Below are 46,283 nucleotides of genomic sequence, written 5' to 3'. Positions count from 1 at the left end.
CGGCCCTGATGCCGCCAGTGAATGTGTACGAGGACGCCGCAGGCATCACCCTGTACGCCGATCTGCCGGGTGTGCCCAAGGACAAGCTGGTCGTGCTGGTGGAAGGCGATATCCTGACCATCAAGGGCGAAGTCGTCCTGGCTCAGCCGGACGACATGGAAGCCAGTTACACGGAGGTTTCCCTGCCGCGTTACCAGCGCGTGTTCACGCTCTCCAAGGAACTAGATGCTGAGAAGGTCGTCGCCGAGCTCAACCACGGCGTGCTCAAGCTGCGCATTCCGAAAGCCGAACACGCACAACCAAGCCGCATTGAGGTCAAGGTGGCGTGATGTAAGCCGAGCGGGCCTTGGGCATCGCCCATGGCTGCCCACACGTAGGCGGGCTGACATGAAACTGGAATCGTTGAAAGAGAGTTTCGGTTTTCGCCCCGTTGAACAGGTGAGGGACCGACGATGCGACTGATCGAACTGGATGAAAAACAGGACTTTCTTGCGGCCTTGCGGCGTAATGGTCTGGCAGCAGGTGATTTCGAACTCCTGGAAACGGATACAACTGACCCAAAAGGCGACGAGAACTTCGGTTTACAGGGCTACGTCACGGTAACCAGACTATCGACACAAGTTGCAAGGGAGTACCCCATCGGCTATGAAACCGATTGGGTTCAGCATTTCAGGAAAGATCTCGAAGCCGGCATCTTCGATAAGTCGGAATGAGATCCTGCATGCTATTGGGGCGACGGGTGAAAGATGACCAACTGCCCAATTGGATACTCGCCTGGAAGCAGGCATATCCAGACCATGCGCATGTACCTGGAAGAACAGCGTCTCCTGCCACATTGCCTCCGGTTTTCCGAACTGGATGAAAAACAGGACTTTCTTGCGGCCTTGCGGCGTAATGGTCTGGCAGCAGGTGATTTCGAACTCATGGAAACGGATACAACTGACCCAAAAGGCGACGAGAACTTCGGTTTACAGGGCTACGTCACGGTAACCAGACTCCTTTGGCCGAAATCCCTGCGGTGGGGTTCAAACGGGTGCTGCCAGTGCCGTTCAGATGCCTTCTTTGTTGCGGTGAAGGACGGCGTAGCTGGGATAAGAATTCACCCTTCTGTGTCACTCTGTTGCAAAGCGGCGGAAGAACCATTGTTTCATTCCCTCCACCGCCAACAGATAGAAGAGCAGCATGGCAGCGAGGATGAGGAAGAAGAATGCCGGCGGCGCGACGAAACCGAGATGCACGCCAGCAGGGGTGAACGGCAGCAGCACGGCCACTGCCACCACCGCCAAAGAACAGGCGATGAGCCACGGATTCGGGTAGCTCCGGAAAGGATTCCTGCGGGTGCGGATGATGAAGATAACCAGCACCTGCGTGGCCATGGACTCAATGAACCAGCCAGTATGGAAGAGCGTCTCGCCGGCATGAAAGACCGTCAGCATGATGTAGAAGGTGAGGAAGTCGAAGATCGAGCTGACTGGGCCGATAATCAACATGAAATTGCGGATGAAATTCATGTCCCAGTGGCGGGGATGGGTCAAGTAATCATCATCTACCCGGTCCAGCGGAATGGGAAGTTCGGATACGTCGTAGAGGAGATTGTTGAGCAGGATCTGCACTGGCAGCATGGGGAGGAAGGGGAGAACAAGCGAGGCGCCGGCCATGCTGAACATGTTGCCGAAATTGGAGCTGGTTCCCATCATGATGTATTTCATGATATTGCCGAAGGTGCGCCGTCCTTCCTGGACGCCGGCATGGAGGACTAACAGGTCATGTTCCAGCAGGATCATGTCTGCCGCCGCTTTCGCCACGTCCACGGCGCTGTCCACGGAAATGCCCACATCGGCGGAATGAAGCGAAGGCGCGTCATTGATCCCGTCGCCGAGATACCCGACCACATGACCGCGCCGCTTCAGCGCCAGGATGACCCGGTTTTTCTGGGCAGGCGCCACGCGGCAGAAGAGGTTCACTTGCTCCGCCCGCGCTGCGAGTGCCGGGTCATCCATTTGCTGGATCTGCGCGCCGGTAAGTACACCCACTACCGGGAGCCCGAGTTGGGCGAAGACATGCTGTGTGACCAGTTCATTATCACCGGTGATGATCTTGACAGCGACCCCATCGGCGGCAAGCGCTGCCAGGGCCACCTTGGCGCTCTCCTTGGGGGGATCGAGGAAGGCCGCGAAGCCAGCAAAGACCAGTTCCGCTTCATCGCCCACCACGGCATGGGCGTGGTCCATCCCCACCTGCCGAGAGGCGATTCCCAGTACCCGGAAGCCCTCGTCACTGAGACTCTCAAATTGCCCGTTGATCCCTTTGAGCGCCGCTTCATTCAGGGGCCGCAGACCCGCCTCTCCATTCAACCCATAGCTGACCGACAGTCGCAGGATGTCTTCGGGCGCTCCCTTGACCACGAGCAGTCGGGTCGTCCCGTTGTCAAGGAGTACCGATACCCGGCGGCGCTCGAAGTCGAACGGCACTTCATCGATCTTGCGCCAGCCGCTCACGTCGATTTCTGTGTGCTCCAGGATGGCGACATCCAGGGGGCTTCTTAGTCCTGTTTCAAAAAAGCTGTTGAAGTAGGCCAGCTCCAGGACGCGCTGACTTTCGCGGCCCAGGGGGTCCAGGTGGCGCTCCAGGTGGATGCGGGCCTCCGTCAGGGTGCCGGTCTTGTCGCTACAGAATACGTCCATGCTGCCCAGATCGTGGATCGAGGCGAGCCGCTTGACGATCACCTTGCTGGCGGCCATGCGCAGTGCGCCTCGCGACAGCGTCACGGAGACCACCATGGGGAGGAGTTCAGGCGTCAGCCCGACTGCCAGGGCCACAGCAAACAGGAACGATTCGAGCCACGGGCGGTGAAAGAAGGCGTTGACGAGAAGGACGAACAGGACGAGGAGGATCGTCATGCGCATGATGAGGTTCCCGAAGCGGTGGGTCCCCTGCTCGAAGGCGGTGGGCGGGGCCGAGGCCAGCAAGCTGTCGGCAATCTCGCCAAGCGCCGTTTTCTGCCCGGTGCGGCACATCAGCACCCTGGCCGTGCCGCTGATCACTGATGTCCCCAACAGCACGGTATTACTGGCCGAGAGGATCTCAGTCTCTCCCGGCAATTCACCGGGGGTCTTTTCCACCGGATATGGTTCGCCGGTAAGGAGGGCCTGGTTGACGAAGAAGTCCTTTGCCTCCAGCACCCTGCCGTCGCAGGGAATCAGGTCGCCTGCGGTAAGGAGCGCCACATCGCCAGGCACCAACTCCGCAAGCGGTATTTCAAGGGGCTTGCCGTCCCGTAGCACCTGCGCGCGTACTGCCACCGACTGGCGCAGTCGGTCCGCCGCCTGACCAGCCCGGTATTCCTGGACGAAATCGAGGGACACGCTGATGATGACAATGGTACCGATAATGAAAAAGCTGGCGGTGTCGCCGGTGAAAGCGGAAATGGCACTGGCAGTGAGAAGAATAATGACCAAGGGGTTGCGGAACTTGGCCAAAAATTGAAGGGGCAGCGCTCTTTTTCGCTCCCCATGGATCAGGTTTGGGCCGAACTGTGCCAGGCGCGCAGCGGCCACAGCACTGCTCAATCCGTCAAGGCTTGTGGCCACCTGTTCCAGGAGCACTGTGACAGGGAGCTGCCAGAATGCGGAATCCGGTGTGACCGCAGGTGTAGGCATGATGGATTCCTCCGGCGAACTCACGCATAGCGGTATCCAGTCTAGCGGGCTTGTCCATGTCAATGAATTTGCGCCGCAGCCGGTACTTGGTCGTGCCCTGTCACGGCGAAGCGTCAAAGACATGCGCGGGGCAGGACAGGCATTCGCTCAGAAAGCAGCAGACGGATTTTGGGTAAGTTTGGTGAAGCGATGCCACGTCGCGAGTTGCGACGCTTGGCAAAGCCTGTATCACTTTACCGTCGGCGGCGCCACGGTCGATCAGCGCCTGTCGGTATTTGCACCGTATCAGGTTCAGCCTTGACACGAAAGTGCCACGCTCCGATTCATGGGAATAATGCACCCGACGCGAAGCAGGTCAGTCAATCTCGCTGAAAGCAGTCGTTCAGTATTTGAGCTCAGCGGCCACATACGCTGCCTACGGGAACGATGGGCTAGATGCAGTTGCGGCATGCCAACGCTCCATGATGAAGATCACGAGTGTGTGTGAAGCGTTGACAACTAAGCGGGCTTCAGAGACCTGGATTGTTGGAGGTAGAAGTCCACGTCCATGGGCACGCTATCCCCGGAAGACTCTTAGCAGTCGGAGAACCCATCTTGATAGAGCTACGAGCGTTTTTCCGTCATCTATCCTGGCTGGCACCCACATTTGCGTAATTAGAGGTCGCCATTAGCGGAAATAGATCTGCAACACGCTGCCATCCATGACGGCATTACAGAATGAGAAAGGCTGCCCCATGACGAGGTAATCATGGGGCAGCCGCTCTGTCCGGCACGGCTGCCGGCGCCCCATCCTATGTCACCCTGCCCCGCGTCTCGCTGAGCGCGGCCGTCAGGCCGTACTTGCGGATCTTCTGGTAGAGGGTGCTCTTCGCTATCCCAAGGTGCAAGGCAGTCCTGGTCAGGTTGCCCGCGCTATACGCGAGGGCCTTTCGGATCGATTCCGCCTCGGTCACCTCCAGCGAGCAGACGGCATCGGGCAGTCCGCCGTCGGTACCTCGTGAGTTGCCACCACCGTCCGACGTGCCTGCCGAACCGATCTCAAGCGGCAGCTTGTCGACCGTAATTACGCCGCCATCGGCCATCAGCAACGAGCCTTCAAGCGCATTGCGCAATTCGCGGACATTGCCCGGCCAGTCGTAGGCGAGCAGGCATCGGTAGGCATGGTCGTCGAACGTCGCCATCGGCACGCCGTAGCGCTCGCACAATTGGGTCAGCCAGTGCGAAACCAGCGCGGAGATATCGTCCTTGCGCTCGCGCAGCGGCGGGATGACGATATTGGTGACCGCGATGCGGTAGAACAGGTCCATGCAGAATTTGCCCGCGGCCACATCGTCCCGCAGGTTCCGGTGGGTTGCGGCAACCAGGCGGAAACTGACCTTGCGCGGCGCGTTCTCGCCCGGGCGGTAAATTTCCCCTTCCTCCAGCATGCGCAGCAGATGCGGCTGGATGTCGAGCGGCATCTCCCCGATCTCGTCAAGGAACAGGGTGCCCCGGTTGGCAGCCTCGATCTTGCCGGCGGAGCCCGATTCCGCGTAGCCAAATAGTTCGCTGGCGAGCAGGTCCCGCGACAGCCCGCAGCAGTTCAGTGCCACGAACGGTCCGTCCGAACAGCCGCTGGCCTGGTGAATGCCCTGCGCGAACAGTTCCTTGCCCACGCCCGTTTCTCCCAGCAGCAATATTGGCGCTCGCGACGGCGCAAGGTGCTGCGCCTTTTCCACAGCCGAGCGCAGCGCCGTGCCATTGCCCACGATACGGGAAAAAGCCGGCGCCAGACCCGGGCGCGAGGCCGGCATGCTTGCCGTCCCGGCAGCAAGGCAATGCGGGGCGGCCGGAATCACCACCAGGAAACCCAGTATCTCGCCAGCATCGCGGACCACCTCGACCCGGGCCAGGCGCAGCCATTCCGGAGTGGGCCGGGCGGCGCCCGTCGTACGCGTGTTGAGGCCGGGAACGGAGAAGCCGCTGTTCAATGCCGTGTTTACGCCCAGCCTTGTGAGTGTTGAAGGTGCTTGCGGATTCGCCTTGACCAGCCTGCCGCATTCGTCGAGGACCAGAACGCCGTCGCTGCGCGCCGAGCCGAATTGGCCGGCGCAGCGGTCCAGCAGCCGCAGGCGGCGGTCCATCGCCAGCGTGGCCAGGCGGCTCTCGATGCGGCCAGCCAGCGATACCGTCAGAGCTAGGCTGTGCCGGCTATAGGTCTGCGCGAGGCCAGAGACGTCGATCACGCCAAGCCCGCTGCAGTCCAGCGGGTCCCGGATCACGGTGGCCGAGCAGGTCCAGCGCTTGATGCCCGCGCAGAAATGCTCGGCGCCATGGATCTGCACCGGCTGCTGCAAGGCCAGCGCGGTGCCGATGGCATTGGTACCGCAGTTCAGCTCCGTCCAGTCGCAGCCGGGAATCAGGCCGACTTCCTCGGCGGGCTCGACGATGCGCATATCGCCTTCCTGCTGGAGGATCATGCCGTCCGGGTCGGCCAGCAGCATGATGGTGCCGGTCTGCGACAGGAACTCGCGCGTCTGCTGGATCAGCGGCAGGCTGGCGCTAACCAGCCGCTCGTTCTTCTCGCGCCGCGCACGCAGGCTACTTTCGTCGAGCGGCGGCGGCGCGGCCCCCGCGCCGGGATCGACTTGTCCCACCAGACAGCGCCGCCAGGAGTCGTCCACCACGCAGCGCAACTCGCTGGCATTCGCCTCGCCGCCGTCAATCAGGTGTTCCCAGGCAGACATAATGCTAGCGTCATGGTCGGGATGGGAAAACCAGTCGATCTGTGTGTCGGCTTCTTGCATGCTATGTCTCCTTGCCGGTCCGCTCGAGGCGGATCACGAATGGCCTGTGTGTCGGCTCGCTCTCTGGCTTTGTTCTTTGTCTTTTATCGCTGGACTGGCGCCCGCTACTGTGCATCCTGCTACTCCCGACGGCACCGCCAGTGCCAGCCGGGACTTGGCGCGGCCCGGATCCGGACCGGATCGTTTGGTAACCGCCGCTGGTAGATAACCCGGTCAGCTTCATCGCTCGCCACAACCACACTGTTGTTCGAGTGCAGGTCGATTCCACTAAACTTGCTCATGCCGGCCTCCTGTGCGTCACGTCGGAGATCGCACCTCGACTCGACGCCAGCCGTTCGAACCGAACGGAGGGGAGACCGGCTATATGATTATCAGAACCCTTACAGCGGACCGGGTATATAGCTGGCATTGGCGCTTCCCGCTATCTACGCGAGCTTCCAGCGCCAGGTCCTGGCATTCGCCTGTTCACCACGTTGGGCCAACAAGTCGCGTAGTGCCGTCTTAAGTACTTTGCCGTTGCTGTTCTTCGGCAACTCTTCGACGAACAGATAGGCTTTCGGCCGCTTGAATTTGGCGATGCGGTGCAGGCACCACTGATCCAGTTCAGAGCTGCTCATCCGCATCCCGGCTTTCAGCACGACGGCGGCTACCACTTCCTCTCCCCAGTCGGGATGGCTGCGGCCGAGCACGGAAACTTCGGCGACAGCGGCATGGGCGAGCAGAGCGTCCTCCACCTCGCGCGGGTAGATGTTGGAGCCACCGCTGATAATCGTCTCCTTGCTGCGGTCCTTGAGGGTGAGCTGACCGTGCTCGTCCTGGCACCCGACATCGCCGGTATGTAGCCAGCCGTTGCGCAGCGTCGCCGTACTGGCCTCCGGGTTGTTCCAATAGCCTTGCATCACGGCGGGTCCTCGCACCAGCACTTCACCAATTTCCCCCACCGGGAGCGCGCGGTCCTCCGCATCGGCGATCCGAATCTCCACGCCGGGCAAGGTACGCCCGACCGAAGCCAGCGCTTTGAGGTCGCCGGCGGCATGGGCGCGGGCGATCTCGTGGGGCGACTGGGCAGTGATGGTCATTGGACTTTCGCCCTGGCCGTAAATCTGGGCGATCCGGGGGCCCAGGCACTCGAGTGCGGCGACCTCGTCCTCCACATAGAGCGGTGCACCACCACAGATTACGGCCTTGAGACTGGAGAGGTCAGCCCGGGTCCGGCGCGCATATTCGACCAGGCGGTTGAGCATGGTCGGCGCGGCAAAGAAGCTCGGGCGCTGGTGTGCGGCGACCAGGCCGACCAGCTCGGCGACATTGAAGCCGCCGGAAGGTGGAATCACTTGACTCGCGCCTTCGGCAATGTGGGGGACTACGTAGAGTCCCGAGCCGTGGGACATTGGCGCAGCATGAATCAGACTGTCGCCCGGAGCGACGCGTGTGACAGCGCTGGCATAGGCCCGCGACATGGCGGTCAGATTGCGGTGGGAGAGCATGACCCCTTTGGGCTTGCCGGTCGTGCCGCTCGTGTAGAACAGCCAAGCGAGGGCGTCTTCGGCGACATCGGTGACCGGCATGCCCGGTCCCGCGAAGAGGGCATGGTAGTCGGTGGAGCCGACGACGATGGTCCGTGTGCCAAGCTCTGCTTCGACGTCGGTGACGACGCAGAGGCAGGCGCCAGTGTCCTGCAGGATGCCATTGATTTCACGCGGATGCAGCTTGGCGTTGATCGGTACGGCACACAGGCCCGCGTGCCAGATGCCGTACAAAAGCTCGACATACTGCGGGCAGTTCTTCATGATCAGCGCCACCCGTTCACCGCCACGTAGTCCGAGCCAGTCTCGCAAGCCGCAGGCGCAGCGCGCGACGCGGTCGGTAAGCTGCTCGAAGGTACATAGCGGCTCGGTGCCGAGAAAGAGCGCTGCCTGATCAGGATAGGCTCGGGCCGTGCGGACAAGCATTTGAGCAAGGTTGGGGTTCATGTATCCTCCATCAGGCCACGCCGGATCCCTTCCGCGCAGCCAGTCAGGCTGGGCGCGGCCATGAAGCCGTAAATCATCATCGCTCCTGCCCAGGCAAGCGCTGACGTGGCGCTTGCCTGGCTCTTTCCGATATTTCCTGTTGCTTGGGCTGTGGGGAACAGGCAGTGCCTGCCCCCGCTCTTCACCCGCCGATCAGTCCGGAGCGCGCTCCGGGACCGGTAGCTGCACCCATTCCTTATAGAAGGCCTCGATGTCTGGCTCGAAGTCGTGGATCACGGGATACCATGGGGTGGGCGCCTCGACGTCGTGCATGGTGCCGCACGCCGGGCAATAGTACTCGCGGTATACCTGCCACTGGGTATCTGGGGCCATCAGTTTGGGATAGACCTCGGTCATCGCCTCCTCGGTGTCGCGCACATAGATCGAAGCATGCAGCTTCCAGTTCTCGCGGTAGTCGCAGAACTCGTGGCCGCAATCGCACTTGACCATCCACTTCTTGGTGGCGGCCGATTGCACAATATGCATGTGCGGGCCGAGCGGAAGCACGATGCGGTCCGGGAAGCTCACCTTGGCCTGCAGGGCGGCCAGGTACTGCTCGAAGCGGCTGTCATCCTTGGGCATCGAGAGCATGCGGAAGGTGGTTTCCCAGTCCAGGGAGCCTTCGACGAGGTGGGCAACCTGTTCATTGGTGTAGGCAGACATTGTTCAGCTCCTTGATTCGGTGATTACTCTTCGACCTGGACGACGGTGGTGACGTCGGGCAGCAGGGAGAGGTCCATCCGGTGCTTGGCGCCGTAAGAGGGCACTCCCAGCTCCTCCTCCAGGACCTGCCAGTCCGCGGGGAGATTCCAGAACTCCTTGAACTCCCGTGTGAACTTCTCGGACAGGGCGAAGCTGGTGGCGAACATGTGCTGCACTTGGACGGAGGCGTGCTTGTTGAGGATGCGCTCGCGCTCCTCCTTCATCCATTCGCGGGTCGGCAGAGCTCGGGCCAGGCGCTCCTTGCGGATCTCGGCACGGCGGGCCCGGGTCTTATCCGCATCCACCGTGAACACGCCCTTCGCGTCCTGGGTGAAGATGGCGCCATAGACCTTCTGCGCGTATTCCGGCAGCAGGAACTTCTGGTTGAGGTCTGCCTCGACGGCCTTCGGATCCCGGTCGATCGGGTCGCCAAAGCCCGGACCACCGCGCAGGTAATTGAGGTAGAGGTCGTGGTTGGCGTAGCAGTCCTCGGTGGTGATGCACTGCTTGTCACGCTTGACCACGGCAGTGGCATCGATGTGGCGCTCGTAGTCCGGGTTGCCCGGATCGATGTCGCCGCCCAGAGGCAAAGAGTCGCCGATAGCGATACGCTTGTCCAGGCCTGTCTTGTGTGCCTCGAAGCGGTAGCCGGTGGCCGAAGGATAGCCGCCCATCATGCCCCAGTCGCTGTTCATGAAGCCGTTACCCATGAAGAACATGGTCCAGTCCTGGGCGTTCCACACCATGCGCAGCGTCTCGAAGCCGCAACCGCCGCGGTACTTGCCGTAGCCGCCGGAATTGGCTTTGACGTTCCGGCCAAGGTAGAGCAGCGGCTCGGCCATCTCCCAGATCTCGATGTCGCCCATGTCGCCTTCCGGGTTCCAGATGGCGGCGGCGTGGTTGAGGCCATCCTTGACGGCGCAGGCGCCAGTGCCGCAGGAACTGGCCTCGAAGCTATTGACCGCGTGGATCTCGCCGTCCTGATTGATGCCGCCGCCTTGCAGCCAGTTGGAGGTGTTGGCGTTACCGGCGTTGACCTCCTCCAGATAGCCACGGCTGAAGTAGGACTGCGACAAGCCGCGCCACAGGGCCGCCCAGCCGGAGACTAGGAAGTGCCAGGCGTAAGCGTGGCCGGTGCGGCGGTCATCCGGATTGCACCAGGTACCCTTGGGCAGGCGGAACTCGGTGGCGAAGTAGGCACCGTCGTTGATGCGCTGAGTGGGCACCAGGGTCTGGCACATCATCACCCAGATCCCGGAAGTAAATGCCACCTGATGGGCGTTGAAGGTGTGCCAGCCCCAGCGGCTCGCGCCCTCGAAGTCGAGGCGCCACTTGCCGTCCGGCTTGATGGTCATCTCCACCGGCGAATGCATGATGGAGTCGAGCTTGGCGAAGGCGTTGGAGACCTGCACGTCGTCATGCTTGTAAGGCACGTCGACAAACGAGACCTTGCGGTACTTGCCCGGCAGGGTCATAGCCTTGATCCGGCTCTGCAGTCCGCGGCGGCCCTCTTCGATGACCTCGAAGGCAAACTTCTCGTAGGCTTCGATGCCGTCGGCGCGGATCACTTCCTCCACCAGGTCGCGGATCATGTGGCAGCCGGCGATGCGGGTCTTTTCGTCGAGGATCCAGTACTTCGGCGTGCGCACTGAGCGCTGGGACTCGTGCAGCCAGTCGCGCAGCGGCTCGTCGTTCACCCCGGTCTTGCGGCAGGTGATCATGTAGCCGTCGCCGAAGCGCTGGGTTTGGCCGGTGGACATTGAGCCCGGCGTCACCGAGCCGGTGTCGATGACGTGGGTGACGCCGCCAACCCAGCCGATCAGCCGGCCTTCCCAGAAGATCGGGACGATGGTGGCGATGTCGCAGGGGTGGACGTTGCCGATCGCGCAGTCATTGGTCGTGAACATGTCCCGGGGGTTGATGCGGGGGTTGGCTTCCCAGTTGTTCTCGATCATGTACTTGATCGCCGCGCCCATGGTGCCGACGTGGATGATGATCCCGGTCGAGGTCAGGACGCAGTCGCCGGCGGCGTTGTAGAGGGTGAAGCAGAGTTCGCCTTCCTGCTCGACGATGGGGCTGGCGGCGATCTTCTTGGCGGTTTCGCGGGCATGCACCAGGCCGCCGCGCAGCTTGGAGAACAGCTTCTCGTAGCCGATCGGGTCGCTGTCACGGAATTCCAGCTTCTCGAGGCCGTTGTAGTGGCCGGTGGCCTTGGTGCGCTCGATGATGCGGTCGCGGTACTGCTTGAGCGTCTGGCCGTTCTGCAGCAGGTCGGCGAAGCCGACTTCTTTATTGCTCATCATGTTCATGGCGGGTCTCCTTACTTCACTTCCTTGAGATGGAACAGGCGGTGCTTGTCGATCGTGGTTTCGAAGCCGTCGGGCACGACGAAGGTCGTGGCGTCGGATTCGATGATGGCGGGACCCACGATGTGGTTGCCGGCCTTGAGGGCTTCCATCTTCCAGAGCGCGGCATCCACCCACTTCTTGTGGCGGTAGAAGGGACGGGTGCCAAGATATGCTTCCCTGGGCGGCGTCGGGCCGGCATCCGGGTCTTCCGGCAGCACCGGCTTTTGGGTCACGACGGTGCCGCGCAGGATGGCGCCGGTGATCGAGAAGCCCAGTTCCGGCGAGCGGGCGGAGCTCGCGTAGACGCGACCGTAGGTGTTCTCGAAGGCCTCGACGATCTGGTCCCAGTCGCCGGCGCTGGCGGCGCTGGTCACCGGCGAGACGATCTCGAGGTCATTCAACTGGCCCATGTACTGCATCTTGTAGCCGGGGATCAGCAGCACGTCCTCGGGCTTGTAGCCGTTGAGGACGAATTCGTCGATGACCTTGACTGCCAGTTCAGACCAGGCTTCCTGCAGGCTCTTGCAGGCGGCTTCCTTGTCGGCGTCGGGGGCGTGCTGGGCAACACCAAGGTCCACTGACTTGTCGTAGCGGTACTCGAAGTCGGCGCAGGCGCAGCCGAAAGCCGAGAAGCCGGCCGCCCAGGCCGGCACGACGACGTCCTTGAAGCCGACGCCCCCGGTGTAGCCGTAGGTGTGCACCGGGCCGGCGCCGCCGTAGGAGAAACAGGTGAATTCCGCCGGGTTGTAGCCCTTGGCACTGATGTTGGCGCGCAGGTACTCGGAGAGGGTGAGATCGAGCAGCTCGATGACGCCGGCGGCGGCATCCTCGACCGACAGGCCGAGTGGGTCGGCGATCTGCGCCTGGATGTGGTCGCGAGCGCGCTGCACGTCGAGCTTGATGGCACCGCCCAGGAAGTTCTCCGGATTCAGGTAGCCGAGCACGACGTGGCAGTCGGAAACGGACACCGTGTCGAGGCCACTTTCCGGCCAGCAGGTGCCTACGCGGTAGCCGGCGCTGTCTGGGCCCAGCTTGATCGACTTGCTGTAGGGGTCGAGGCGCACGAAGCTGCCGGCGCCGGCGCCGACTGAGTCCATCGCCACAAGGGGCAGGGAGAGCACCAGGCGGGCCATGTCGGGATCGGACTTGATGGCGAAATTTCCCTTGGTGATCAGGGCCACGTCGAAGCTGGTACCGCCGATGTCGGAACAAGCGATGTTTTCGTCGCCGAGGTACTCGCCCAGTAGCTTGGAGCCGATGACGCCGCCGATGGGGCCGGAGACGATGGTGCGTGCGAGTTCCTTGGCCTTCCAGCTGATGGTGCCGCCGTGCGTGGCCATCACCCGCAGGTCGAACCTGGCGCCATGCTTCTTGAACCGGTCGCTCACCTTCTTCAAGGTCTGGCGCGAAGGCTCGGCGCCGTAAGCCTCAAGGATGGTGGTATTCATCCTGTGGCTCTCCTTGCGCGACGGGTAGTAGTCCACCGAGGCGAAGACCGGGATATCGGCCTTCAGCTTCTTCAACTCCTCGCGCACGACGTCACGCGCGCATTGCTCGCTGGATTCATTCTTGTGGGATTGCAGCAGGCAGATGACGATTGCTTGCGAGCCGGCCTCTACCAGTTCCCGGGTAGCCCGGCGGACCTCGTCTTCACGCAGCGGGATGACCACCTTCCCCTGCACGTCGGTGCGCTCGGTGACGCCGCGCGTGCGCGAGACGGGCACCAGGGGCTCGTCGTAGCGGTGGGTGTTCAGGTGAATGCGGTCCTCCAGGGCATAACCCAGGTAGCTCTGCAGTGCGCGGCCCATCGAATGGATCTGCTCGAAGCCGCGGTTGCAGATGAGGCCAACGTCGAGGCCCTTGCGCATGAGGATGCGGTTGAGCATGGCCGTGCCGGAATAGACACAAGTCACCAGTTGCGGATAGACGTCGTCCACTGTCCGGTTCCAGTGGGCGAGGGCATCTTCGGAAGAGTTGTAGATGGCAAGGGATTCGTCGCCGGGATTGCTCTGCGCCTTGCCGACCACGAAGCGGCCATCGGAGCGAACGAAGAAAGTGTCGGTCATCGTGCCACCAGCATCGATGCCCATCACCTGTACGGTGGACTGCGGTTGCATACTGCCTCCTGTCATTGGTGTAGTCATGGTGGGAGTTCCCACGACTCATCAATGGCAAAGCCTGTGCCAGGCCTGGCCGGCACCAGGGAGCAGCTCCGCAAGGTCATTGAAATCAATGAGTTAGCGGCATTCCTTGGCCACATCCCTGGTCGCGGGGGGGCTGCAGTCGCTGTCCGGATTCCCGACGCCCTGGGCAGCGGTGTCCGGGAATCGGACGCTTTTTGGCCAGCGATCGATGCGACTGTCCTTCGATACTGAGATATCGGCCTTCGACATACCGATCTTGCCAAGCAGTTCGACCTCGGCCATGCCGAGTGCATAAGCGACGGTGATCGAATCCTTATGGACGTCTAAACCGACATACCAAGTGCTATCGTGTTCCATTCTGGCCTCCGCGCTGGAAATCGCCGGGTGTGGCACTGTCCACACCATGCGGCTCTGGCAGTCATGCTAACCCGCGTTTGACTTCTCACGGCAGGCCAGCCTCCGCCTCACGGGAAGTCATACTGCCTATGTAAGGGCCGCGGAGGTAAGCCCCCTGGAGTAAAACGAGGAATCGGACACTCGTTTTTCGAAAGGAGCACGAAAATGAATGCGCCTGACACAGCCCTTCAAGGACAGGATACGGCAGTCATCGGTTGGCTGTATGTCGCCTTCGCGCGCCGAGCCGATACTCGGTCGCAGCAGGGGATACAGCGTCCGTGCTGACGGCGATCACGAAAGCCAAGGCACGTTTCGGCTTGTCCGCGCACGCACGCGGCGAATTGGTGGGATCGCGTCAATGAGCGGCAGCAATTGGGTGACGTCGTTGCGGTTCGCGCCGGTCAGGATCGCACTGATGGGGACGCCATTCGCATCGACGAGGATGTGATGCTTGGAACTTAGTCGCGAGCGATCCGTGGGTTCGGGCCAGTTTTTCGCCCGCCCCAGCAGATCGCACCGACGACGAGTCGACGGCTGCTCGTGAGAAATCGAGTTCGCCGGCCTCGCGTAACTTCGCCAGCAGTAGCTCGTGCAATCGCTTCCACACGCCGGCCTTCTGCCAGTCGCGCAGCCGTCTCCAGCAGGTCGAACACGAACCAAATCCCCACTTGGTCGACAGGTCGCACCAGCGTATTCCGATCTTGAACACGAACAGGATGCCCAACGCGGGTCGCGCCAGGCGTGGGCATGTAGGCCTGCCTGTCGCTGCCGCGATGGACTTTGACTTTCCACGCAGATCGTTTGTAGCGCTGGCACGCGCTATGCGCCGGTCTCACGCGAAGGGCAGCGAAACGTGGTGAAGCCCATGAAGAATTCAATTAGGTCAAGGCGCCTGATTGTCGAAGCGGTTGCCGACACGGACCTGGCGATCGGAACCCATCTCGTTACCGATCGGCTTTGGTACACGCATCATGGCGTCTACGCGGGGGCCGGCAAGGTCGTGCATTACGTGTCGCGGTCACTGCGTCGCGGCCCGGTGCATAAGGTCACGCTCGCAGAATTCGCGCATGGGCATCCGGTCTGGGTCCGGCAAAGCCCCAGCGCCAGGTTCGCTGGTATGGAAGCCGTCCAACGCGCCTACTCCCGCATCGGCGAGGATCGCTATCGTCCGATTTCCAATAACTGTGAGCACTTCTGTATGTGGCGCTTATATGGCGAGAGCCGGAGTGATCAGATCGACGTATGGAAGTTCTGGGCAAGCGATGCGCTGGTTGCCGGGTTCAAAGCTCTCAGGTGGCTCACGGTCACAAGCTCGCGAAGTGTGTCCGTGCTGCGAGCGGTTTCCCGATTTGGATTCGAGGGCGGGACCTCCGCGAATTCAACGCAATCCAGTTCCTGAACCCGCGCTCTGGCGCATCGGGAGAGACCAATGGCTAGGCGGCATGCATGGCTTCCGCTACATCGGCCACCGTTTGCATATGGGCGGGCGGCCGTTCGTGGCGGCTGCGGCTACCGCGCTTGTCGGGGGCGCTTGTTGTCACTGTCCGGTTTCCGGACACCTAAAGGTGCGATGACCGGAATCCGGACACCCTCCGGTTGGTTTGCTGCAAAGCACAAATTGTTGATTTTAAAAGAGATTTGTTGACTCGGTGATGGCACGCGGATACCGTTATTCTAGTCAATTGAGAGTGATCGTCCCATGCAGTTTTCTGGTTGCGGCACCCTGATCCCCCGCATCGGCGACGAACCCGTCGTGGCCTCCGCCTGGGAGCGTTTTATGCGGGACCAGCCCCTGGAAGTGGCAGGTGTGCGCAGCGTCGTCCTGGCGTCGTGGCAGCGGTGTCGTTCTGAGGCCGTTGACCCTGCCAGGCACTCCGCACCGGGGGCCGCAGCCGAACGTGTCCGCCAGTTGCAGCGGCAGAACCGCGATCTCTGTGATGCTGCGCGTCCGGCGCTCGAGGGCCTGCGCGATATCCTGCGGGAATGCGGCACCCTCATCATGCTCTGCGATCCGGGCGGCACAGTGCTCCACCTCAATGGCGAGACCAGGGCCCGCAGCGTTGGCGAGGGGATCAACCTGGCCACCGGTGGCTGCTGGAATGAGGATGTCATTGGCACCAATGCCATCGGCACCGCGATCGCCACCGCCGCTCCGGTTCAGATCCATGCCGACGAGCATTTCTGCTTGGACGTCAAGCGCTGGACCTGCGCGGCGGCTCCCATTCTTGACCCCTTTAGTCGCACCCTGCTGGGAATCGTGGATGTTTCTGGCATCAAGGAAACCTTCCATGGCCACACCTTGGGCTTGGTGGTGACTGCCGCCAGGCAGATCGAAAGCGAACTGGCCCGCTGCGACGTTGCTCTCCACGAGCGGCTGCTGACCCGAGCCATCGATCATTTCATCCGTTACGCCAGCGACTACGTTGTGCTCGTCGACAGCCGTGGGCGCATTGTCCGTACTAACGGAAATGCGCAGGCAGTGCGGGAGAGCTATGACGTGCGGCTGCCCCTGGAAGTTGGCGGCCAGGTGCCAGGACTCGATCTTGCACTGTCCGAGATCGATCGGTGCTGCCAACGCCCGGAGTGGCTGCGCCCCGAATGGCTGCACCCGGTAAAGGACCATGACGGTATGGTGGGTACGATACTGGTGATTCCGCTCGGGGTGCGCCAGAATCGAACCGCTGTATCGCGGCCCACGGCCACGATGGCAGGAAACAACGATGCTTTTGGCGAGATCATTGGGGGAAGCGAGGTGCTGGAGGCGACCAAGGCACGCGCGCGCCGTATCGCCCCTCTCGATCTGCCGGTACTGCTCCTTGGCGAGACCGGCGCAGGGAAGGAACTCTTTGCCCGAGCGCTGCATCGGGCAGGTAACCGTCCCGAGGGTCCGTTCATTGCCGTCAATTGCGGCGCTTTTACCCGTGAGCTCCTGGCCAGTGAACTCTTTGGCTATACCGACGGAGCCTTTACAGGCGCCCGTCGTGGTGGCCTTCCGGGGAAGTTTGAGCAAGCCGACGGCGGCACGCTCTTCCTCGACGAGGTCGGCGAGATGCCACTTGACATGCAGCCTCATCTGTTGCGCGTGCTGCAGGATGGCGTTGTGGTCCGCCTGGGCGATACCCGCGAGCGGCGCGTTTCAGTGCGCGTTGTCGCAGCCACTAACCGTGATCTGCAGAAGGAGATCGCCGCAGGGCGCTTCCGCGAAGACCTGTACCACCGCCTCTGCGTGGTCAGCCTGCTACTACCGCCGCTGCGCGATCGGCTTGGCGATATCGAGGCCATCTTCGAGCATCTCAACAGCAAACTCGCACGCAAGTATGGATGTGCGCCCAAGCAGCTTGAACTCGCCGTGCGCCAGGCGCTTCTGAGCTATCGCTGGCCGGGCAACATACGTGAACTGCAGAATGTCTTCGAGGTGATGTTCGCGCTCAGCGAAGGCAACATCATCGATACTTCTCTGTTACCCCCGAGCATCGCACAGACGGCAAAGGACTCACTTTCCAAATCCACCTCGACGTCAATCCCTGTCTCATTCGGCCGTCTTGAGGAATTGGAGAGACAAGCGATACTTGATGCGATCGCGAATGCCCACGGAAATATGTCTATGGCCGCCCGGACTCTGGGTATTTCGAGGAGCACGCTGTACGTCAAACTGGCCGCGATTCGGGCTGAGCCTGGTAGTTCAGGCGCCGGTCATGTAGCGGCTTGATTGGCCCGCGGAGTGACCGTGACATACGAGACGATCCGATGCTGGTGTGAGGCTTTGCCCGCCGGGTGAAAGCCGCGGGCCAAAAGCCGCGCAGTACATGCCATGTTGACGAGATGTTTGTCATGCTCCGCGGCGAACCCTACCTGTTGTGGCGTACAGTAATCAGATCGTTTGGCGGCCGTGTGAGGCTGGGTTCGCGCCAGCAAACTGCCGCTGCAGAAATCGTTCTCGGCCATATGTCTGACGGTTTCGGACAAGGGCGGCATTTCCGCTTTTCGCTGGTCCGAGCAGCTTGACGTGTCATCGATCACGGCACACACTATGCTGCGTATGGCCCGGTGATGAGTGAACGGGATAAGTAATACCGTTTGCACGGGTTGGTGGAAGCGGACGGCGCCTTGATCGATGGGCCGCGACTAGCAAAGCGTGGGCGCGCTGCCAGCAATATTTTTGCTCTTATTCAGGTAGGCAAACATGCCCAGTCCCCCGGAAAAATTGCCTTCTTTAGCAGACGAAATTGATGAGGGCGAACGGCGCTTCAGGTCGCTTGCAGATGCGATGCCCCAAATAGTGTGGACAGCCATGCCGGATGGTTGGATCGACTACAGCAATCAACGGTGGATCACCTATACGGGACTTACTTTTGAGCAACTCCAAGGGTGGGGCTGGACTCAAGCACTCCACCCGAATGATTTGCAACCCACCATCGATCGCTGGACGAGCTCATTAGAGAGCGGTGAAGATTATGAAACTGAATACCGCTGGAAGAGAGCCTCCGATGACATTTATCGATGGCATCTGGCCCGCGGATTGCCGCTTAAAGACTTGAATGGACATATCGTCAAATGGGTTGGGACCAGCACTGACATTGAGGACCAAAAGCAGCTGCAGGCCGCGGCGGAAAGAGCCAACCGCGCGAAATCTGATTTCCTTGCCAGCATGAGCCATGAGCTGCGCACGCCGCTGAACGGTATTCTTGGCTACGCGCAGATACTGCTGCGGGACACCACGCTGGGCGAGCGGCAGGTCGCGGGGCTGCGCGTGATCCAGCAAAGCGGCGAGCAACTGCTGACGCTCATCAACGATGTACTCGATTTCGCCAAGATCGAAGCCGGCAAGCAGGAGCTCAGCCTCACCGACATCCCGCTGGCCAAGTTCCTGCGCATCATTGCCGAGATCATCAGCGTCAAGGCGGAGCAGAAGGGGCTGGCCTTTATCTGCGACTCCGCGCCGGACTTGCCCGGCGGCATACGCGCCGACGAGAAGCGGCTGCGCCAGGCGCTGCTCAACCTGCTGGCCAATGCGGTCAAGTTCACCGACCGCGGTCAGGTCAGCCTGCGGGTGCGTTTTTTTCCTCCCGCCCGGCTGCGCTTCGAAGTGCAAGACACCGGCATCGGCATCCGCGAGGAGCAATTGGAATCCATCTTCCAGCCTTTCGAGCAAGGCGGCGACGCGCAGCGCCGGCTCGGGGGCAGCGGCCTGGGCCTGGCCATCAGCCAGCGCTTTGTGCGCCTGATGGGGGGCGAGATCCGGGTCGAGAGCCGGATCGGCCAGGGCAGCACCTTCTGGTTCGAGCTGGAACTACTGCCGGTGGTCGAGCTCGAGATCGCGCCGCCGTCTGCCGCAGGGGTCGTGACCGGCTATCAGGGGCCGCGCAAGAAGGTGTTGGTCGTCGATGATGTGGCCGAGAATCGGGCCGTAGTGGTCGACATGCTGGGCCAGATCGGCTTTGAGATGGTCGAGGCGGAAAACGGCTGCGAGGGACTGGAAAAAGCCCAAACCTTGCGCCCGGACTTGATCTTGATGGACATCGTCATGCCGGAGATGGGCGGGCTGGAAGCCACGCGCCGCCTGCGCCAGCTGCCGGCCCAGAAGGATGTGCCGATCATCGCGATTTCCGCCAGCGCCTCCGGTGGCGACAAAGAGAGCAGCCTGGCAGCCGGAATGAGCGCGTTCCAGCCCAAACCGATCGACTTCGGCATGCTCCTGGCACAGATCGCCAGCCTGCTGAAGCTCAGCTGGACTTACACAGCGACGCCAGCGAGCTCCGCTCCCGAACATCAGGCGCCCGGGCCGCTGCTGGTGCCACCGGCGCAGGAGATGGAAATCCTGCATCGTCTGGCGCGGGAGGGAAACATGCGCGACATAGTGCAGCGCGCCGCTCACTTAGCCGAGCTCGATGAGCGCTATCGTCCGTTCGCCGACCAACTGCGCCTGTTGGCTAAGGGGTATCAGTCCAGAGCCATTCTAAGCCTTGTGGAGCGGCACCTGGAAAGGAGGCCAGCGCCATGACGGCGACCTCGGCACAGGAAACGGGCACCCACACGATCCTGATTGTGGATGACACGCCAGCCAACCTGGACGTGATCGTGGAAAGTCTTGAGGACCACGGCTTTCGGATCGTCGTCGCGCAGGACGGCGAAGAGGGGCTGCAACGCGCCGACTTTGTACAGCCGGACCTGATCCTGCTCGACGTGATGATGCCGGGACTGGACGGCTTTGAAGTCTGCCGCCGCTTGAAGGCGCTGGCAGGCACCCGAAAGATCCCAGTGATTTTCATGACCTCGCTGACCGAGACCGAGCACAAGATCACAGCGTTCAAGGCGGGCGGGGTCGACTATGTCACCAAACCGCTGCAGATCGACGAAGTGATGGCGCGGGTCGGCACGCACTTGAACCTGCATGCGATGCAACAGCGGCTGGAGGCGCAAAACGCGCAGCTGCAACAGGAGATCGTCGAGCGCCGGCAAGCCGAACAGGCGCTGGAGACCAGCCGCGAGCTGATCCGCCATCAGAGGGACGAGCTCAAGGAGCTGTACGACAAGATCGTCGCGGAGCAGCAGGTGTCGGAGCGGTTGCTGCTCAACGTGCTGCCCTACCCGATTGCCGAGCGCCTGAAGGCGCACCCCGGAGTGATTGCCGACAGTTTTCAGGAGGCCACTGTATTGTTCGCCGACATCGTTGAATTCACTCGCTTTTCTGCCGGCATGAACCCCGAGCGACTGGTGGCGGTGCTCGATGAGATCTTCACCGACTTCGACAGCATTGCCGACCATCGCGGCCTCGAGAAGATCAAGACCATCGGCGATGCCTACATGGCTGCCGCAGGGCTGCCGGTCGCGGCGGCCGATCACGCAGCACGGGCGGCGCACATGGCGCTGGACATGATCGACGCGCTGGCCGGCTTCAATGCGCGCAACGGCTACAGCTTGCAGCTGCGCATCGGCATCAACAGCGGCGCGGTGGTGGCCGGCGTCATTGGCAAGCGCAAGTTCATCTACGACTTGTGGGGCGACGCCGTCAACAGCGCCAGCCGGATGGAATCGCACGGCGTGGCCGGTCGCGTGCAGGTGACGGATGCGACGCGGCGGCGGCTGGGTGAGCTGTTCCAGGTCGAGGAGCGTGGCACCATCGACGCCAAGGGCATAGGGGCGCTGCATACCTGGTTCTTGACCGGCAGGTGCAGTGCGTCGTCCGGGTGATCGCCGGGCGCTGCAGCGTAATCGAAGATTGTCATTGGGGCGTGGCCGGACCCAACACTGAGGCTACGAACAACACAAAACGGCCGAGCGCGCAGAAGTCGATCGCGCTCGCCTGGGGCGTCGGCCGGGAGGGTCGATAGGAAGTACTTCAATGGGTCAGCGTCCCCAGCAGGCCACTCGATTAGCAGCCACCGCCGCTGGTGCTACCTCCACATCGCAGAAGGCACACGCAAACCATTCAAACTTTGTGCCGTTGCGCAAGTATTCATCTTTGAGATCAAAGGCGCTCCATTCGTCGCCATGGTTGTTCTTTGCTAGTTCACTCATTTTTTGTCATCAACTTGGGATGCCGCATCGTACAAACCAGCGGAACAGGAAGACTAACGACGCCGGTGGAAAATTCTTTAGGCGCTCGCGCGAAGAATCCGCTCGTATGCTGCAGCAGTGCTGCCCGATCCATCGCAGGCGTTCTGCAAAATGCTGTACTTGTGGCCAACGGCTATTGCCGGCGGGCGCTCAACATGTTGCGCACGCTGCGGTTGCCCTTGCTGCGAGAGGATGCCACCTCCGGACAGCGCGAGGCGCTGCTGTCCGACGCCCTTTGCGTGGCCGTCGGCATGGCCAAGGCGGCCCGGAAGCCGCTGGTGGCGGAAGACCTGCACTTCAGTGCGAAGAAAAAGGCCTTGACGCAGGCCAGGCCTCGCGGCGCCCGTATGCTCTCGGGCTTGCTCTATGCCAAATACCGACAGCAGCTGGAGGCGAAGTGCTTCCGGACTGGTGGTAAGCGAGTCGCCAGCACCGTCTGTACCGTTCAGTAGAGTGGCGCCAAAGTAGTTCCCATCAAATAGTGATGGGAACTACTTTGTCACAGTCACAGGAAGTACCAATTGCCGGCAGTCGCAAAGGCCGGCCGAACCGCATCCGCCTTAGCTTTGAGATCTGCAGATTTAGCTGCTCGATCTCCATGGAGCGGACCGCCAAGGCCCGTTCCGATGCCGGTATTGGCAAACGGAGGGAGGTGCGCTGGGCGGCGGTAACGATTGCAGCGGCATGTGCCGGCCGGGGCGGCAGGCATTCCGTTTGCCACCAATCGGCCGCAGACTTGGCAATTCAGCTCGGATTTCACGGAGCCTTACAGCTCGTTTGGCCAGAACCTGCAATGGAACAACGACACACGCACCTGGGACAGCCAAGGATACCGCGTGGCGAGTGCGGGCACCGACACCTTCGTCGGGCTGTCGTCGCTGCTACGCTACCGGAAGATCGACGGGCATGCCGAACATGGGCTTCAACGCCAGCCACGGCACCACGGCCGCTGGTGCAGCGTGGCGCGCGGGCGTGACACACGCGGGGCGCTGGTGCGATGCGTTTGAGATTCGCGATTTCAGGGATTCAGCGTTGCTATATCTACCTTGACCCGGACTATGCTGGCGAAGACACCGGGCGCCACCCTTGGCTGCAGAAGGAGAAGAGCAGCGGGCAGCGATAAAGGCCGGCTCACACAAATGGCCCCAGACTAAGACCGTATCGGCTGGGCAGCGCGGCCGGTGCGGGGCCTTGTCGGGCAGTGGTTGACGATTCTCAGTTTCGCAACGATTCGAATCATTCCAGGTACGTTGCCGCGCAACAGACAGTACGACACGCGTTGAGGCGGGTTCGGAGATGTTGGGATCGATGTGTCTCGCGATGAAACGATGCTACCGTGATACCGGTGCGCACCGGCCAGTCAGAAACCAAGTATGCACTGCACCGATACCTTTCGCGACGATGATGCCACGATCCTCAAACAGAAAGGCCCCGCCCAACAGATTGCGCGTTGCGTCGGTAACCTGCACCCTTCCAGCCAAACTATGGGACTCCATCCGGCTTGCGGTGTTTACTGTATCGCCCCATAAATCGTAGATGAACTTGCGCTTGCCGATGACGCCGGCCACCACTGAACCACTATTGATGCCCACTCGCATCTGGAGGCTATAGCCGGTGCGTCGATTGAACAGGGTGAGCGCGTCTATCATGTCCAGTGCCATGTCGGCAGCTCGGACAGCATGGTCAGAAACCGGTTGCGGTAGCCCCGCTGCTGCCATGTAAGCATCCCCGATCGTCTTGATCTTCTCAAGCCCGCGCCGGTCGGCGATGGTATCGAATTCGGTGAAGATCTCGTTGAGCACTGCGACCAGGCATTCGGCGCTCATGGCCGCCGAGAAACGCGTGAACGCCACGATGTCCGCAAACAAGACCGTCACTGCGGGAAAGCTGTCGGCTATGATTTCTGGGATGCTGTTGGCTACGATTTCCGGACGTGCCTTCAGTCGTTCAGCGATCGGGTAGGGCAGCAGGTTCAAAAGCAGCCGCTCCGAGAGCTCTTGCTCAACCGTGAGTCTGTCGTAAAGATTCTGCAGTTCATCGCGCTGACGGCAGATCAGATCCCAGCTCGCTTGAAGCTCCTCGTTCTTTCGCGCAAGCGCTGCCTCGGTGCGCTTCTTTTCCGTGATGTTGCGCCCTTCAGGCAGTAGGAACACCACGTTGCCATCCGAATCTCTAATAGGTAATAGCGAGAAGTCGACAATGATCGTCTCCTCGCCCCTCTTTTGGCCGTATACCTCGAAGTCACCGCGGACGAACTCGCCTTGGCTTGCGCGCCGGATCAGCTGTTGCAAGACGCGCTGGGTCTCCGGAGAGATGACCCACCATCTGGCCTCCCAGAATGGCATTCCGCGAATGTCATCCATTTGAATGCCGATTCCCTCGAGCGCTGCGCGATTGATCTCGAGCATCTTGCCGTCGACGTCTAGCAGGCCGACGAACTGGTACATTGCGTCCAGCATGATGCTTGCAAGCTTGGCTCGCTGGGTTTGGAAGTCGTCGTGTGCGGAGAGCGTTACATCTCGCACCCGAATTTCCGGGCTGGCCGAGAACAGCTGGCGGCTAATAAGGATCATGCTTCACCTCTTCCGCTCCGCCGCAAACTCATATAGGAGTCAGCCTAATGGGCTGGCTTTCGAAGGCAGGGCTTTTGCTATTGGAGCATATCTACAACGGCGCGGCACGCCTTGACCGGCAGGCCACGTTGCCGTTCGCACCGAGGCGAAAATCAGCGCCGCCTTCTCGCATGGCTACAGAAGCACAGCACAGGGCCCGCTCTCGCGGGCCCATTCCGTCAGAAAGCGGTGACCACCTTGAACCAGAATTTGTCGCCGCCAAACCGGTTCTTGGCATACGCTTCATGCTGCCATTGGGCGATGAAACTAGATCCCTTGGCGTTGGTGTAGGAGACGCTAGGGCCGATAGCCAGCACCTCGCCGCGACGGCCACGGCTCCACACGCCAGGCACTTCTGGCACCACGGCGCCATTGAACTTGTCGTCCGTGACCTGTTTCAGGTAGTACCCGCTCAAGCCGACAGTCCACGGGCCGATGTGCTTGCCCAGGGCGTAATCGACGTGCAATTCCTGTCCGGACTGGTAGCTTCCTGTCATGCCGCCGAAGTTGGAGTCCTTGTTCTTCCCCTTAATGTTGTACATGAATTTGGCAGAGATTTCCCAGCCACTCTGGTTCAGCCAGGTGAATGCCGCAACTGGCTCGAAGGCCCAGTAGTTCGCGCCGATGCTGGCCCTGGGATCATTCTGGTCGTAGCGGCCCGTGGGCGCGTAGATGTCCAGACCCGTCGTGACATGCCAGTTCGCACCATGCCAGCCGAGCACTATCGGGTCGATCGTGATGTCACCCAAGCCGGTGGCGTTGCGACGGCCGCCCATCTGGGGCAAATTCATGGACTGGTAGACGAGCGGAACGATGGCCTGCATGCCCCAGCTCGCGCCAAGAAGCGTGATGTTGGTGACCTTCACCACCCGCAACGCGTCGAACCAGGCGTCAACCTTTGCAGGATTGCCAGCGATGTTTGCGTTGTCGCCGTTGCCGTCTTTGAGCTTACCGCCGTAATAGCCGGTGTAGTTGAGGAAATAGGTGCCAGGCGGGGGCAAAGCTCCCGACATCCAGCTTTCAGCTCCATTGGGATACTGGTCTGCGCCCTCCTTTGCGAGGGCCTGATTGCCGACTAGCGCAAGCGAACCGGCCAGCATGGCCGAGATTGCTCGATTCTTCACTTCGTTCTCCTCCTTTGTGGTTATGGGCGGGTTAGCGGAGTATCAGCCGGGAATAAGAGCCAGGACGCGAAGCGGGCTGCCGGAACCGTCCTTGATCTTCAGCGGGGCAGCGACAATCAATGCACCCTGCGGCGGGAGTTGGTCGAGATTGGTCAGGCATTGCAGACCGTAGCGGTTGTTGCCATGCATGAGGTAGTGGCACGGGAACGGGAACTCCCAGCCATAGGACTGGCCCGCGTCGGTGCCAATTGCTTCGACGCCAAATCCATGGACATCGCGCTCTTCAATCATCCACTGGACGACGCCCAGGTCAGGGCCAGGTGTGTGCATGCCGTCGTCACGCGCATTCAGGTACGCCTCGGGACTATTGCGCTTGGACCAGTCGGTGCGCATCAGGACCCAGGAGCGCGGAGGGATGCGGCCATGCCGTGCTTCCCAGGCTTTGACGGCGTTGACAGTGAGCAAGTAGTCCGGGTCTTCTGCAGCCTCCCTCGAGCAGTCGATGACGCAGGCGGTGGCGAAGAATTTTTCGGCAGGGATGGTGTCGGTCGTATTGTCCGGCAAGTCCTTACCAGAGATCCAATGGACTGGTGCGTCGAAGTGGGTCCCGGTATGTTCGCCGCAGGAGAAGTTATTCCAGTACCAGTTCGGTCCGCGATCGTCGTAGCGCGAGATGGTTTCTTGCCGGAAAGGCCAGGTCTGGCCCATCTCCGGAGGCAACGAGATAGTTGGAAATTCAGAACTCAAGGTCTGCGTCAGGTCCACCACACGGATGCGGCCGGACAGCAGGTCTGCTGCAAAGTTGGCGAGGCTGTTGCTCATGGTTGTTGTCTCCTGTGGTTGCTTCACTTATGAGTTAGATTTCGCCCGTTTCTTTGCGAGCGCATTTGCGACGTGGTAACCGGAGGTACCGCCAAGACCGGGGCCTGGATGGGTCGAGGCGCCGATGTGGTGCAGATGTTTAACCGGGGTAGCGTGATCCTTGACGCCAGGGACCGGACGCCAGAACATGAACTGGTCGATGCTGCATTCGCCGGAATAGGGATCACCGCCGACGAGGTTGACGTTCATCGACTCAAGATCCGCCGGGGAGAGGACCGTACGCCCGACGACGCTCGCCTTGAGATTTGGAACTTGGCGAGCAATGCGGTCGATAATCCGGTCGGCGTAGCGCTCACGGAGTTCGGCGGTCCAGCGACCATCCGCGGGAACAGCGATCTCTCCAAGAGCATCGCCTTTGACTTGACGCGGACACTCCGGAACCTGAATCCAGAGCACCCAGCCTCCGGCCGGGCTTCTGGAAGGGTCAACAGCGCAAGGCTGGGCAACGCAAATCGTGCCTTCGGCTGGAAGCAGGCCTCGCTCGGCTTCGCTGACTGCCCTGGAGACACCGTCTAGACCCGAGGTAAGGTGCAGGTAGATGACGTCGCGCAGATGTTTTTGGGGCCAGTCCGGAGGGGCGGACAGCGCCAAATGGATCTGCATGTTCCCCTTGCCGTAGCGGTACTCGGCTGCCTGCTGACGTAGGCCAGGGGGAACGTGCTCAGCGGCCAGTAGCTTTCCGTAAAGCTGGCCGGGCGTGACGTTGCAGATGATCTCCTTGCCCATGAAAACGCGGTTGTCCCGCGTCCTTACGCCGCGCGCCGAGCCGCCCTCGACCAGGATGTCCTCGACGTCGGCATTAACGTGGAAGGCACCACCCCGGCTCTCGATGATTCTGCGGAAGGCGTCGACAGTACGGGCATTGCCTCCTTGGACGATAGGCAGGCCAACCGCCTCCAGCGTGAAGGCGACTACTTTTCCCATCAATGCAGACATGGCGCTTTCCGGGCCAAGGCCTGTATGCAGTACCCAAGGCGCGAGCAGCGCCTGGACCAAGTCGGATTTGACCCGGGTCTCCAGCCAGCTGCGGCAACTCATCAGGGCAGGGGAAAAGAAGGCGACGGTGTCATGCACGCCTTGTTTCCACAGGCGGCCGGCCACGGTCTTTGCAACACCGGCACTCCACAGTTCGTTGCCCAGCAGCGAGAACACCAGGCCGGCGTTTTGCTCGACCTCTTGCATGGCGGACTGAAAGGCATCACCGTCGCCGCTTGCCAGCGAATTGAATATGCTGACATTGCGCTCACGGGACGTGCTCAGAATCAGCGAACGGTTATCGGGCAACAGTACGCCAGTGGGCGTACCGTTATTGCGGTAGCTGAGTCCTGCCTGATGAAGTTCATCCTTCAGCTCCGCGTAGCCCGGCGACGTGACAAACAGCGGATGAGCCGTGGACAACGTGTCGTGGAGATAGCCCGGTGCATTCAGGGCCTCTGTGCGAATGCATCCGCCCAGCGTGCTATTGCGTTCCAGCACGCAGACACGCTTGCCGCGTCTGGCTAGAACGGCAGCGCAGACGAGCGAATTGATACCGCTGCCGATAATGACGGCGTCATACGTACTCATTGGAGTATCCCGGGGGAAAGGATAGAGAGACGGGCAAATACGTTCGGTCGCGGCGTTGGCCAGCTTCCTTTAGACGGATTGCCGTGTGCGGTACCGGAATTAGGTCGCGGCGACGTATTCGGCGCGGATCAGCTCGGAAAGCTCCGTAAGAGCGTTGGCGGTACGGGCGTAGTTTCCCTTGTAGAAGAGCAGGGATTCCCGATCCGATGAGTCAAAATGCTGGACCTCGCCCAGGAAGATGAGGTGATCGCCGCCGTCATACTGATGCGTGTTGCGGCATTGGAATACCGCTGCGCAACCTGACAGTACAGGCGAGCCATCGATGCCATCCGTGCAGGGGATGCCCGAGAACTTGCCTTCCGCGCCTCGTGCGAAGCGGTTGGAGACATGTTCCTGGTCGGCTGCCAGGACGTGGATCACGAAACTCCCGGTCTTCTGGAATGCCTCGAGGCTGTAGGACTTCTTGGCGAGGCTCCACAGCACCAGGCGAGGCTCCAGCGATACCGAGCTGAAACTATTCACGGTCACGCCCCAGGGCTCTCCGTCGGGGGTGCGCGTTGTGACGATGGTTACGCCCGTGGCAAAGCGGCCGAGGGCATTCCGAAATTCGCGAGCGTCTGTCATGGCTGTCTCCTGTCGCCTGCTCAACCGTTGCACGGTGAGCAGGCTGCTTGCTTTCGTGTGGGTGTTTTTTTGCCTCAGGCGGCCTTGGACTGCGACTCTTCAGCGATCCAGGCCTCGGTGGCTTCCTCGTTGAACCAGTAGCTGCCATAGTCGCGCGGATCGTTGAATCCGTTGGCGATGCGCTGGGCGATGCGCGGCGCGTGCTGCGCTGTGGCCAGCAGTTTGACGATGTGGTCTGGCGGCGGGAACAGCAAGGAATTTGTCCAGCGGATGACCGGTTCGGCATAGCCTTCGTAAAGGCCGTCGAAGGTCTGCTGCATCCATGCCTTATCGAAGGGCTTGTCCCCATGGCGCAGGATGGCCTCGAAATAGTGCAGGGCGCCCTTGGTGGCGTTGTTCGAGCCCTGGCCGGTGATCGGGTCGTTGACCATGACCGCGTCGCCGAGCCCCATTACAAACCGGCCGGAAGGCAGGGAAAGGGTAGGGTTGCGCACGGTCGGGGTGACGCGTCCGCTCAGGATCCCATTGGCATCGGTAAGTCGTACATTGGCACAGCGCTCGCTTTCCCACGGCAGGTAGTCGCGCAGGATGCCTAGGCAGACATCCAGATGCTGGTCGGCGGACTTGACGTCTGCCCAACGGTCCATCGGGCCGCCAGGAATGGCTTCGAAGACCATGATGTCGCAGGCTTGCGTTTCGCAACTGCCCTGGGTGGTGAGGGCCGGGAAGACAAAGTACTCGCCGATGCCGGGAATCAAATTAAAGTTGACGCACTCAAACGGACCACTGCGCTGCATGCCCGTCACGTAAGCCAGTGCCAACTGGCGTTGGGGATGACGAACAGGCGAGCGTGCATCATTGCGTGTCAGCAGATTGACGATCTCTCCCTTGCCACCGGCCAGGAGAACAAGATCATGACTTTCGGCCAAGGCTTCAAGCTGGGGAATCTCGACATTTTCGATACGTAGAATGCCGCCACGGCTTTCGAACTCCGCCATCCAGCCTGGCATCTTTACACGTTGATCGACAGACTGTGCGTAGGCATTCAAGCGGGCACGCCAGTGGATGGCCATTTCGCCCTTGCCGTCGTCGGTAGGGATGGTCAGGCCGATGCCGTCCACCGTGGGGCACTGCCTTTCCCATTGATTCATCCGGAAATTGCGCTCGATCTGGAGTGCTTGGTCGAAGATGCACTGGGACGACATCACTTTGCCGCCCCATACCTCGTCAGCGGTGCGGTTTGTCACTAGCGTGACCTCATAGCCTTGATCCAGCAGGCCGCACCCGAGCAGTAGCCCTGCCTGGCCCGCGCCAACAATCGCAATTTTGCGCGGCGTGATTTTGTCGATGGAATGGGGGATCATGTGTCTCTCCTGTGGGATTGTCTTGTGTGCAATTAACTTCGTGCCGGGCGAACCGAGGTCGCCCAGAATCACCGGCCGGTCTATGTCGTCAGCCGGTTGATGGCTGCTTGCCGACCCTCGGGGCCGAGGGCGCCGTATCCGCCGTCACATGCATAGTCGGCGCCGGTAACAAAGGCGGAAGCATCTGACAGGAGGAAGCGAACCACTTGCGCGACTTCTTCTGGCTTGCCGAGCCGGCCGAGTGGGTGAAAATCTGCGGCGATACCGTCGGCTTTCGCCTTGTCGCCGCCGCTCAGCGCGCTGATGACGGAGGACCACGTCCAGCCCGGCGAGACGGAGTTGACTCGAATGTTGTCCGGGGCTAGATCCAATGCGGCGCTACGTGTGAATTGCTGCATCGCTGCCTTGGTAATCGGGTACAGCCAGCGCCCCGACTGCGCCACGCCCGCGGAGATCGAGGCAAAGTTGACGACCGCTCCGCCGCCGCGCTTTTTCATCTCCGGCACGCACGCCTTCAGCATCATCGCCGCGCCGACGACATTGACGTTGTAGGACTCCAGCCACTGCTCGCGTGTGGAATCGGCACCGTTATCCACGTAGGTGCAGGCGCAGTTGACGAGCAGGTCGATGCCACGGAAGGTCTCCATGGTGTCGGCGATACAGGCAGCGACGTCGGCATCGCTGGTCACGTCCACGGCCACATAGCGGCAGCGCTCCGGATGCCGCTCGGCAACATTGCGGCCGCCTTGCTGGTCGATGTCGACGACAACGACGTTGGCGCCAGCCGAGACCAGGGCCGATACCACGGCCTCGCCAATCATCGTCGCGCCCCCGGTCACGATTGCCGTCTTGCCTTCGATTCCTTGCATGTCCGTCTCCACTTGTTGTATTGGCTCGCATGTAGCCATGTGAAACGTAGTTTGGTGTAGCGGTGATGACGCTGCTATCCACAATCCGCCGGCCAATATCCAGATAACGAGCCGTCACTGGCGGACCGGGAAAAGGAGGCGGTGGAATCAGGAAAGGGTGGGGCGGTAGCCTTGCCGGATGGCCGGGCGTGTAGGTATCCAATCACCCGCGAGCGCGGGCTGGCGTTGTTGTATCAACGACTGCAAGGCAGTGAAACAGGTCGATGCCGCAGGGGTATCGCGAGGTCTAGAGAGCCCGCTGGTTTTCAAGGCCCGGGGTCGCTGACATGGCGCTCCGCTGCACCCCTGCGCAGGGTCGCAGACGGAGAAACGCCGAAGCGCTTCTTGTAGTAGGCCGCAAACCGGCCGAGATGTGTAAAGCCAAAGCGATATGCAATATCCGTGATGGAGGCCTGCTCCGCTCCGGCGGCAGCAATCAACGCTTGTCGGACGCAGTCCAGTCTGGCATCCCGCAGATAGGCTAACGGCGTCGTATTGAGATGGCGGCGAAAGCCTTCTTCCAGCGCCCGGATGCTCACGCAGGCGACTTGCGCTAGGTCGGCGACGGTCAGCGGTGTGTCGGCATTCGCGCGGACATAATCTATCACCCGCTGCATATGACGTGGCCTGGCGGGCTCGGCGCTGCGCGCAAGGAGATAGGTGTGAGTGTGCGGTTGAAGCAGCAGCAGCGTCCGCAGCAGGTAGTCCTCCATCGACGCCACCGCGGCCGGAAACTGGAGCCAGTTGGTGCCGTGCTGGTCGATATTCCTGGTAAGGTCGAGTACGGCCTGGCTCCATGGACTCGAAAGTCCAGCGTGCTGGGGCAGCGCCGGATCGAATGAAAGGGGCCCGCTGGGATCGCGCCCAGTCAGCAATGCGAAACGTTGCTCGATTGCTTCCTTCTGGATCCAGAGCAAGACTTGCGCACAATCCTCGTGCCAGTGCATTCGGGTTGGGGTGTCTGGACTCAGCAGGCTGGCTGTGCGGACGTCAGAAAGTATCTGCTGCGGCCCACACTGGATTTCAGCATGGCCCGCAACCGGGATCTGGGCGAGATAGAAGTGCTTTAGGCAGCCAGGGTCGATCTCTACATGGGCGCCGTAGGCAAGGAAGTTGATGGCGGTCTCATGCAGCCGCACCAGATTGTGCTGGACGTGCAATTGCTGTAATGCACCGACCACGCGCAACTCATGCGGGCAAAAGACCGCAGCGATCTTGCCCTGGGCCTCCTCCACATCCTCGGAGCGAAAGGAGGGGTACTTCGCCAGCATGCCTCGTGGCGCGCAGTTGTCGTCACTCGCCGGAGAAGACGGTATTTCGGTGGGTGACTGGGGGGCGGTCTGCATCGTCTCACTCCTGCAGCATTGCAGCGTGTCTGGCTCGCCGGCGAAGCGAGGGAGGCCGCGCAATCAGTTACTTTATACCTAAACTTCCTGTGCACGCCAAGAAGGCGGTCGGGCTGCCAGGCCTGCCTCGCCGTGGACGAACTCTCCCGCCGTGGTATGTTCTCCCCGTCACGCGGCCGACGAAGCCGCTACCCGCCCACCGGACCGCATGAACCAGCCCATCGACACCGCCGCCGACGATTTCGTCGACAACTACACTCCCGCCCTGCTGGCGCAGGCCAGCCAGCTGATCTCGGGAGAATTCCACGTGATCGTGCAAGCCAATGGTTTCACCATCTCAGACTGGCGCGTCCTGTCTACGCTGTCCGGCGGCAAGCCAATCAGCATCGGGGAGCTGGCGCAGATCTCGGTAACCAAGCAGCCCACCGTGACGCGCCTGCTCGACCGCATGGAGGCGCAAGGCTACGTCAAGCGCATCCCGCACGAGACCGACCGGCGCATCACGCTGGTGCGCATCACGCCCCGCGGGCAAAAGCTGACCTCCAGCCTGATCGCACAGGCCCGGGCCCATGAGGACCACGTGCTGGCGCCGCTCGGCAAGAAAAAGGCCGACGAGCTGCGCGCCACGCTGAAGCTGCTGATCCACCTGCACAGCCCTGCCAACTGAGACCAGGTCCGCGCATCAGGCCGGCCGGCGCATCTGGAACAGCGTCGATTTGCTGACCTCATAGTAGTCGGCCGGGCCGCCACCGCGCAGGATGGGGCGAGCAGCGGCGGTGTCATAGACACCGTCCGGCAGCAAGGCCCGGTCGATATGCACGCCGACTACCTCGCCCAGCACCATCCATGTCTCGAGCATGGCGCCGTCGGCCTGGTTCAGTTGCATGACTTTGGTCGTGCGGCATTCGAACGAGACTGGACTTTCCTGCACGCGGGGCGCCGACACCAGCCGCGACGGAGCCGGAGTCAGGCCCGCCAGGCCGAATTCGTCGACCTCGGGCGCCACGCCGGCGCTGGTCACGTTCATGCGCTCGGCCAGCGGGCGCGTCACCAGGTTCCAGACAAAGTCGCCGGTGTCCTCGACGTTGCGCACGGTGTCCTTGTAGCCGACGCTGGAGAACGCCACAACCGGTGGGGTGTAGTTGAAGACGTTGAAGAACGCGTAGGGCGCCAGGTTGGCGCGCCTGGCCTTGTCCACCGTCGAAATCCAGCCGATCGGGCGCGGCCCGACAATGGCGGCCAGCGGATCGTGCCGAAGCCCGTGGCCGCGCGTGGGCTCGTAGAAGTGAATGTCGTCCATGTGCGTGTGCGAAACGTCGTCCCCGCTCGGTCAGGGACGACGAAAGCGTGGGATGGCGCTCAGTACTTGCCGCTCAGCAGCTCGCCGCAACCGGCGACCTCGGTGCGCAGGTCGAGCTTGCGCAGCATCTGCCAGGTGGTGGCCACGGCGGCCGATACGGTCGGGATGCCCGACTCGTCCTGGACCTTCTGGATCGACGGCAGCGACTGCATCTGCACGCAGGCCGACAGCACGATGGCGTCGACGCCGGTGGTGTCGATGCGCTTGTAGATCTCCAGCAGGTAGGCCGGATCCTGCGCGGCGACCTGCAGGTTGTCGGGGATCTCCAGCGCGGTGTAGTCCTTGACCTCGATGCCTTCGCTCTCGATGTAGTCGACCACCATCTTCGTCAGCGGCTTCATGTACGGGCACACCACCGAGACGCGCTTCGCGCCCATGGCGTGCAGGCCGTCCACCAGCGCGCCGGCGCTGGTCACCACCGGTGCGGGGTTACCGTTGTCGACGGTGCGCTGCGTCAGGCGCGTCTCGGAGACGCGGTGATAGCCCTTGCCCATGCTCATGATGGCCACCAGGCAGGCATAGCCCAGCACGTTCACGCGTGCGTCGGACAGCTCGATGGCGCAGCGGTCGCTGTCGCGGTCCATCGCCTCCAGCTCCTCCTTCACCACTTTCTTCATGCGCATGCGGCTGGAGTGGAAGGTGAAGCGCTCGGCAAAGTCCTTTTCACGTTCGCGCAACATGGCGGGGATTTCCGTCTCCATGGTGGTATTGGAAGACGGCACGATCTGCCCGATGCGCAGCGGCTTCTGGGGTGTCAGCAGGAAAGACATTTACTTGCTCTCGGAAAGGTCGAATGCGTTGAGTTCCGCTTCCTCGGCGTCGAGGTCGAAGGCCTGGCTGGCGCCGTCCAGGAACTGGGCGGCCTGCTGCGGCCGGCGGTCGACGCGCAGGTCGAAGATGTCGAAGCGGTTGTAGTGCCCGGTGATGTCGTGCATCTGGCGCGGCTGGATGCAGCGCGACAGATCGATGTCGGCGTAGACAATGCCTTCCACGTCGATCAGCGGCTCGCCTATCACGCGGCCGTCGGGGCCGAGGAAGCCGGAGAAGGCGCTGTTGCGGCGCGACAGCAGCTCGCGCGCCTTGGGGTTCAGCGGGCTCATCGCCTCGATGATTTCCTCTGACACGGTCGAGCACGACACCGCGGTGAACACCTTGCCCTCGAAGCAGTGGGCGGCGGCGCGCACCTTGATGGCCTCGGCCATGTCGTAGTCGGCCGGCGCCACCGGCAGCGCGATATAGCTGGCCACGTGCATCAGCTCGCCCTGCGACAGCAGCGAGAAGCGCGCCAGCGTGTTGGTGTTCTCGCCGCAGGCCAGCGAGCCGAGCGGGCCGACGCTGGTCTGGTGCACGCGCAGCGCCGAGGCGTCGCCGTTCGCCCAGGTCAGCTTCTCGGCCCAGGTCGGTACCAGCTTGCGGTGGCGGCCCAGGATGCGGCCTTCGTCGCTGATGGTCACCAGCGTATTGAAGAGGGTGCCGACGCCGGTGCGGCTGCGCTCGTTCACGCCAACGATCACGTTGATATGGTTGGCCTGCGCCGCCTGCGCGATCTTGCGGATCTCCGGGCCAGGGATCTCGATGGAAGCCTTGACCAGCCGCTCGAACCAGGGACTGGCGTCGACCGGGTTGGTCAACCAGCTCCAGTATGGGTAGCCGGCCACGAATACTTCGGGGAAGGCGACCAGGCTGGCGTCGTTGTCGGCGGCTTCCCCGATCAGCCGGCAGACCTTGTCGACCGTGGCGTCCGGATCGAGGAAGACGGGAGCGGCCTGTACGGCCGCAGCCTTGAACTTGGGCAGGTTGAGCATGTGTGTGCCTCGCTTGGAGCGGTCACCCCCGCTTGCGCGGGGAAGACGGGATTTAGACGGCCACCACGGGGTGGCGCAGCTCGCCGATGCCTTCCACCGTGGCCACCACGGTGTCGCCCGGCCACAGCCATTCCTGCGGCGTGCGGCCAGCGCCCACGCCATCCGGCGTGCCGGTGGCGATGATGTCGCCCGGCTCCAGCGCCATGCCCTTGCTGATGTCCGCGATCAGCGCAGGCACCTTGAACAACATGTGACGGGTGTTGGAGCTCTGCTTGGTCACGCCGTTGACGGTCAGCGACAGGTCCAGCGTGTGCGGGTCGGGGATCTCGTCGGCGGTGACGATGACCGGGCCGAACGGGGCATAGGTGTCCTGGCCCTTGGAATAGATCCACTGGCCGGCGCGGCGGCAGTCGCGCGCCGAGATGTCGATCATCACGCTGTAGCCGAACACGTAGTTGAGCGCGTCGGCTTCCTTTACGCCCTTGCCGCGCGTGCCGATGATGACGGCCAGCTCGACTTCCCAGTCCATCTGCTGGGTGATCTCTTTGTTGTGCTCGATGGCGTCGCCCGGGCCGATCACGGTGGTGGGCGGCTTGGAGAAGATCACCGGCTCCTTCGGCAGTTCCTTCGAGGTGTCCAGGCTGCGGCTGGATTCGGCGACGTGCTCGACGTAGTTCAGGCCGATGCCCCAGATGTTCTTGCGCGGACGCGGGATCGGCGCCAGCAGCTTGACGTTGGAAGCCGGCACGGCCACGCCGAACGGGAGCTTGCCGCGATATTCGTTCAGCAGCGCGCTAGTCGAGCGGACCGCTTCGGGGCCGAGGTCGATGAACTCGATCATGGTGGAGGGAATGTCCACGCCGACGGCGGTGCCGAAGCGGGCGAGGTCAACAACATTGCCGTCGACGATGGCGCCCAGGCGGGCGGCGGCAGCGACTTCAGCGCGATAGGTTACGAGACGCATGGTTTGATAACTCCGGAAAAGGCCGCAATCGGTGCGGGAGCACAACTTGGAAAACAGGTACTGCTGAGGTTTAAGGGACGACCTGATGCCCGCCGTTCTCCGCCAGCGCCTGCTCGCGATAAAGCCCGAGCGAATGCATCACCGGCAGGTCGTTGAAGCAGAACAGCACGGCGTCATCGCTGGCCGACGCGTTCGCGTGCTCGTGGAAGGCCCACGACGGCACGCAGAAGATGTCGCGCTCGGTCCATTCGAAGCGCTGGCCGTTGATGATCGAGTAGCCGCTGCCCTTGGCCACCTGGTAGATAAAGCTGCCGGTATGGCGGTGGGCCCTGGTGGCCTCGCCCGGGCGCAGCAGCTGCATGCTGGCGCCGATGGTCGGCATCACCGGGCCGCCGGTGACCGGATTGACGTAGTGCATCAGCACGCCGTCGAACGGGGTGCCATCGGTGACCTTGCTGTGGCGCACGAGTGCTTCGTAGGTCGGGGCCCATTCGTACTTGTACAGCGGCGAGTACGGCTTGCTCCAGTTGCCGTCGTGCGGACGCAGGCCCTTGCCGCCCCAGATCGCCGGCATGTCGTCGATCGGGTGTGTCATGGCCTGCTGCAGGTCCGGGTGCACGGCGTAGAACCCCGCTTCCATCGCATTGACCAGCGGGATGTCCAGGCCGTCCTGCCAGATGCAGGTGGTGCCTTCGGCGGCCACGCCATGTTCGTGCCAGGTGCCGTTGGGCGTCAGCACGAAGTCGTTGACGTTCAGCGTCATCTTGTGGCCGTCGACGATGGTGTACGCGCCGCTGCCTTCCATGATGAAGCGCAGCGCCGACGACGAGTGGGCGTGCGCGGACGCGGCCTCGCCGGGGTGCATCACCTGCAGGCCCGAATAGAGCCAGCCCACCGCTGCCGAGACATCCTGGCGGCCGGGGTTGTTCAGGTAGATCACGCGGCGGCCGGCCTTCTCCGGCGTCACCAGGTCGACCGAACGCAGCACGTGATCCCGCAGGTCGCGGTAGCGCCACAGCACCGGCACCGAATCGGACTTCGGCTGCCACGGTTCGATCTTGTTGGCGACGGTCCAGAGCGCGCCGGTCTTGAGCTGCCCCAGTTCCTTGTAGTAGGCGACCAGCTCGGGCGTATCTTCCACGTCGGCGCGGCCGGCTACGTTTTCGCGGTAGGTGTCATACGAGGTATTCGACATTGTCTTCCTCTCCGGTGAGTTCTTTCCTCATAGGGAAGCCGTCAGGCCCCCGCAGCCGCGCGCCCGAGGCTGCGCTCAAGTTGGTCCTTGGCCAGCAGGTATTGTTTCGGCCATGCGACGCGGTGGTAGCCAAGCTTCGCGGTTTCGCGCAGCAACCAGGACGGGTCGGCCAGGTGCGGACGAGAGATGGCGCACAGGTCGGCACGGCCCGACGCGATGATCCCGTTGACTTGGTCGGCTTCGGTAATGGCGCCGACGGCGATCGTCGGCACACCCGCCTCGTTGCGCACGCGGTCCGCGAAGGGAGTCTGGAACATGCGTCCGTACACCGGCTTCTGGTCGGGGCTGACTTCCCCCGAAGAGCAGTCGATCACGTCCGCACCGGCTTCTTTGAACAGGCGCGCCATTGCCACCGCGTCGTCGGCGCTGTTGCCGCCCTCGACCCAGTCAGTGGCAGAAATACGCACCGACACCGGCTTGTCCTGTGGCCATGCCGAGCGCACCGCGCGCAGCACTTCCAGCGGGAAGGCCATACGGTTTTCCAGCGAGCCGCCGTATTCGTCGCTGCGCTGGTTGGTTACAGGCGAGAGAAAGCTCGACAGCAGGTAGCCGTGGCCGGCCTGCAGTTCCAGCCAGTCAAAGCCGGCCGCCGCCGCGCGCCGGGCGGCGGCGACGAAGTCATCGCGCACGCGGTCCATCTCTGCGCGCGTCATGGCGCGCGGCGTCTGCGAAGCGCCCGGCAGGTACGGCAGTGCGGAGGCCGAGATCAGCGGCCAGTTGCCCTCGGCCAGCGGGTGGTCCATCTGCTCCCAGCCCAGCTGGGTCGAGCCGCGGCGGCCGGCGTGGCCGATCTGCACGCCGATGCGTGCGCTGGTGTGCTCGTGCACGAAGCCGACGATGCCGGCGAATGCCGCCGCCTGCTCGTGATTCCACAGGCCCGGGCAACCCTGCGTGATGCGGCCGTCCGGCGACACCGCCGTCATTTCCACCATCACCAGGCCGGCACCGCCCAATGCGCGGCTGCCAAGGTGCACCATGTGGAAGTCGCCCGGCACGCCGTCCTGGCAGGAATACATGGCGGTGGGCGATACCACCACGCGGTTCTTCAGTTCCACACCGCGCACGCTGTAGGGCGTCAGCATCGGCGGCACGGCGGCGGCATCCGTGCCGGCGCGTTCGGCCAGCCACGATTCGTAGTCTTCCAGCCAGGCCTTGTCGCGCACGCGTAGGTTCTCGTGCGAAATGCGCTGCGAGCGGGTCAGCAGCGAGTAGGCGAACTGCTCGGGCTCCAGCTCTTCATAGCGCCTGACGTTCTCGAACCATTCGGTCGAATTGCGCGCAGCGTTCTGGATCTTTAGCACTTCTACCGAGCGCACGGCTTCGTAGTGCTTCAGTGCATCCTCCAGCGAACCGTCGGTGTTGCGCAGGGTGCGCGCCAGCTCGATGGCATCTTCCAGCGCCAGCTTGGTGCCGGAGCCGATCGAGAAGTGCGCGGTGTGGGCGGCATCGCCCATCAACACCACGGGCACCTTCTTCTCCAGGCCACTGTCGCTGGACAGGTTGTTCCAGTGCACCCACTTCTCGCAGATCACGCGCGGGAACTGGATCCAGATCGCCGAGCCGCGCAGGTGGCCGGCGTTGCTGATCAGCGGGTTGCCATCCAGGTACGGGGCGAACAGCTTCTCGCAGTAGGCGATACCCTCTTCCTGGCTCATCTGGTCGATACCGGCGGCCTTCCAGGTTTGTTCCGGGGTCTCGACGATGAAGGTCGAGGTGCCGTCTTCGAAACGGTAGGCATGCGCCTGGAACCAGCCATGCTCGGTCGGCACGAAGATAAAGTTGAAGGCGTCGAACACCTTTTTCGTGCCCAGCCAGACAAAGCGGCAGTTGCGCGTGTCGATGTCCGGGCGGAAGGTGTCGGCATAGCGCTTGCGCACCAGGCTGTTGAGGCCGTCGGAAGCCAGCACCAGGTCGGCGTCGTACTTGCGCGCGATGGCCTGGTCGTCCTCGACGTAGTTCTCGAACACCAGTTCCACACCGACTTCCTCGCAACGCGCCTGCAGGATGTTCAGCAGCTTCTTGCGGCCGATGCCGATGAAGCCGTGGCCGCCGCTGCGCACCGCGCGGCCCTTGAAGTGGACTTCGACATCGTCCCAGCGGTTGAACGCATCGCCGATGGTCTCGGCCGAGACCGGGTCGGCCTCGCGCAGGTTGTCCATGGTGGCGTCGGAGAACACCACGCCCCAGCCGAAGGTGTCATAGGGGCGGTTGCGCTCGACCACCACGACCTTGTTGGCGGAATTCTGGAGTTTCATCAACAGGCCGAAATACAGGCCGGCGGGGCCACCGCCGATACATACAATGTTCATGGCTGCTTCCAATGAAGTTACTGCCGGAGCCTTCGGTACCCGCGCTGCGGGTACGTCGGCATTCAGACGGTGGTTTCGGGAATCGGCCGCTCTGCGGGGGCAGGGCCGTGTTCGATTGCGGCTCGCAGGTCGTCGGGCACCGGTATCGCCAGGTGCGTGTCCAGCGAGGTCATCACGATGGTCTGCGTGGCCGCCATGCGCAGTCCGCCATCTTCGCCAGTGCAGCGCCAGGCCAGCGTGATCGACTTGTCCCCAAGGCGCACCACTTCCAGCTCAAGCCAGACCTGGTCGCCAAAGCGGCTGATCGCCTTGAAGTCCACCTCCATGTGCACGGTCGGCATGCCCAGCCGGCGCGCGCCGATCACGCCGTGGTAGCCGTCCGGCAACAGGGCGTCGACCCAGCGTTCGATGAGGTCGTTGAACAGCACGAAGTACTGCGGGTAGAAGACGATGCCGGCCGGGTCGCATTCCGAGAAATGGATCTTGTGCCGGTTCCGGAAGGTATGCGTAGTGCTCATGGTCTGCGGTTCCTGCTATGGGGTTGGCTAGTGAAGGTCACGCCAGCGCGTGGCGGGCGAGGGCTTCCTTCAGCTTCTTGCCGTGCTCGTCGGCCAGCGCGGCCTCGCGCAACTCGCGCAGGGTGGCCGGGGCCAGGCGGGCACCCGCCCGCATCACGGCGTTCATCAGGGTCTGGTAGTTGGTCAGGCCGCGCACATGGGTGTCGCTGTAGCCTTTCACCAGCCGCTGGCACTGCACCACTTCCAGCGCCAGCGCCGGATTGAGGCGGGCGGCGGCCAGCACCTGGGCCAGCCAGCCTTCGATCCGCTCGGTTTCCAGCGCATAGCGCAGCGTGCTGCGGCGGATGCCGCGCAGGCGCGAGACCGCCCACAGCATCAGGTAGCCGCGCAGCGAGCTGGTGGTGACCACGCGGCCCGAGGTGGTGAAGCGGCGCACCAGCCGGTGTACGAAATGCGGCTTCATCAGCCAGCGGCCGAGCCCGGCCGGCAGCGTTTCGCAGATCTCTTCCAGGCGCGGGTGCATGAACTCATTGATTGCGAGCAGTTGCTTATCATCGGCCCGCACCTCGCCGCGCACGCGCTCGAAGCGGCTGCGGCGGGTCTTGAGATCGGCTACGCGGATGGTGTCCTCGTATGACATCCACAGGGCCAGATGGCGCGCGGTTTCGCGCAGGAGGACAAAGTCGTTCCTACCGACTGCCTGGCGCACGGCTGCCAGCCGGTCAAGGTAGAGGTCGGCGTAGGCCACGTCCTGGTAGTCGATCATGCGGCGCACGCCTTCCACCACTACATAGTGGGACTCCGCCGGTTGCTCGGAGCGGGCGCGACGCAGAACCTGTGCAACCTTGGCGTCTTGTGGCTTGAGTTCGCCCAAGAACCTTTCCGCCTCGGCACCTGGCGCATCGCCGATTTCTGCCTTGGTGAATGCCGCGTTGAAGGCGCGCAGGCTGGGTTTGACGCCAACGCCGCCGCGCTCGATGGTGGCTTCGAACTGCGCGCGACTGAAAGGCAGCACGCCGGTGCCTGCTAGTGCGCCGAACAGTACGGCGCTGATGACACTGCCACTGGCTTCGGCCGCCTGTGCCATATCGAAGCGTACGAAGCGCTTGGCCGCCTTTCCGGCATGGGCGATAAGTTCGTTGCTGTCGACGCGGCCGTCGCCCATTGCGGATTTCTCGGCGATGGAGTAGACGCGGTGGGTGGAAGACACCAGTGTGGTGCGCTCCGGCGTCACCAACCCGCGCTGCACGGCGCGACCGGCTTCCATCAGTTCGGAGGCGAGTACCACATCGACGTCGCCAGGTGTCGGCATCAGTGCCAGGACTGGCATGCGGCCGGCACGCTCGGCCACCTCGCGCGGAAACAGTTCGACGTAATAGATGGTGGCGCCAGTACGCTGGGCCACGCCGGGTACGGAAGTAGTCTGCGCGACGTAGCCGTTGTGCTCGGCGAGATCCACGATCCAGTCGGCCAGTACACCGCCGCCTTCGCCACCCATGGCGAGGACAGCGATCTTGATTGGTTTTGCGGTGAGGTTGTTGGGTGCGTTCACGATTGAACCTCTTGAATCTTGGTGTTCAGAATGCAAGGTGGGCGCGGCGCACGGCATCGCGCTTCTGCAGGAAGCCGATCACGGCGTCGCGCAGGCGCTGTCGCAGCTTGTCCGTTCGGGTCGGGTTGGTGACGATCTGCGCGCGGTAGAACGACGGGCACAGCACCGCGGCGTGCGAGACCTCGCCGCACAGGCCGCAGCCCACGCAGCTATCGAGCACGGAGGCGACCGGGTCGGTGCGCAGCGCGTCCGGGTTCGGCTTGATCGTCAGCGACGGGCAGCCCGACAGGCGGATGCACGAGTGGTCGCCGGTGCAGGTGTCCGAATCCACGCCGAAGCGCTCGCGCACCACACGCTGGCCGTCGGCAATCGCCTTGCGGGTCTTGGGCTTTTCGCGGCGCTGCTTGTTCAGCATGCACTCGCTCTGCGCGATCAGCACCTTGGGGCCCTTGGCACCGGTGGTCAGCGCTTCCTTGAGCGTGGCCTTCATGGCCTTCAGGTCATAGGTGCGGCGGATGGTGCGCACCCACTTGACGCCCACGCCGCGCACGGCATCCTCGATAGCATGGCCGGTGCTGCGCGTGTCGTTGTGTGCGGTGGACGAGAGGATGTCCTGCCCGCCGGTGGCCGACGTGTAGCTGTTGTCGACCACGATGGTCAGGTTATCGCTCTTGTTGAACACCGCGTTGGCGACGCCGCTGGTCAGGCCGTTGTGCCAGAAGCCGCCGTCGCCCATCACCGAGATGGCGCGCTTGCCCGCCGGCGCGTTCAGCGCCGCGGCACTGGCACCGCCCAGGCCATAGCCCATGGTGGTGTTACCCAGGTTGAACGGCGGCAGAATCGAGAACAGATGGCAACCAATGTCGGCGCTCACATGGTGCTCGCCGATCTCCCGCTCGACCAGCTTCATCGCAGTGAAGATCGGGCGCTCCGGGCAGCCGGTGCAGAAGCCGGGCGGGCGCGCATGCACGCTCTCGTCGACCAGTTTCTGCGGCTCCAGCACTTCAGCGGCAACGGCATCGACGGTGGCGGCCGGTGCCTGCACCAGCGGGATCACCTTGCGCGCCGGCTTCGGCTCGGGCTGCGGCTCGATCTTGCCGTACTGCTCCAGGAAGGCGCGCAGCCCCTTGAGCACCGTGGCCGTGTTGTACTCGCCGGCCAGCGGCAGCAGGTCCTTGCCATGCAGCGTGGCAGTGGTGCCAGCCATGCGCAGGATGTTGGCGGCGTTCTGCTCGACAAAGCTGGGCTGGCCTTCTTCCAGCACCAGTACGGCGCGCTTGCCCGCGCAGAAGCGTTCCCACTCCGATTCGATCAGCGGGTAGGCCACATTCATCACGTACAGGGGGACCTTCGACTCGCCGAACACGTCGGCCAGACCAAGCTGTTCCAGTGCGCGGATCAGCGTGTTGTAGCTGCCGCCTTGCACGGCGATGCCGATGTCATCCATCTCGCCCTGGAAGAACTCATTGAGCTGGCGCTCCTCTACGAACTTCACGGCGGCGGGCCAGCGCTGTTTGATCTTCTCGTGCTCGTGCACGAAGCTCGCTGGGGGCAGCACGATGCGGCTGAGATCGCGCGTGGGATGGTCCAGCGCGTCCTGGATCGAGAAGCGGCTGCGGCGGTTGTCGGAGGCGACGAACTGGCCATGTACGTGGCACGAGCGCACGCGCAGCTGGAGCATCACCGGTGTATTGGAAGCTTCGGACAAGTCGAAGCCGTCCTTCACCGCCTGCACGATGCATGGCAGGTTGGGGCGCGGATCGAGCAGCCACATCTGCGACTTCATCGCGAACGCGTGGCTGCGCTCCTGCATGATCGAGGAACCTTCGCCGTAGTCTTCGCCGACGATAATCAGCGCGCCGCCGGTGACGCCGCCAGAAGCCAGGTTGGCCAGCGCGTCCGACGCCACGTTGGTGCCTACGGTGGCCTTGAACGTTACCGCGCCGCGCAGCGGATAGTTGACCGAGGCGGCCAGCGACGCAGCCGCGGTGGCTTCGCTCGCGCTGTTCTCGAACCGGATGCCATGCTCTGCAAGGATGTCCTGCGCATCTGCCAGCACGTCCATCAGGTGCGAGATCGGCGAGCCCTGGTAGCCGGCCACGTAGGCGACGCCGGATTCCAGCAGCGCCTTGGTGACCGCGAGGATGCCTTCACCGCTGAATACCTCGCCGGAACCCAGGCGCAACTTCTTGACTTCTTCGACAAACGAACGCTCAGCCATGGCTTTTCTTCCTGATGCTCAAGTTAGGGCGGTAAGCGCGCACCGCGCCGGCTCCCTGTTGAGAAAAATATAGTTTAAGCATAAATAGTTCCAAAATCATATATATGCGCGGAGCTCGAGGTTACTGGGACGGCTTGCGTGGAAGCCGACGCCCCGCCTCAGGCGATTTATGCGTTGCTTCGCGGGCCAGTGCGAGCCACGACGACTGGTTCCCGTGCCGATGGCAGTAGCGCCACAGCCAGCGCAGCGGCAAGGCCGGCAACGGAGAACGTGATGAAGTTCCAGCCGAAACTCAGGTTTGAGCCGGCCACGTAGCCGCCGACAAGCGGGCCGCTCATGGCGCCGAATCGCGCGAAGCTCAGGGCCCATCCAGTTGCCGCGGCCCGTGCGTGTGCCGGGTAGTAACCGGCCAGGTAGCCGGTAAGAATCAAGGATGCCGAGACGCTGCCCACGCCTGCCAGCGCGACCAGGAGGTAGTTGACGGCAACGGAGCTGCGGAACATCAGCGCGCCGATGGCGAGAGCGCCGATCAGGTAGAAGAGCACGACGGTGCCACGGGCGCCCATCCTGTCCGCCGCGCTGCCAAGGAAGAGGCCGCCCACCGCAGAAGCAAGGCTGAAGATAACCAGGAAGGAAAGGCTGGAGCCGAGGTCGTAGCCATTCTTGCGCATGATGGTCGGCAGCCACGTATTGAGGCCGTAGACCAGCAGCAAGCCGAAGAACAGTGCGATCCAGAAGCACGCTGTCGCGCGTAGTTGGTTGCGGGAGAACATGCTAGACATCACGTCGCGCCAGGTGGCGCGGGCGGCGCTGTTGGCGGGCCGGGCTTGTGACGGCAGCCGGCCATGACCAGTGCGATCGGCCAATGCCTGCGCTTCATCGATCCGACCTTGCCCCACCAGGTATTCCAGCGACTCGGGGAGCAGCCACGCCATTAGCGGTATCAACACCATGGGCACGGCACCCAGGCCAATCACGCCACGCCAGCCAAGATTCGGCAACAGCCACATCGCGATGAGGGCTGCGCAAAGGATGCCGACCGAATACCCCGAGTACATCAACCCATAGTTGAAGCTGCGGCGATGCGGCGGCGAGTACTCGATGGTCAATGCGGCGGCGACCGGAATGACGCCGCCGAGTCCGAGCCCGCCCATAAATCGCAAGACGCCGAAGATGCCGGGCGTCGGCGCGTAGGATGCACCCAGCATGGTCAGCGAGAACAAGGAAACGCAGAGCAGCAGCATGCGGCGGCGGCCTATCATCTCGCTTAGCGTGCCAATCAAGAAGGCGCCAAAGAACATGCCGACCAGGGCATAGCTGCTAAGGGCACCGAGTTCCAGCGGCGTCAGGTTCCAGTAGCGGTCGTCGGCGAGCGCGGGCAGTACCGCTCCCATGACGCCGACGTCATAGCCTTCAAAGAGGATCGCAAGAAAGCATACGAAAAGTACCGTAAAGGTCGTGCGAGAAGTGGGGTGCCAGGGTTGAGCGCTACTAGCTGGGGTCATTGCCTGTCTCCTGATGGGGGGCGGATATGGAACCGGAGAAGCCGCCAGGGAACGTGTCTCGCGCGATCGTCGCCACGCGCTCGTTGTTGTTTCACATAGTTTAAGCATAAACATATGATTTTGGAAATAATTTTTTTGGGCGGGCGAGGGTGATCTGGTCGGCACCTCGGCGGGGGAGGCGACCGGTCACCGCGCCGGCGAAGCCGCGCATCGCCTGCTTGAACTGTTGCTACAGCGCCGCCAGCGGGTCGTGCTTATTGCCTGCCATTCTTCGACCCTCCGGGCAGACGCAGGCCGCGTGCGTCCACGATCGGCAGCACCGTGTCGCGGAAGTACGGGAACTTCTTCACTTAGTCGACGAACGACAGCGTCGTGCCCTTAAAGCCAGCTTCGGCCAATGCGCAGATGCGGTTGGCCACCTGCTCGGGCGTGCCCACTCGAGCGCCTTGGCAAGCTGTTCGCCATCGAAGCACAAACGCAAGGCATGACGCTGGAGCAACGGCAGCGGGTTCGTGCCGAGCAGAGCCAGCCGCTGCTCAAGGAGCTTGAGGCAATGCTCTTGCTGCACCTACGCTCCGTGCTGCCACAAAGCCTGTTCGGCAAGGCATTGCACTACTTGCACGGGCAATGGCCCAAGCTTGTGCGCTACATCGGGAATGGTGCGTAGCTGTTGAGGATCGCTAATTCCACTAGCGGTGACCGCTATATCCGCTAGCAATCACATGGATGTAAACCATTGATTTATATGGAGAAACGGTCGTTCA

Annotated in this window: 35 protein-coding genes and 7 pseudogenes; 14 read left to right on the top strand and 28 right to left on the bottom strand. The window is 62.5% G+C overall.

Features of this window, described 5'->3' with window-relative positions:
• From ACYP5B_RS07570 to ACYP5B_RS07560, 3 genes and pseudogenes are all read left to right on the top strand, one after another.
• Positions 1 to 329, top strand: a 329-nt coding sequence (locus ACYP5B_RS07570; RefSeq protein ID WP_459569170.1) for an Hsp20/alpha crystallin family protein, incomplete at its 5' end; no start/stop codon positions are given.
• Positions 330 to 452: 123 nt separating this feature from the next.
• On the top strand, positions 453 to 713 hold the full coding sequence (locus tag ACYP5B_RS07565; protein ID WP_459569169.1) for a transcriptional regulator: 261 nt from the start codon (positions 453 to 455) through the stop codon (positions 711 to 713).
• Positions 714 to 803: 90 nt separating this feature from the next.
• Positions 804 to 998 (top strand): annotated as a pseudogene (locus ACYP5B_RS07560) (hypothetical protein); the annotation flags it as partial.
• Positions 999 to 1,112: 114 nt separating this feature from the next.
• Here ACYP5B_RS07560 and mgtA read toward each other — a convergent pair.
• Complete coding sequence (gene mgtA / locus ACYP5B_RS07555; RefSeq protein WP_459569168.1) at positions 1,113 to 3,659, bottom strand: magnesium-translocating P-type ATPase; 2,547 nt, start codon at positions 3,657 to 3,659, stop codon at positions 1,113 to 1,115.
• Here mgtA and ACYP5B_RS07550 point away from each other — a divergent pair.
• On the top strand, positions 3,658 to 3,960 hold the full coding sequence (locus tag ACYP5B_RS07550) for a hypothetical protein (RefSeq protein ID WP_400098574.1): 303 nt from the start codon (positions 3,658 to 3,660) through the stop codon (positions 3,958 to 3,960). The two genes, mgtA and ACYP5B_RS07550, sit on opposite strands and share 2 nt — an antisense overlap.
• A gap of 114 nt (positions 3,961 to 4,074) precedes the next feature.
• Here ACYP5B_RS07550 and ACYP5B_RS07545 read toward each other — a convergent pair.
• The 8 genes and pseudogenes from ACYP5B_RS07545 to ACYP5B_RS07510 form a co-directional block, all read right to left on the bottom strand.
• Positions 4,075 to 4,200: pseudogene (locus tag ACYP5B_RS07545) on the bottom strand (hypothetical protein); the annotation flags it as partial.
• A gap of 250 nt (positions 4,201 to 4,450) precedes the next feature.
• Positions 4,451 to 6,445: a sigma-54-dependent Fis family transcriptional regulator gene (locus ACYP5B_RS07540; protein ID WP_459569167.1), complete on the bottom strand. Its 1,995-nt coding sequence runs from the start codon at positions 6,443 to 6,445 to the stop codon at positions 4,451 to 4,453.
• Between the two features lie 425 nt (positions 6,446 to 6,870).
• On the bottom strand, positions 6,871 to 8,418 hold the full coding sequence (locus ACYP5B_RS07535; protein WP_459569165.1) for a class I adenylate-forming enzyme family protein: 1,548 nt from the start codon (positions 8,416 to 8,418) through the stop codon (positions 6,871 to 6,873).
• Between the two features lie 192 nt (positions 8,419 to 8,610).
• Entirely contained in the window at positions 8,611 to 9,120 is a 510-nt protein-coding gene (locus ACYP5B_RS07530) for an acetone carboxylase subunit gamma (RefSeq protein WP_459569164.1), read from the bottom strand.
• Between the two features lie 23 nt (positions 9,121 to 9,143).
• A complete protein-coding gene (locus tag ACYP5B_RS07525; protein ID WP_400098566.1) occupies positions 9,144 to 11,468 on the bottom strand; it encodes a hydantoinase B/oxoprolinase family protein in 2,325 nt (774 codons plus the stop codon).
• An 11-nt stretch (positions 11,469 to 11,479) separates the two neighbouring features.
• Complete coding sequence (locus tag ACYP5B_RS07520) at positions 11,480 to 13,624, bottom strand: hydantoinase/oxoprolinase family protein (protein WP_459569163.1); 2,145 nt, start codon at positions 13,622 to 13,624, stop codon at positions 11,480 to 11,482.
• A 258-nt stretch (positions 13,625 to 13,882) separates the two neighbouring features.
• Positions 13,883 to 14,008, bottom strand: a pseudogene (locus tag ACYP5B_RS07515) (IS110 family transposase); the annotation flags it as partial.
• 360 nt (positions 14,009 to 14,368) lie between these two features.
• A pseudogene (locus tag ACYP5B_RS07510) lies at positions 14,369 to 14,768 on the bottom strand (IS5 family transposase); the annotation flags it as partial.
• 144 nt (positions 14,769 to 14,912) lie between these two features.
• Here ACYP5B_RS07510 and ACYP5B_RS07505 point away from each other — a divergent pair.
• The 5 genes and pseudogenes from ACYP5B_RS07505 to ACYP5B_RS07485 all read left to right on the top strand — a co-directional run bounded on the left by ACYP5B_RS07505 (position 14,913) and on the right by ACYP5B_RS07485 (position 21,238).
• Entirely contained in the window at positions 14,913 to 15,446 is a 534-nt protein-coding gene (locus ACYP5B_RS07505) for a lecithin retinol acyltransferase family protein (RefSeq protein ID WP_459569162.1), read from the top strand.
• Between the two features lie 300 nt (positions 15,447 to 15,746).
• Positions 15,747 to 17,756: a sigma-54-dependent Fis family transcriptional regulator gene (locus tag ACYP5B_RS07500; protein WP_459569161.1), complete on the top strand. Its 2,010-nt coding sequence runs from the start codon at positions 15,747 to 15,749 to the stop codon at positions 17,754 to 17,756.
• 6 nt (positions 17,757 to 17,762) lie between these two features.
• Positions 17,763 to 17,917: pseudogene (locus tag ACYP5B_RS07495) on the top strand (IS6 family transposase); the annotation flags it as partial.
• A 313-nt stretch (positions 17,918 to 18,230) separates the two neighbouring features.
• On the top strand, positions 18,231 to 20,048 hold the full coding sequence (locus ACYP5B_RS07490; protein ID WP_459569160.1) for a PAS domain-containing hybrid sensor histidine kinase/response regulator: 1,818 nt from the start codon (positions 18,231 to 18,233) through the stop codon (positions 20,046 to 20,048).
• The gene (locus tag ACYP5B_RS07485) at positions 20,045 to 21,238 is read left to right on the top strand and encodes an adenylate/guanylate cyclase domain-containing protein (protein WP_459569159.1); all 1,194 of its coding nucleotides are present in this window, start codon (positions 20,045 to 20,047) and stop codon (positions 21,236 to 21,238) included. Before ACYP5B_RS07490 ends, ACYP5B_RS07485 begins: the two co-directional genes overlap by 4 nt.
• A 156-nt stretch (positions 21,239 to 21,394) precedes the next feature.
• On the opposite strand, the gene ACYP5B_RS07480 is transcribed toward ACYP5B_RS07485, so the two are convergent.
• Entirely contained in the window at positions 21,395 to 21,565 is a 171-nt protein-coding gene (locus ACYP5B_RS07480) for a hypothetical protein (RefSeq protein ID WP_400098556.1), read from the bottom strand.
• A gap of 161 nt (positions 21,566 to 21,726) precedes the next feature.
• On the opposite strand from ACYP5B_RS07480, the gene ACYP5B_RS07475 reads away from it, so the two are divergent.
• The 3 genes and pseudogenes from ACYP5B_RS07475 to ACYP5B_RS07465 all read left to right on the top strand — a co-directional run.
• Entirely contained in the window at positions 21,727 to 22,056 is a 330-nt protein-coding gene (locus ACYP5B_RS07475) for a hypothetical protein (protein ID WP_459569158.1), read from the top strand.
• Positions 22,057 to 22,278: 222 nt separating this feature from the next.
• Positions 22,279 to 22,611, top strand: coding sequence for a hypothetical protein (locus tag ACYP5B_RS07470; RefSeq protein WP_459569172.1), 333 nt, complete (start codon positions 22,279 to 22,281; stop codon positions 22,609 to 22,611).
• Positions 22,535 to 22,727: pseudogene (locus tag ACYP5B_RS07465) on the top strand (nuclear transport factor 2 family protein); the annotation flags it as partial. The gene ACYP5B_RS07470 and the pseudogene ACYP5B_RS07465, both read left to right, overlap by 77 nt.
• Positions 22,728 to 22,935: 208 nt before the next feature.
• Here the strand turns inward: ACYP5B_RS07465 and ACYP5B_RS07460 are convergent.
• From ACYP5B_RS07460 to ACYP5B_RS07425, 8 genes are all read right to left on the bottom strand, one after another.
• Positions 22,936 to 24,177, bottom strand: coding sequence for an adenylate/guanylate cyclase domain-containing protein (locus tag ACYP5B_RS07460; protein ID WP_459569157.1), 1,242 nt, complete (start codon positions 24,175 to 24,177; stop codon positions 22,936 to 22,938).
• Between the two features lie 218 nt (positions 24,178 to 24,395).
• Positions 24,396 to 25,340, bottom strand: coding sequence for a SphA family protein (locus ACYP5B_RS07455; RefSeq protein ID WP_459569156.1), 945 nt, complete (start codon positions 25,338 to 25,340; stop codon positions 24,396 to 24,398).
• A 42-nt stretch (positions 25,341 to 25,382) separates the two neighbouring features.
• Positions 25,383 to 26,162 carry a cyclase family protein gene (locus ACYP5B_RS07450; RefSeq protein WP_459569155.1) on the bottom strand — a complete coding sequence of 260 codons (780 nt, stop codon included), beginning with the start codon at positions 26,160 to 26,162 and terminating at the stop codon, positions 25,383 to 25,385.
• A gap of 27 nt (positions 26,163 to 26,189) precedes the next feature.
• Positions 26,190 to 27,788 carry a phytoene desaturase family protein gene (locus tag ACYP5B_RS07445; RefSeq protein WP_459569153.1) on the bottom strand — a complete coding sequence of 533 codons (1,599 nt, stop codon included), beginning with the start codon at positions 27,786 to 27,788 and terminating at the stop codon, positions 26,190 to 26,192.
• 99 nt (positions 27,789 to 27,887) lie between these two features.
• A complete protein-coding gene (locus ACYP5B_RS07440; RefSeq protein ID WP_459569151.1) occupies positions 27,888 to 28,412 on the bottom strand; it encodes a flavin reductase family protein in 525 nt (174 codons plus the stop codon).
• A 74-nt stretch (positions 28,413 to 28,486) separates the two neighbouring features.
• Positions 28,487 to 29,776, bottom strand: coding sequence for a styrene monooxygenase/indole monooxygenase family protein (locus tag ACYP5B_RS07435; protein ID WP_459569150.1), 1,290 nt, complete (start codon positions 29,774 to 29,776; stop codon positions 28,487 to 28,489).
• An 80-nt stretch (positions 29,777 to 29,856) separates the two neighbouring features.
• Positions 29,857 to 30,645 (bottom strand): SDR family oxidoreductase, encoded by a 789-nt coding sequence (locus tag ACYP5B_RS07430; protein ID WP_459569149.1) that lies wholly within the window; start codon positions 30,643 to 30,645, stop codon positions 29,857 to 29,859.
• Positions 30,646 to 30,950: 305 nt separating this feature from the next.
• Entirely contained in the window at positions 30,951 to 32,030 is a 1,080-nt protein-coding gene (locus ACYP5B_RS07425; RefSeq protein ID WP_459569148.1) for an AraC family transcriptional regulator, read from the bottom strand.
• Between the two features lie 208 nt (positions 32,031 to 32,238).
• On the opposite strand from ACYP5B_RS07425, the gene ACYP5B_RS07420 reads away from it, so the two are divergent.
• A complete protein-coding gene (locus ACYP5B_RS07420) occupies positions 32,239 to 32,697 on the top strand; it encodes a MarR family winged helix-turn-helix transcriptional regulator (protein ID WP_459569147.1) in 459 nt (152 codons plus the stop codon).
• Positions 32,698 to 32,712: 15 nt separating this feature from the next.
• On the opposite strand, the gene ACYP5B_RS07415 is transcribed toward ACYP5B_RS07420, so the two are convergent.
• The 10 genes from ACYP5B_RS07415 to ACYP5B_RS07370 all read right to left on the bottom strand — a co-directional run bounded on the left by ACYP5B_RS07415 (position 32,713) and on the right by ACYP5B_RS07370 (position 45,519).
• Positions 32,713 to 33,330 (bottom strand): flavin reductase family protein, encoded by a 618-nt coding sequence (locus ACYP5B_RS07415; protein WP_459569146.1) that lies wholly within the window; start codon positions 33,328 to 33,330, stop codon positions 32,713 to 32,715.
• A 59-nt stretch (positions 33,331 to 33,389) separates the two neighbouring features.
• Positions 33,390 to 34,160, bottom strand: a complete 771-nt coding sequence (locus ACYP5B_RS07410) for a maleate cis-trans isomerase family protein (RefSeq protein ID WP_459569145.1) — start codon at positions 34,158 to 34,160, stop codon at positions 33,390 to 33,392.
• Positions 34,161 to 35,195 carry a carbon-nitrogen hydrolase family protein gene (locus tag ACYP5B_RS07405; RefSeq protein WP_459569144.1) on the bottom strand — a complete coding sequence of 345 codons (1,035 nt, stop codon included), beginning with the start codon at positions 35,193 to 35,195 and terminating at the stop codon, positions 34,161 to 34,163.
• A gap of 52 nt (positions 35,196 to 35,247) precedes the next feature.
• On the bottom strand, positions 35,248 to 36,159 hold the full coding sequence (locus ACYP5B_RS07400; protein WP_115212354.1) for a fumarylacetoacetate hydrolase family protein: 912 nt from the start codon (positions 36,157 to 36,159) through the stop codon (positions 35,248 to 35,250).
• A gap of 70 nt (positions 36,160 to 36,229) precedes the next feature.
• Positions 36,230 to 37,354 carry a cupin domain-containing protein gene (locus ACYP5B_RS07395; RefSeq protein WP_459569143.1) on the bottom strand — a complete coding sequence of 375 codons (1,125 nt, stop codon included), beginning with the start codon at positions 37,352 to 37,354 and terminating at the stop codon, positions 36,230 to 36,232.
• Positions 37,355 to 37,395: 41 nt separating this feature from the next.
• Positions 37,396 to 39,723, bottom strand: a complete 2,328-nt coding sequence (locus tag ACYP5B_RS07390; RefSeq protein WP_459569142.1) for a bifunctional salicylyl-CoA 5-hydroxylase/oxidoreductase — start codon at positions 39,721 to 39,723, stop codon at positions 37,396 to 37,398.
• Between the two features lie 62 nt (positions 39,724 to 39,785).
• Positions 39,786 to 40,241 (bottom strand): acyl-CoA thioesterase, encoded by a 456-nt coding sequence (locus ACYP5B_RS07385; protein WP_459569141.1) that lies wholly within the window; start codon positions 40,239 to 40,241, stop codon positions 39,786 to 39,788.
• A 37-nt stretch (positions 40,242 to 40,278) separates the two neighbouring features.
• Positions 40,279 to 41,739: an indolepyruvate oxidoreductase subunit beta family protein gene (locus ACYP5B_RS07380; RefSeq protein WP_459569171.1), complete on the bottom strand. Its 1,461-nt coding sequence runs from the start codon at positions 41,737 to 41,739 to the stop codon at positions 40,279 to 40,281.
• A gap of 79 nt (positions 41,740 to 41,818) precedes the next feature.
• A complete protein-coding gene (locus tag ACYP5B_RS07375; protein WP_459569140.1) occupies positions 41,819 to 44,014 on the bottom strand; it encodes a thiamine pyrophosphate-dependent enzyme in 2,196 nt (731 codons plus the stop codon).
• A 167-nt stretch (positions 44,015 to 44,181) separates the two neighbouring features.
• On the bottom strand, positions 44,182 to 45,519 hold the full coding sequence (locus ACYP5B_RS07370) for an MFS transporter (RefSeq protein ID WP_459569139.1): 1,338 nt from the start codon (positions 45,517 to 45,519) through the stop codon (positions 44,182 to 44,184).
• Positions 45,520 to 45,955: 436 nt separating this feature from the next.
• On the opposite strand from ACYP5B_RS07370, the pseudogene ACYP5B_RS07365 reads away from it, so the two are divergent.
• Positions 45,956 to 46,183: pseudogene (locus ACYP5B_RS07365) on the top strand (IS66 family transposase); the annotation flags it as partial.
• Positions 46,184 to 46,283: the final 100 nt, after the last annotated feature.

The sequence above is a fragment of the Cupriavidus sp. 8B genome (assembly GCF_054589115.1).
This window is presented reverse-complemented; position numbering and strand designations above follow the sequence as displayed.

Excerpts from the sequence above, each read along its gene's own strand:
- mgtA (WP_459569168.1), bottom strand. The coding sequence starts at position 3,659 with ATGCCTACACCTGCGGTCACACCGGATTCCGCATTCTGGCAGCTCCCT.
- ACYP5B_RS07565 (WP_459569169.1), top strand. The coding sequence starts at position 453 with ATGCGACTGATCGAACTGGATGAAAAACAGGACTTTCTTGCGGCCTTG.
- ACYP5B_RS07435 (WP_459569150.1), bottom strand. The coding sequence starts at position 29,776 with ATGATCCCCCATTCCATCGACAAAATCACGCCGCGCAAAATTGCGATT.
- ACYP5B_RS07460 (WP_459569157.1), bottom strand. The coding sequence starts at position 24,177 with ATGATCCTTATTAGCCGCCAGCTGTTCTCGGCCAGCCCGGAAATTCGG.
- ACYP5B_RS07520 (WP_459569163.1), bottom strand. The coding sequence starts at position 13,624 with ATGCAACCGCAGTCCACCGTACAGGTGATGGGCATCGATGCTGGTGGC.
- ACYP5B_RS07385 (WP_459569141.1), bottom strand. The coding sequence starts at position 40,241 with ATGAGCACTACGCATACCTTCCGGAACCGGCACAAGATCCATTTCTCG.
- ACYP5B_RS07430 (WP_459569149.1), bottom strand. The coding sequence starts at position 30,645 with ATGCAAGGAATCGAAGGCAAGACGGCAATCGTGACCGGGGGCGCGACG.
- ACYP5B_RS07450 (WP_459569155.1), bottom strand. The coding sequence starts at position 26,162 with ATGAGCAACAGCCTCGCCAACTTTGCAGCAGACCTGCTGTCCGGCCGC.
- ACYP5B_RS07375 (WP_459569140.1), bottom strand. The coding sequence starts at position 44,014 with ATGGCTGAGCGTTCGTTTGTCGAAGAAGTCAAGAAGTTGCGCCTGGGT.
- ACYP5B_RS07480 (WP_400098556.1), bottom strand. The coding sequence starts at position 21,565 with ATGAGTGAACTAGCAAAGAACAACCATGGCGACGAATGGAGCGCCTTT.
- ACYP5B_RS07370 (WP_459569139.1), bottom strand. The coding sequence starts at position 45,519 with ATGACCCCAGCTAGTAGCGCTCAACCCTGGCACCCCACTTCTCGCACG.
- ACYP5B_RS07525 (WP_400098566.1), bottom strand. The coding sequence starts at position 11,468 with ATGAACATGATGAGCAATAAAGAAGTCGGCTTCGCCGACCTGCTGCAG.
- ACYP5B_RS07400 (WP_115212354.1), bottom strand. The coding sequence starts at position 36,159 with ATGCGTCTCGTAACCTATCGCGCTGAAGTCGCTGCCGCCGCCCGCCTG.
- ACYP5B_RS07490 (WP_459569160.1), top strand. The coding sequence starts at position 18,231 with ATGCCCAGTCCCCCGGAAAAATTGCCTTCTTTAGCAGACGAAATTGAT.
- ACYP5B_RS07445 (WP_459569153.1), bottom strand. The coding sequence starts at position 27,788 with ATGAGTACGTATGACGCCGTCATTATCGGCAGCGGTATCAATTCGCTC.
- ACYP5B_RS07405 (WP_459569144.1), bottom strand. The coding sequence starts at position 35,195 with ATGCTCAACCTGCCCAAGTTCAAGGCTGCGGCCGTACAGGCCGCTCCC.
- ACYP5B_RS07410 (WP_459569145.1), bottom strand. The coding sequence starts at position 34,160 with ATGTCTTTCCTGCTGACACCCCAGAAGCCGCTGCGCATCGGGCAGATC.
- ACYP5B_RS07425 (WP_459569148.1), bottom strand. The coding sequence starts at position 32,030 with ATGCAGACCGCCCCCCAGTCACCCACCGAAATACCGTCTTCTCCGGCG.
- ACYP5B_RS07535 (WP_459569165.1), bottom strand. The coding sequence starts at position 8,418 with ATGAACCCCAACCTTGCTCAAATGCTTGTCCGCACGGCCCGAGCCTAT.
- ACYP5B_RS07440 (WP_459569151.1), bottom strand. The coding sequence starts at position 28,412 with ATGACAGACGCTCGCGAATTTCGGAATGCCCTCGGCCGCTTTGCCACG.
- ACYP5B_RS07390 (WP_459569142.1), bottom strand. The coding sequence starts at position 39,723 with ATGAACATTGTATGTATCGGCGGTGGCCCCGCCGGCCTGTATTTCGGC.
- ACYP5B_RS07380 (WP_459569171.1), bottom strand. The coding sequence starts at position 41,739 with ATGGGTGGCGAAGGCGGCGGTGTACTGGCCGACTGGATCGTGGATCTC.
- ACYP5B_RS07550 (WP_400098574.1), top strand. The coding sequence starts at position 3,658 with ATGATGGATTCCTCCGGCGAACTCACGCATAGCGGTATCCAGTCTAGC.
- ACYP5B_RS07485 (WP_459569159.1), top strand. The coding sequence starts at position 20,045 with ATGACGGCGACCTCGGCACAGGAAACGGGCACCCACACGATCCTGATT.
- ACYP5B_RS07420 (WP_459569147.1), top strand. The coding sequence starts at position 32,239 with ATGAACCAGCCCATCGACACCGCCGCCGACGATTTCGTCGACAACTAC.
- ACYP5B_RS07505 (WP_459569162.1), top strand. The coding sequence starts at position 14,913 with ATGAAGAATTCAATTAGGTCAAGGCGCCTGATTGTCGAAGCGGTTGCC.
- ACYP5B_RS07415 (WP_459569146.1), bottom strand. The coding sequence starts at position 33,330 with ATGGACGACATTCACTTCTACGAGCCCACGCGCGGCCACGGGCTTCGG.
- ACYP5B_RS07530 (WP_459569164.1), bottom strand. The coding sequence starts at position 9,120 with ATGTCTGCCTACACCAATGAACAGGTTGCCCACCTCGTCGAAGGCTCC.
- ACYP5B_RS07500 (WP_459569161.1), top strand. The coding sequence starts at position 15,747 with ATGCAGTTTTCTGGTTGCGGCACCCTGATCCCCCGCATCGGCGACGAA.
- ACYP5B_RS07395 (WP_459569143.1), bottom strand. The coding sequence starts at position 37,354 with ATGTCGAATACCTCGTATGACACCTACCGCGAAAACGTAGCCGGCCGC.
- ACYP5B_RS07540 (WP_459569167.1), bottom strand. The coding sequence starts at position 6,445 with ATGCAAGAAGCCGACACACAGATCGACTGGTTTTCCCATCCCGACCAT.